The organism is Pedobacter cryoconitis, from assembly GCF_014200605.1.
GTDB lineage: Bacteria > Bacteroidota > Bacteroidia > Sphingobacteriales > Sphingobacteriaceae > Pedobacter > Pedobacter cryoconitis_B.
The window spans coordinates 487,975-545,219 of record NZ_JACHCE010000004.1; the positions used below are offsets into that span (position 1 = coordinate 487,975).

Annotated in this window: 58 protein-coding genes (2 of these 58 only partly in view); 21 read left to right on the forward strand and 37 right to left on the reverse strand. The window is 37.1% G+C overall.

Translation table 11 applies throughout. The features are described 5' to 3' along the window. On the reverse strand, positions 1 to 862 hold the 5' portion of the coding sequence (locus tag HDE68_RS15350; RefSeq protein WP_260171775.1) for a 7TM diverse intracellular signaling domain-containing protein. 878 nt of this gene lie to the left of the window's left edge; the window shows 862 of its 1,740 coding nt (coding positions 1-862); it begins with the start codon at positions 860 to 862; its stop codon lies beyond the left edge, outside the window. 199 nt (positions 863 to 1,061) lie between these two features. Continuing rightward, positions 1,062 to 1,943, reverse strand: coding sequence for a polysaccharide lyase (locus HDE68_RS15355; protein WP_183883092.1), 882 nt, complete (start codon positions 1,941 to 1,943; stop codon positions 1,062 to 1,064). Positions 1,944 to 2,364: 421 nt separating this feature from the next. Here HDE68_RS15355 and HDE68_RS15360 point away from each other — a divergent pair, with 421 nt between their 5' ends. Further along, complete coding sequence (locus HDE68_RS15360) at positions 2,365 to 4,020, forward strand: lectin (RefSeq protein ID WP_183883093.1); 1,656 nt, start codon at positions 2,365 to 2,367, stop codon at positions 4,018 to 4,020. Between the two features lie 76 nt (positions 4,021 to 4,096). Here HDE68_RS15360 and HDE68_RS15365 read toward each other — a convergent pair whose 3' ends face one another. The 12 genes from HDE68_RS15365 to HDE68_RS15420 form a co-directional block, all read right to left on the reverse strand. Continuing rightward, positions 4,097 to 5,893, reverse strand: a complete 1,797-nt coding sequence (locus tag HDE68_RS15365) for an arylsulfatase (RefSeq protein ID WP_411267939.1) — start codon at positions 5,891 to 5,893, stop codon at positions 4,097 to 4,099. A gap of 28 nt (positions 5,894 to 5,921) precedes the next feature. Then, positions 5,922 to 6,758, reverse strand: coding sequence for a thioredoxin domain-containing protein (locus HDE68_RS15370; protein ID WP_260171776.1), 837 nt, complete (start codon positions 6,756 to 6,758; stop codon positions 5,922 to 5,924). A gap of 2 nt (positions 6,759 to 6,760) precedes the next feature. Further along, positions 6,761 to 8,329 (reverse strand): arylsulfatase, encoded by a 1,569-nt coding sequence (locus HDE68_RS15375; protein ID WP_183883095.1) that lies wholly within the window; start codon positions 8,327 to 8,329, stop codon positions 6,761 to 6,763. 27 nt (positions 8,330 to 8,356) lie between these two features. Then, positions 8,357 to 8,782, reverse strand: coding sequence for a rhodanese-like domain-containing protein (locus HDE68_RS15380; RefSeq protein WP_183883096.1), 426 nt, complete (start codon positions 8,780 to 8,782; stop codon positions 8,357 to 8,359). 43 nt (positions 8,783 to 8,825) lie between these two features. Beyond that, positions 8,826 to 10,382 carry a RagB/SusD family nutrient uptake outer membrane protein gene (locus HDE68_RS15385; protein ID WP_260171777.1) on the reverse strand — a complete coding sequence of 519 codons (1,557 nt, stop codon included), beginning with the start codon at positions 10,380 to 10,382 and terminating at the stop codon, positions 8,826 to 8,828. 9 nt (positions 10,383 to 10,391) lie between these two features. Next, positions 10,392 to 13,565 carry a SusC/RagA family TonB-linked outer membrane protein gene (locus tag HDE68_RS15390; protein WP_183883097.1) on the reverse strand — a complete coding sequence of 1,058 codons (3,174 nt, stop codon included), beginning with the start codon at positions 13,563 to 13,565 and terminating at the stop codon, positions 10,392 to 10,394. A 113-nt stretch (positions 13,566 to 13,678) separates the two neighbouring features. Continuing rightward, positions 13,679 to 14,743, reverse strand: a complete 1,065-nt coding sequence (locus HDE68_RS15395; protein ID WP_260171778.1) for a sterol desaturase family protein — start codon at positions 14,741 to 14,743, stop codon at positions 13,679 to 13,681. Between the two features lie 23 nt (positions 14,744 to 14,766). After that, positions 14,767 to 14,928, reverse strand: a complete 162-nt coding sequence (locus HDE68_RS15400; RefSeq protein WP_183883098.1) for a hypothetical protein — start codon at positions 14,926 to 14,928, stop codon at positions 14,767 to 14,769. Positions 14,929 to 14,933: 5 nt separating this feature from the next. Beyond that, complete coding sequence (locus HDE68_RS15405; RefSeq protein ID WP_183883099.1) at positions 14,934 to 15,092, reverse strand: hypothetical protein; 159 nt, start codon at positions 15,090 to 15,092, stop codon at positions 14,934 to 14,936. 891 nt (positions 15,093 to 15,983) lie between these two features. After that, positions 15,984 to 16,910 (reverse strand): hypothetical protein, encoded by a 927-nt coding sequence (locus HDE68_RS15410; RefSeq protein ID WP_183883100.1) that lies wholly within the window; start codon positions 16,908 to 16,910, stop codon positions 15,984 to 15,986. Positions 16,911 to 17,059: 149 nt separating this feature from the next. Beyond that, positions 17,060 to 17,236 (reverse strand): hypothetical protein, encoded by a 177-nt coding sequence (locus tag HDE68_RS15415; protein ID WP_183883101.1) that lies wholly within the window; start codon positions 17,234 to 17,236, stop codon positions 17,060 to 17,062. An 84-nt stretch (positions 17,237 to 17,320) separates the two neighbouring features. Continuing rightward, complete coding sequence (locus HDE68_RS15420) at positions 17,321 to 18,109, reverse strand: NIPSNAP family protein (RefSeq protein ID WP_183883102.1); 789 nt, start codon at positions 18,107 to 18,109, stop codon at positions 17,321 to 17,323. A gap of 260 nt (positions 18,110 to 18,369) precedes the next feature. Between HDE68_RS15420 and HDE68_RS15425 the strand changes: the two genes are divergently transcribed. Further along, the gene (locus HDE68_RS15425; protein WP_183883103.1) at positions 18,370 to 18,966 is read left to right on the forward strand and encodes a TetR/AcrR family transcriptional regulator; all 597 of its coding nucleotides are present in this window, start codon (positions 18,370 to 18,372) and stop codon (positions 18,964 to 18,966) included. Positions 18,967 to 18,977: 11 nt separating this feature from the next. Further along, positions 18,978 to 20,111: an FAD-dependent oxidoreductase gene (locus HDE68_RS15430; RefSeq protein WP_183883104.1), complete on the forward strand. Its 1,134-nt coding sequence runs from the start codon at positions 18,978 to 18,980 to the stop codon at positions 20,109 to 20,111. A gap of 92 nt (positions 20,112 to 20,203) precedes the next feature. On the opposite strand, the gene HDE68_RS15435 is transcribed toward HDE68_RS15430, so the two are convergent. Beyond that, positions 20,204 to 20,596, reverse strand: a complete 393-nt coding sequence (locus HDE68_RS15435) for a rhodanese-like domain-containing protein (protein WP_183883105.1) — start codon at positions 20,594 to 20,596, stop codon at positions 20,204 to 20,206. A 127-nt stretch (positions 20,597 to 20,723) separates the two neighbouring features. Here HDE68_RS15435 and HDE68_RS15440 point away from each other — a divergent pair, with 127 nt between their 5' ends. The 4 genes from HDE68_RS15440 (at position 20,724) to HDE68_RS15455 (ending at position 23,837) form a co-directional block, all read left to right on the forward strand. Further along, entirely contained in the window at positions 20,724 to 21,614 is an 891-nt protein-coding gene (locus tag HDE68_RS15440; RefSeq protein ID WP_183883106.1) for a LysR family transcriptional regulator, read from the forward strand. Further along, entirely contained in the window at positions 21,611 to 22,069 is a 459-nt protein-coding gene (locus HDE68_RS15445; RefSeq protein WP_183883107.1) for a GNAT family N-acetyltransferase, read from the forward strand. The genes HDE68_RS15440 and HDE68_RS15445 overlap by 4 nt, the downstream gene beginning before the upstream one ends. A gap of 240 nt (positions 22,070 to 22,309) precedes the next feature. Continuing rightward, positions 22,310 to 22,945 (forward strand): GNAT family N-acetyltransferase, encoded by a 636-nt coding sequence (locus tag HDE68_RS15450; protein WP_183883108.1) that lies wholly within the window; start codon positions 22,310 to 22,312, stop codon positions 22,943 to 22,945. Beyond that, entirely contained in the window at positions 22,893 to 23,837 is a 945-nt protein-coding gene (locus HDE68_RS15455) for a response regulator transcription factor (protein ID WP_183883109.1), read from the forward strand. The genes HDE68_RS15450 and HDE68_RS15455 overlap by 53 nt, the downstream gene beginning before the upstream one ends. Before the next feature lie 99 nt (positions 23,838 to 23,936). Here HDE68_RS15455 and HDE68_RS15460 read toward each other — a convergent pair whose 3' ends face one another. Continuing rightward, positions 23,937 to 24,269, reverse strand: coding sequence for a winged helix-turn-helix transcriptional regulator (locus HDE68_RS15460; protein ID WP_183883110.1), 333 nt, complete (start codon positions 24,267 to 24,269; stop codon positions 23,937 to 23,939). Between the two features lie 95 nt (positions 24,270 to 24,364). Between HDE68_RS15460 and HDE68_RS15465 the strand changes: the two genes are divergently transcribed. Continuing rightward, positions 24,365 to 25,183, forward strand: a complete 819-nt coding sequence (locus HDE68_RS15465; protein WP_183883111.1) for an SDR family oxidoreductase — start codon at positions 24,365 to 24,367, stop codon at positions 25,181 to 25,183. 573 nt (positions 25,184 to 25,756) lie between these two features. Next, the gene (locus tag HDE68_RS15470) at positions 25,757 to 26,272 is read left to right on the forward strand and encodes a GNAT family N-acetyltransferase (protein WP_183883112.1); all 516 of its coding nucleotides are present in this window, start codon (positions 25,757 to 25,759) and stop codon (positions 26,270 to 26,272) included. Between the two features lie 20 nt (positions 26,273 to 26,292). On the opposite strand, the gene HDE68_RS15475 is transcribed toward HDE68_RS15470, so the two are convergent. The 4 genes from HDE68_RS15475 to HDE68_RS15490 form a co-directional block, all read right to left on the reverse strand. Further along, complete coding sequence (locus HDE68_RS15475) at positions 26,293 to 27,129, reverse strand: hypothetical protein (RefSeq protein ID WP_183883113.1); 837 nt, start codon at positions 27,127 to 27,129, stop codon at positions 26,293 to 26,295. A 23-nt stretch (positions 27,130 to 27,152) separates the two neighbouring features. After that, positions 27,153 to 27,887, reverse strand: coding sequence for a 4'-phosphopantetheinyl transferase family protein (locus HDE68_RS15480; RefSeq protein ID WP_183883114.1), 735 nt, complete (start codon positions 27,885 to 27,887; stop codon positions 27,153 to 27,155). A 99-nt stretch (positions 27,888 to 27,986) separates the two neighbouring features. Continuing rightward, a complete protein-coding gene (locus HDE68_RS15485; protein WP_183883115.1) occupies positions 27,987 to 28,622 on the reverse strand; it encodes an NAD(P)H-dependent oxidoreductase in 636 nt (211 codons plus the stop codon). A gap of 27 nt (positions 28,623 to 28,649) precedes the next feature. Continuing rightward, positions 28,650 to 29,765 carry an alkene reductase gene (locus tag HDE68_RS15490; protein WP_183883116.1) on the reverse strand — a complete coding sequence of 372 codons (1,116 nt, stop codon included), beginning with the start codon at positions 29,763 to 29,765 and terminating at the stop codon, positions 28,650 to 28,652. 131 nt (positions 29,766 to 29,896) lie between these two features. Between HDE68_RS15490 and HDE68_RS15495 the strand changes: the two genes are divergently transcribed. After that, positions 29,897 to 30,307 (forward strand): winged helix-turn-helix transcriptional regulator, encoded by a 411-nt coding sequence (locus tag HDE68_RS15495; RefSeq protein ID WP_183883117.1) that lies wholly within the window; start codon positions 29,897 to 29,899, stop codon positions 30,305 to 30,307. On the opposite strand, the gene HDE68_RS15500 is transcribed toward HDE68_RS15495, so the two are convergent. Beyond that, entirely contained in the window at positions 30,277 to 31,917 is a 1,641-nt protein-coding gene (locus HDE68_RS15500; RefSeq protein ID WP_183883118.1) for a L,D-transpeptidase family protein, read from the reverse strand. The two genes, HDE68_RS15495 and HDE68_RS15500, sit on opposite strands and share 31 nt — an antisense overlap. A gap of 144 nt (positions 31,918 to 32,061) precedes the next feature. Here HDE68_RS15500 and HDE68_RS15505 point away from each other — a divergent pair, with 144 nt between their 5' ends. Continuing rightward, positions 32,062 to 32,919, forward strand: coding sequence for a hypothetical protein (locus HDE68_RS15505; RefSeq protein WP_183883119.1), 858 nt, complete (start codon positions 32,062 to 32,064; stop codon positions 32,917 to 32,919). A gap of 27 nt (positions 32,920 to 32,946) precedes the next feature. Here HDE68_RS15505 and HDE68_RS15510 read toward each other — a convergent pair whose 3' ends face one another. The 3 genes from HDE68_RS15510 to HDE68_RS15520 all read right to left on the reverse strand — a co-directional run bounded on the left by HDE68_RS15510 (position 32,947) and on the right by HDE68_RS15520 (position 35,109). Beyond that, the gene (locus HDE68_RS15510) at positions 32,947 to 33,696 is read right to left on the reverse strand and encodes a DNA-formamidopyrimidine glycosylase family protein (RefSeq protein ID WP_183883120.1); all 750 of its coding nucleotides are present in this window, start codon (positions 33,694 to 33,696) and stop codon (positions 32,947 to 32,949) included. 23 nt (positions 33,697 to 33,719) lie between these two features. After that, positions 33,720 to 34,175, reverse strand: a complete 456-nt coding sequence (locus tag HDE68_RS15515) for a ferritin-like domain-containing protein (protein WP_183883121.1) — start codon at positions 34,173 to 34,175, stop codon at positions 33,720 to 33,722. 79 nt (positions 34,176 to 34,254) lie between these two features. Next, complete coding sequence (locus tag HDE68_RS15520) at positions 34,255 to 35,109, reverse strand: toxin (RefSeq protein WP_183883122.1); 855 nt, start codon at positions 35,107 to 35,109, stop codon at positions 34,255 to 34,257. A 263-nt stretch (positions 35,110 to 35,372) separates the two neighbouring features. Here HDE68_RS15520 and HDE68_RS15525 point away from each other — a divergent pair, with 263 nt between their 5' ends. Together HDE68_RS15525 and HDE68_RS15530 are read left to right on the forward strand one after the other, a co-directional pair. Then, positions 35,373 to 36,338 carry a hypothetical protein gene (locus HDE68_RS15525; protein WP_183883123.1) on the forward strand — a complete coding sequence of 322 codons (966 nt, stop codon included), beginning with the start codon at positions 35,373 to 35,375 and terminating at the stop codon, positions 36,336 to 36,338. 352 nt (positions 36,339 to 36,690) lie between these two features. Next, the gene (locus HDE68_RS15530) at positions 36,691 to 37,242 is read left to right on the forward strand and encodes a Crp/Fnr family transcriptional regulator (protein WP_183883124.1); all 552 of its coding nucleotides are present in this window, start codon (positions 36,691 to 36,693) and stop codon (positions 37,240 to 37,242) included. Here HDE68_RS15530 and HDE68_RS15535 read toward each other — a convergent pair. Beyond that, a complete protein-coding gene (locus HDE68_RS15535) occupies positions 37,239 to 37,811 on the reverse strand; it encodes a hypothetical protein (protein ID WP_183883125.1) in 573 nt (190 codons plus the stop codon). The genes HDE68_RS15530 and HDE68_RS15535 overlap by 4 nt on opposite strands. Before the next feature lie 467 nt (positions 37,812 to 38,278). Here HDE68_RS15535 and HDE68_RS15540 point away from each other — a divergent pair, with 467 nt between their 5' ends. Next, positions 38,279 to 38,737 carry a MauE/DoxX family redox-associated membrane protein gene (locus HDE68_RS15540; RefSeq protein ID WP_183883126.1) on the forward strand — a complete coding sequence of 153 codons (459 nt, stop codon included), beginning with the start codon at positions 38,279 to 38,281 and terminating at the stop codon, positions 38,735 to 38,737. A 29-nt stretch (positions 38,738 to 38,766) separates the two neighbouring features. Beyond that, positions 38,767 to 39,039: a hypothetical protein gene (locus HDE68_RS15545; protein WP_183883127.1), complete on the forward strand. Its 273-nt coding sequence runs from the start codon at positions 38,767 to 38,769 to the stop codon at positions 39,037 to 39,039. A 74-nt stretch (positions 39,040 to 39,113) separates the two neighbouring features. Here HDE68_RS15545 and HDE68_RS15550 read toward each other — a convergent pair whose 3' ends face one another. From HDE68_RS15550 to HDE68_RS15575, 6 genes are all read right to left on the reverse strand, one after another. Beyond that, positions 39,114 to 40,472: a TlpA family protein disulfide reductase gene (locus HDE68_RS15550; RefSeq protein WP_183883128.1), complete on the reverse strand. Its 1,359-nt coding sequence runs from the start codon at positions 40,470 to 40,472 to the stop codon at positions 39,114 to 39,116. Positions 40,473 to 40,494: 22 nt separating this feature from the next. Beyond that, positions 40,495 to 41,865 carry a RagB/SusD family nutrient uptake outer membrane protein gene (locus tag HDE68_RS15555; protein WP_183883129.1) on the reverse strand — a complete coding sequence of 457 codons (1,371 nt, stop codon included), beginning with the start codon at positions 41,863 to 41,865 and terminating at the stop codon, positions 40,495 to 40,497. A 10-nt stretch (positions 41,866 to 41,875) separates the two neighbouring features. Next, entirely contained in the window at positions 41,876 to 44,908 is a 3,033-nt protein-coding gene (locus HDE68_RS15560) for a SusC/RagA family TonB-linked outer membrane protein (protein ID WP_183883130.1), read from the reverse strand. A gap of 266 nt (positions 44,909 to 45,174) precedes the next feature. Then, the gene (locus HDE68_RS15565) at positions 45,175 to 45,474 is read right to left on the reverse strand and encodes a hypothetical protein (protein ID WP_183883131.1); all 300 of its coding nucleotides are present in this window, start codon (positions 45,472 to 45,474) and stop codon (positions 45,175 to 45,177) included. 1 nt (position 45,475) lies between these two features. After that, a complete protein-coding gene (locus tag HDE68_RS15570) occupies positions 45,476 to 46,072 on the reverse strand; it encodes a TlpA family protein disulfide reductase (protein ID WP_183883132.1) in 597 nt (198 codons plus the stop codon). 72 nt (positions 46,073 to 46,144) lie between these two features. Next, positions 46,145 to 46,615, reverse strand: a complete 471-nt coding sequence (locus HDE68_RS15575; RefSeq protein ID WP_183883133.1) for a hypothetical protein — start codon at positions 46,613 to 46,615, stop codon at positions 46,145 to 46,147. Between the two features lie 427 nt (positions 46,616 to 47,042). Here HDE68_RS15575 and HDE68_RS15580 point away from each other — a divergent pair, with 427 nt between their 5' ends. From HDE68_RS15580 to HDE68_RS15595, 4 genes are all read left to right on the forward strand, one after another. Then, positions 47,043 to 47,369 (forward strand): hypothetical protein, encoded by a 327-nt coding sequence (locus HDE68_RS15580; protein ID WP_183883134.1) that lies wholly within the window; start codon positions 47,043 to 47,045, stop codon positions 47,367 to 47,369. A gap of 180 nt (positions 47,370 to 47,549) precedes the next feature. Further along, positions 47,550 to 48,557: an HNH endonuclease gene (locus HDE68_RS15585; RefSeq protein ID WP_183883135.1), complete on the forward strand. Its 1,008-nt coding sequence runs from the start codon at positions 47,550 to 47,552 to the stop codon at positions 48,555 to 48,557. 42 nt (positions 48,558 to 48,599) lie between these two features. Continuing rightward, positions 48,600 to 49,532 carry a hypothetical protein gene (locus HDE68_RS15590; protein ID WP_183883136.1) on the forward strand — a complete coding sequence of 311 codons (933 nt, stop codon included), beginning with the start codon at positions 48,600 to 48,602 and terminating at the stop codon, positions 49,530 to 49,532. A 129-nt stretch (positions 49,533 to 49,661) separates the two neighbouring features. After that, positions 49,662 to 50,813 carry a DUF4238 domain-containing protein gene (locus HDE68_RS15595; RefSeq protein ID WP_183883137.1) on the forward strand — a complete coding sequence of 384 codons (1,152 nt, stop codon included), beginning with the start codon at positions 49,662 to 49,664 and terminating at the stop codon, positions 50,811 to 50,813. A gap of 456 nt (positions 50,814 to 51,269) precedes the next feature. Here the strand turns inward: HDE68_RS15595 and HDE68_RS15600 are convergent, their stop codons facing one another. Together HDE68_RS15600 and HDE68_RS15605 are read right to left on the reverse strand one after the other, a co-directional pair. Further along, positions 51,270 to 51,875, reverse strand: a complete 606-nt coding sequence (locus tag HDE68_RS15600; RefSeq protein WP_183883138.1) for a restriction endonuclease — start codon at positions 51,873 to 51,875, stop codon at positions 51,270 to 51,272. Beyond that, positions 51,859 to 52,089 carry a helix-turn-helix domain-containing protein gene (locus HDE68_RS15605; RefSeq protein WP_183883139.1) on the reverse strand — a complete coding sequence of 77 codons (231 nt, stop codon included), beginning with the start codon at positions 52,087 to 52,089 and terminating at the stop codon, positions 51,859 to 51,861. The genes HDE68_RS15600 and HDE68_RS15605 overlap by 17 nt, the downstream gene beginning before the upstream one ends. A gap of 94 nt (positions 52,090 to 52,183) precedes the next feature. Here HDE68_RS15605 and HDE68_RS15610 point away from each other — a divergent pair, with 94 nt between their 5' ends. Then, on the forward strand, positions 52,184 to 53,359 hold the full coding sequence (locus HDE68_RS15610) for a DNA-methyltransferase (RefSeq protein ID WP_183883140.1): 1,176 nt from the start codon (positions 52,184 to 52,186) through the stop codon (positions 53,357 to 53,359). 132 nt (positions 53,360 to 53,491) lie between these two features. On the opposite strand, the gene HDE68_RS15615 is transcribed toward HDE68_RS15610, so the two are convergent. From HDE68_RS15615 to HDE68_RS15625, 3 genes are read right to left on the reverse strand one after another with little or no spacing between them, the layout of a single operon-like run. Further along, entirely contained in the window at positions 53,492 to 54,166 is a 675-nt protein-coding gene (locus tag HDE68_RS15615) for a hypothetical protein (protein WP_183883141.1), read from the reverse strand. A 3-nt stretch (positions 54,167 to 54,169) separates the two neighbouring features. Further along, entirely contained in the window at positions 54,170 to 54,748 is a 579-nt protein-coding gene (locus HDE68_RS15620; RefSeq protein WP_183883142.1) for a hypothetical protein, read from the reverse strand. After that, positions 54,738 to 55,877 (reverse strand): helix-turn-helix domain-containing protein, encoded by a 1,140-nt coding sequence (locus tag HDE68_RS15625; RefSeq protein WP_183883143.1) that lies wholly within the window; start codon positions 55,875 to 55,877, stop codon positions 54,738 to 54,740. The genes HDE68_RS15620 and HDE68_RS15625 overlap by 11 nt, the downstream gene beginning before the upstream one ends. 193 nt (positions 55,878 to 56,070) lie before the next feature. Here HDE68_RS15625 and HDE68_RS15630 point away from each other — a divergent pair, with 193 nt between their 5' ends. Continuing rightward, a complete protein-coding gene (locus tag HDE68_RS15630) occupies positions 56,071 to 56,445 on the forward strand; it encodes an HNH endonuclease domain-containing protein (RefSeq protein WP_317617704.1) in 375 nt (124 codons plus the stop codon). A gap of 207 nt (positions 56,446 to 56,652) precedes the next feature. Here the strand turns inward: HDE68_RS15630 and HDE68_RS15635 are convergent, their stop codons facing one another. Next, on the reverse strand, positions 56,653 to 57,245 hold the 3' portion of the coding sequence (locus HDE68_RS15635; protein ID WP_183883144.1) for a hypothetical protein. Its footprint extends 208 nt past the window's final position; only the last 593 of its 801 coding nucleotides appear in the window; the start codon falls outside the window, past its right edge; it ends in the stop codon at positions 56,653 to 56,655.

Consider the following 57,245-nt stretch of genomic DNA (forward strand, 5'->3'; position numbering starts at 1 on the left):
AAAGATGAGTATTGAAAATGCAGACTACAAAAAACAGGCTGCGCAAGACAATAATGGTCAGGATTAATTTGTAGAATTCTGGTGCTTTTGTTTTTACCTGCAGAAAACTCAGTGTGAACATCAGCCCAAAAAAACTGCTCAGATATAAGGCTAAACCGATGCCATATTCATTCCATAAAGGCGAATCCGGCCAGAGGTATTGAAAAGCTATTCCATCAATACTCATTTCATACAGACCGATACTCAGGTTATACAGGACATAATAGAGATACTGCATTTGTCTGACCGCAAAAAACATCAGTAAATTATACAGGCTAAACACGATAACCATTCCGTAGAACAGGCCAAAAAACAGGTATTCGTTTAATGCATAACTTACAAACCAGCGAATATCCCGCAGCACGATAATCGCAGTTATAGATTGCGGGGATTTTATCCTCAGATAATAGGTCAGTTCCGCATCCGAAGAGTTTTTCAGTTCATAAATGAAATTCTTATGCTGATATTCCCTTTTCCTGAAAGGATAAGCCGTACCGGAATGATAGACATGATAGCTATTTTGATTATCAGGGACATATAAGCTGAAATTATTGATAGACTGATCAAAAAATTCAAGAATCCAGTTCTTCTCTGAGGCTGCTGAATGTTTGATCTTAAATTTATACCAGTAAGCAGAGCCGGGATGATAATTTTTGGGAGTATACTTCTTATTGACAAGAAATTCTGAATTGACAGCCGGCTTCAGAATATCAGACAGTGAGAGCTTACTGGTTTTATCTTCCAGATACTCAATTTCCCCATACGAGAAAATATAATGGGGTATTTTATCATTAATTGCCACAACTTTTTGGGCAAAAGTCAACCTGGAGGTTAGCATTAAAAAAAGGCACACAACCATAAGGATTCTAACCAAATGGCCGATCAGAGAGTTAAAAACAAGTTTAGTCATTAAAAATTGTACAGATGTTGATCACAGGATTATTAAATATAATCAATTGCAATGAACAATTTAATAACCAAATGACTGGCCCGGCAAATAGTTACCGGACCAGACAGGAGCATTAGTTGATTTTATTTACCTTCAAATTATCGTAATAGATATAATCTGTAGTATTTGTTTTCCATTCGTCCTGGCTTCCGCCTCTGAAAGTATGGAAAGTAAGTTTATTGATTAACCTCTGGCTATCATTGGTTGTCCAGCGGATATCATTGTCCAATATCGTTGTACCGTCTATAATAATCTGGGCACGTCCGTTCGTATTAGAACCTGTATTACTTTTAACATACATGTGTACATGATACCAAACCCCTTTTTGAAGTGATCCGCTGGCGGGGAACCTTTTGGTATAAGTATCGCCAAATTTAGTTGGCTGATCTTTATGATAAACATAAGGCTGGAAAAACACTCTGTCTGCACTTGGGGAATACCACATCAATCTCAGGGTACCACCATTACCGTCCCATCCCGGGTCACCTCCGGTATTACCTTCGCCAATGGCAAAACCAAAACCAATCTTTCCGCCACGGCCAAAATTGAAATTACTATGGAATTTTACATCAAAATCAAGTTCATAGGCAGAACCCTGATTCAGATTGGTATTGCTCACCATCCCCCCTGCTGCCGAAAGCGCATTTGGTAATAAAGTAATTCTTAAGCCATTTGCATCTTTACCGTTTGTGATATAAGCCCTTGAATCCTGCCAGCCCGAAACATTCCCGAAATCGGCAGAAGCTTGTGAATTGGTATAGGCAGATCCGTTTGTTCTATTTTCCCAGTTCAGGTTTAAAGATGAATTTACAGCACTTACTTCTGTTTTTGAGGTTTCCTTGTCAGGAGTGCCTGCTGATTGCTGATTTACGTCTTTTTTACAAGATGTACCGAACAATACTGCTAATAATAACATAGCAGCCATTAACTGTCTGTTGTTAGTGTTTTTTCTCATTGGATAAATATTTGGTTGGCATAAATTTAAAGGAGTTTTATTGACATAAACAAGTTAAAAACAACACAATTAACTGTATATCAAATGATTAAACAAAAACTGATACGCTTTAAATCATAGATTTTATATCATGACCGCCATATATGCTATGCTCAAACCAGTTTGACTGTCTTTTGGCTTTAAGGCCGATACGCTTACACCACAAAGAAATATTTATTCTTTTTTTTATATCGTTTTTTCATTTCTCAGAAAGAATAAAAAATAGCAGGGCCTGTTTCTGATTTTTTAATATATTCGGCCTCTATATACCTTAAAAACCATATTAAATCGATTCAATGGCTCAAATATCAATTCACAGCCAGGGGAAATAATCAGGGTAAATTCAAGCATCACCTGCCAATAAACATCTATACTATATTTTATGAAAACAATTACAAACGTTTATCTGCTGGCATCACTATGCCTGCTATTTAGCTGTGCAAAACAAAAACTTAATGCGCAGTCCGACAACCAGCAGAACACTAAACTGGTACAATCCTCACCTGCTGGCGATGTAGTCGGTAAAATTACTGTTGGTTACCAGGGCTGGTTTGCCTGTATCGGAGATGGCTCACCTATTAATGCCTGGTGGCATTGGGCACCAAATGCTTCACAGCAGCCCTCTTCGGGCAATAATGGAATTAAATCCTGGCCGGATATGCGGGAATATACTTCATCTTATCAAACAGGGTTCTCTAATCTTGGTAATGGTCAGCAGGCCAGACTGTTTTCTTCTTACAGCGACCAGACCATTGATATCCATTTCAAGTGGATGGAACAAAATGGCATAGATGCAGCAGCTTTACAGCGTTTCAACCCTAATGGCTGGGAAGGCCCGATAAGAGACGCGGTAACCAGCAAAGTAAAAATTGCTGCCGAGGCGCATAACCGTAAGTTTTATATCATGTATGATGTAAGTGGCTGGGCAAATATGCAGCCGGAAATCAAAGCTGACTGGACTTCGAAAATGTCGGCTTATACGTCTTCACCGGCATATGCCAAACAGAACGGTAAGCCAGTAGTCTGCATCTGGGGTTTTGGATTCGATGACAATAATCATCCCTGGTCTGCAGATGTATGTCTGGATGTAATTAACTGGTTTAAAGCAAAAGGCTGTTATGTAATTGGCGGGGTACCTACGCATTGGCGTGATGGGAACAGCGATTCAAGACCAAATTTCCTGCAGGCTTATAAAGCTTTAAATATGATTTCGCCCTGGATGGTTGGCCGGATAGGTAATGTGAACGATGCTGATAATTTTTATAGCAATGTCAATGTACCTGATCAGGCTTTTTGTAATGCAAATGGAATTGATTATCAGCCCTGCGTATTACCTGGTGATTTACAAGAGAGACAACGTGCACATGGTGACTTTATGTGGCGCCAGTTTTACAATATGATCAAGGCGGGCTGTCAGGGTATATATATATCTATGTTTGATGAATATAATGAGGGCAATCAGATTGCTAAAACTGCCGAAAACACAAGTATGGTCCCTTCAGGAGCTGGTTTTCTGGCGCTGGACGAAGATGGGGTAAAATGTTCTGCTGACTATTACCTGAGGTTAACCAATGATGGAGGTAAAATGTTAAAGGGACAGATCCCGCTGACAGCTGTCAGACCTACCGAGCCTGTAATTGGCGGAGGCACTATTGGCGGAATCCCTTTTGACCAGACTGTGAGCTTAAAAGGTTCCAATAATCTTTTTGTAAGCACAGGTGGCAGTATACAGAATATGTTTTGTAACCGCAGCGCGGCAGCAGGAACAGAACGTTTTATTGTTGTTAATGCAGGAAATGGAAAAGTTGCCCTGAAAAATGGCGATAAATATGTGTCTTCTGAGAATGGTGCATTACCAATTAGCTGCAGCCGTACTGCTATAGGGATCTGGGAACAGTTTGACTGGGTTAAAAACAGCAATGGAACGATATCACTGCGCGGGAATAATGGAAAGTTTATTTCCACAGAAAACGGTACACAGGCTATGACTTGTAACCGCGACTCTGCAGGGATCTGGGAACAGTTCAACTTTAACTAATTATAGGTCTTAATTAAAGCAGAAGCCCCCGGATTTAAACAATCCGGGGGCTTCTGCTTTAGTGCGTTTATAGTTTTTAATAATTTTTATGGAGCCTTAAATTATAGACATCGTCCCAGGTAATATATGGATAGAGGTTGTATTTCCTGGCCTGTACTTCAAATAGGGCTTTCAGCTCTTCCAGTTTTTCCGGATACTTTTTAGCCAGATTGATCCTTTCATTGAAATCTTCATTCAGGTTATATAATTCCCAAACGTTTTCGGTATAATTTTTAGCAAGGCCTTCTTTATTATTTGCTACATCGATCAGATCAGGATGATAAGGTAGTGCTGCTTTCCAGCCATTGCTATAAATCGATCTTGCGCCAAAGATATAATAATGCTGAATGGTATGTCTTGACGGAGCTTTTGCGTTATCAAAAGAGTAGACCAGCGAAGTTCCCTGGATAGAATCCTGTTTAATCCCCCTGATATATTCAGGAGCTTTAATTCCGGTATACTCCAAAGTAGTCGGTAAAAGATCGATCACGTGACCATATTGTGTACGGATGCCTCCTTTATCTTTAATCCCTTTAGGATAATAAACAATTAAAGGGTTGCGTGTTCCTCCCTCAGAATCAGCATCTTGCTTCCATTGCTTAAAGGGAGTGTTTAAGGCCTGTGCCCAACCTAAAGGATAATTGCCCTGAATTGCATCCGGAGTTCCTATTTCACTGATTACCTCTGTATTGTGTTTTAATGATTCCTGTAAACTCAGTTTTGCAGAAGCAGCTCTTTGCAAATCAATGGTACCATTTATGGTTCCTTCTTTACTTGCCCCATTATCACCAATAATCACAAATACAACCGTATTCTCCAGTTGTCTGATATCTTTCAGGTGTTGAATCAACCGGCCAACCTCATGATCGGTATAGGTAAGATAACCTGCGTAGACTTCCATAAAACGGGTATATAATTTCCGCTCCTGATCAGTTAGTTTATTCCATGCCCTGATATTTGGGTTACGTTCCGGCAGTACTGCATTGGCGGGGATAATGCCCAGTTTCTTTTGTCTGCTAAATACTTCTTCTCTGAATACATCCCAGCCTTTATCAAATTTCCCTTTATATAAATCACTCCACTGTGCAGCTACCTGATGAGGGGAATGTGTAGCGCCCGGTGCATAATATAAAAAGAATGGCTTACCTGAATTTGCTTTTTGCTGTCTGTCAATAAAACTGATTGCTTTATCTGTGATCTGCTCATTCAAATGTCTGCCATCGGGTTTAACATGTGCATTATCCTCTACTAAATCTGGTTTATACTGATCTGTTGCCGAACCTAAGAAACCAAAGAAATGGTCAAAGCCTTTTCCCAAAGGCCACCTGTCAAAAGGGCCTGCATCTGTAGCATCTTCATCGGGTGTTAAACCGTACTTTCCAACAGCAAAAGTATTGTAACCACTTTCACGGAGGATCTCTGCAATAGTTCCTTTATCGGAAGGGATTCTGCCATCATAGCCTGGAAAACCAGCAGACATAACAATATGCGAAAAGCCCCCCTCATGTACTGAGTGACTATTCCGGCCTGTCAACAGTGCAGAACGTGTGGGTGCACAAATTGCCGTGGTATGGAAATTAGTATACTTTAAACCTTCATTGGCCAGGGTATCAAAAGTGGGCGTACTGATCACACCGCCTAAAGTACTTGTGGCACCAAAACCGACATCATCGAGCAATACCCAAAGGACGTTCGGCGCCCCTTTTGGTGCAGTGACCGGTTTAGTCCAGGACTCTTTTGATTCTGCCAGGGTTTTGCCGATTACCCCTTTAAAAGGTTCTTGCTGCTGCGTAATATTTTGTGAATAGCCAGCAGTATAGCTTAACCCTGCCATGAACGTCATCAACGCAATAATATGTTTTCTATTCATGTCCTTTTCTATTGATCAATGTTTCTAATTCAGCAGCAGATGATAATCCGGCTTTTTTCCATATTTGTTTGCCACCCTGATAAAGTACAAGGGTTGGCAATTGATTAATTTTCAAATCTTTTAATAATTCTGTATTGTCATAGGCTTCAATCCTGATAATTTTAGCTTTCAAATCCTGTTTCTTTTCTAAGGAATCCAGTACAGGGATCAACTGTTTACAAGCGCCGCAATATCTTGAACCAAAATCAACAAGCACCAAATCTGAAGATCCCGTTAAAGTATTAAACTGGGCGGAAGACAAGGCTAACCCTTTTTTAGTGTTGCTGATAATCGGATAACCCGATCCGATCCAATTGGCAATGCCACCCGGCAATACATTGACTTCTTTAAATCCTTTAGCCCTCAATTCTTTTGCAACGGTAACACTGCGTCCGTTTGCTATAGAATAAATAAAAACAGGTTTTTCTTTAGCCAGTTCTGCAATCTGTTTTGCATAGCCTGCAGATGCAGGGTCAATATTGATCGCCCCTTTGATATGGTTTTGGATAAACTCTTCGTGCGTGCGGGCATCGATGAGCTGTGCACTTGCTTTTTTAACACTGAATGCAAATTCTGCAAGCGTTAAAAAGGATTCTTTAGCAGCAGTCTGCTCCTTTGGCCGGGAAGAAGCTGGCCCATTTGTCTTTGATAGTGCCGTATGAGCTCCGGAAGAAGCTAACCCATTAGCTTTTGCCAGTGCCTGGTGGTTTTCTCCGGGACTTTGCTGTGCCTTAACCGTTCCGGCTGCCGAAACGAGTAACATTAAAATAAAGTGTTTAATCTGTTTCATAATTATTTGATTTTGTTCCAGTCCCGGACACCAACTTTTGCAGCCCATGCCAGGTATTTTTTTTCCATTTGTTTAACTTGTTCAGGATATTTCAGCGCCAGATCATGGGTTTCAGTCCGGTCTGTTTTCAGATTATATAATTCCCAGGGGGCATTCAGTTCAGCAACCAGCTTCCAATCCTTTTCCCTGATTGCCCTGCTCCCTTCATGTTCCCAGTAAAGTGCAGCTCTGCTATTGTTTGCCTTACCTTTAAAAACGGGCACCAGACTATACCCTTCTAGCTTTTTCAACTGGTTACCCTTAAATTTCTCGGGATATTTCAAACCCGAGACCTCCAGTAAAGTGGGTAATAAGTCAATAAAATGGGCTGGTCGGTTACTTCTTGATCCCGCCTTAATTACCCCTGGATAATAAGCGATAAATGGAGTTGAAATCCCTCCTTCATGCGTGTTTTTCTTAAATAGCCTGAAAGGGGTATTACTTGCATTTCCCCATGGGGCTTCATAGCTGTCTATAGAATTTACACTGCCGGGAACACCATTCTTCTGTGTCACGTAATCCCATTTTTTCACTTCATCGGCACTTCCGCCATTATCGGAGAGAAAAACAACCAGCGTATTTTTATCTCTTTTAATCTGCTTGATTTTATTCAGGATCTGGCCAATACCAGCATCCATCCGGTCAATCATAGCGGCATAAATTGCCATCCGGGTATCCCATAGTTCTTTCTCCTGCTCAGATAAAGTATCCCATGCCTTTACACTTTCAAAACGCGGGGATAAAGCCCACTCCTTTTTGATTATCCCCAGGGCCAGAAGCTTTTTATACCGCTGTTGCCTGAGGGCATCCCAGCCATTTAAATATTTGCCTTTATATCTTGCAATATCCTCAGGCAAAGCCTGAATAGGCCAGTGCGGTGCATTATAAGCTACATAGAGTAAAAATGGATTTGGCCGGTCTTTAACTTCATCCAGAGATTTTAAAGCAAAATTGGTAATTGCCTGTGTCAGGTATAAAGAGGTATCCTGCCTTTCCACCTCCTTGCCATTCAATAAGAAATTCACCGTCCTGCCGTCATTATATAAGGGTTTCGAATTAAAATAACTGCTTCCATTGTTTTGTAGTGTGAAAGATTTTTCAAAGCCCCTGTTTACAGCCCAGGCAGAAGGCACCAGTCCAATATGCCATTTACCGGAAACAATTGTGCTGTACCCCCCGGCTTTTAACAACTCACCAATTGTAGCACAATTGGAATTCAGGAATCCCTGATAAGCCTCAGAACCTTTATTCTGCACCATATCACCAACCCCGGCCTGATGCGGATAAAGCCCGGTCAGCAAGGCAGCCCGCGAAGGACAGCATCTGCCTGCATTATAAAACTGATTCATCAAAAGCCCTTGTTTCGCCAGTTTATCCAGAACTGGTGTATGAATTTCAGAGCCAAATGCACCGAGATCAGAAAACCCTAAATCATCGGCCAGGATCACAACAATATTTGGCCTGGACTTTTGAGCAGAAACATTCAAAGCCATCATGCAAAATATGATAAACAGGCTTAAGTGATTTTTCATAGTTATTTTGCTAGTCTTTAACATAACCTAATGCCCATTTTCCAAAGGAAAACCCGATTTAGCCAGGCTATCCAAACCACCAATATTATAGCCTCTTTTATAGCCGAAAGTTTGCAAGGTGTCTGTCGCCTTTCCGCTCCTGCTCCCAGATCTGCAATACAGATAAACACGCTTATTTTTATTCAGCTTACTGATTTCAGTCCCGAAGTCAGCAGATTTAATATCCATGTTTTTTGCATATTTCAAATGACTGCCTTTGTACTCCTCAGCGGTACGGACATCTACCAGGTAAGCATCTCCGCTTGCGATCTGAGCCAAAAGTTTTTGACTGAGCTGTGTGGTGACTACAATTTTATTAGGGCTTTTTTGTACATATCCCTGATGGCCTGTTTGTGCTGCAGCCCCCAGCACGGCCAGTAATAACAAGAAAAGCACAATTCTGAATAATTTCATTTCAATAATTTTAGGTGGTCAATAATTAGTTATAGCTGTTCTTTTACCAGCCAGGGTTTTGTATCAATTTGGCATTCAGATCAATTTCCTGCTGAGGGATCGGAAACAACAGGTGTTTAGGAACAGAAACATTAGTTTTACCTGCTTTTTTAAGTGCATCTTCCAGAATAATCTTTCCGGTTGCGTCCTTTTCTCTGATCAGATCAAACCAGCGCTGATTTTCCCAGACCAGTTCAAGCCTGCGGTCCAGGTAAAGTGAATCCCTGAATTGATTTTGACTTAAAGCATTGAAAGGTGTCAGGCCAGCACGTTCACGCACGCGGTTATAAGCGGCATAAGCTTTTGCTGAAGGCCCGCTAAGCTCGTTCTCCGCTTCTGCCAGGATTAGTAGTACCTCAGAAAATCTGATTACAGGTACATTAGCCGCCGACTCACTTAAATTAGCAACCTGTCCCGGGTCCCAGTATTTGTTCAGATAAGGAATAGAATCTCCGGGAATAGATTTATCTACTAAATCTCCATACCATTTACCATCAGAGCCTAAGAAACGGGTTACAAAAGTTCCGTTCTTTTTTCTGCGGTCATTTGCACTGTATAACTTATAAATACTAAAGTTTTTGTCCGTTCCCTGGGTATAAAACCTAACCTGATCAGCATAAGAACCAACCATACCCGGTACCCCGGAACGTGCGCCCCTTGGAGCCTGGTTATTGCCTTGTCCCAAAGAGTTCGATTTAAACTGGGCAGACAGAATATGTTCCTTTCCATTTTTAAAAGCAGGAAGAAATACCTGCGAATAATCGGTAAAAAGATCATATTTATAAGGGCTTGAACCTGCACTATAAGGATAAGGGCCTGTTACTTCTTCGGCCTTTGAAACCGCAAGGGCCCATTTCCCCTCGGTCAGATAGACTTTGGCAAGCAGCGATTTTGCCGCGCCTGCTGTCGCCCTGCCAAGATCTGCACCGCTATAAGAATCCGGCAGGGCCGATGCCGCATCAGACAAATCCTTTTCAATCTGTGTATATACTCCGGCAACAGGGGTTTGTTCAATCGCAAAATCAACGATCGTCACGCCTTCCTGATCATGTAAAATCAAAGGCACGGCGCCAAATAAACGCACGATATTGAAATAGTATAGCGCCCTGAGCAGTTTGGCTTCCCCGACCAGTCTTTTTTTAAGATCTTCTGTTAAAGCCGCATCTGTAATTCCCGGCACCCGGTCAATCGCAATATTTGCCTTCTTAATTCCTGCATAGTGCTGCTGCCATAACTGTAAAACCCTAAGCCCGGTAGAAGAATGGTTCAGCACAGCCTGAGAGCGCACATCGGCATTGGTCGCACCCGGCCCCGGATCAATATCATCGGACATAAAGTCCATACCTGTAGCAAATAGCGTATTGTAAGGGGTTTGAACGGAAGTCCCTCCGGAATTTAAAAGAAAATAAACAGCATTGACCGCATTAATCGCATCTGCTTTAGTTTTATAATAATCCTTTGCAGGAATAAAAGAATCAGGATTTTCTTTCAGTTTGGCACAGGAGCTGATTACGCCAAGGGTCAATGCCAGCAGAAAATATTTATAAGTCGTTTTCATCATTATATCAGATTAAAAGGAAAGTGTAGCACCACCCATGATGGTTTTACTATTCGGGTAAACACCATTATCCACGCCCGAATTGATCGCAGACTGCCCATTATAATTTGCCTCAGGATCATAACCTGTATAATTGGTCCAGGTCCATAAATTCTGTGCAGAGACATAAAACCTTATCGCTTTTATACCCGCTTTATTCAATAATTTATGGGGTAAAGTATAACCGAACGTTACATTTTTGAGGCGCAGGTACGAAGCATCTTCAATAAACCTGTCCGAAATGGTGACCGCCGGGTCGGTATAAGCGCTATGCACATCTGTATTGGTATGGGTAGCGGTATAACGGTCCAATAAATTGCGTGAAGCATTGGTATAGCCCGTCCCCAATTCTAAAGTACCCCTGTTCTGATTGTAGAGTTTATTACCATAAGAAGTCTGAAAAAACACTGATAAATCAAAATTTCTGAAACTAAAATTGTTTGTAATCCCTCCTGTAAATAAGGGCTGGTTAGAGATGATATACCTGTCCCCTGCCTGGGTAATCTTTCCGTCTCCATTTTTGTCCACATATTGCTGGCCGCCCGGTGCTTTATTTCCAGAAGGCGTCAACGCTAAGGCCGCAGGGGTTCCGGCAGGGATCAAACCATCAGTTTTGTAAACAATAAAAGACCCGATCGGGTAACCTACTGCTGCAATTGAAGGCAGAGAGCTATCCGGGATGAGCTGGCTGACATTGTCCAGGCTCAGCACCTTATTCCTGTTTAACGCAAAGATGATACTGGAAGACCATTTAAAATCGCCAACCAGATTTTTGGTATTGATCCCCAGTTCAAATCCTTTATTCTGCACTGCTCCGATATTCTGGTAAATCTGGCTTTGCAGTGTGTTGAAATCCAGCAAACCACTTGTAGCAGGTACGGTGATATTGTATAACAGATCGGTGGTTTTTTTATAGTAAACATCTGCAACAACGTTAATCCGGTTATTGAATAAAGCGAGGTCAATTCCCAAATTGTACTGCGCCGTTTTTTCCCAGGTAAGATTAGGGTTGGCATTGGTTCCCGGAGCATAGCCCGATGCATTGGTCCCGTTAAAATTATACCTGTAAAAAACCTCTCTGGAATAAGACTGATAAGGAGGGATTTCCTGATTACCGGTCAGACCTGCACTAAAGCGTACTTTTAAATTGGTGATTGCCGGGCTGTTCTTTAAAAACCCCTCTTCACTTACATTCCAGGCTATAGCTGCCGAAGGAAATGTCCCCCACTGATGACCTGGTGAAAAACGCGAAGAACCATCAGCTCTCAGAGTCAGGGTCAGGAGATATTTATTGCTGTAACCGTAATTTGCCCTGGCCAGAAATGATCTTAAAGCAGTCTGATAAGAAGTGGAAGATGGCGTTTGAGAGATAATCCCAGAAGAAAGATCATTGTAAGCCGTTTCATCTGTAGCAAAACCAGCGGCACCGGCAATAGCACCTTTAGTGACCGCAGACTCCTGGGTATATCCAACCAATACATTGATATTATGGTTATTGTTTAGCTGCCTGGTATAGTTCAGTGTGTTCTCGTTCAACCAGCGCGTGGTAAACAAGGTACCCACCTGAGCAAGCCCTGCTGTACCTGTACCTTCATAAACCGTAGATGGCAGATAGCGGTTTTGCTTATTATCTACAATGAGTACCCCCGCCGATACTTTGGCTTGTAAACCCTCAATGATCTTGTAATCTGCTGATGCATTTCCCAATACCAGGTTAGTGCGGGTTTCGTTCAGCTGGTTATACAGGGTATTGATCGGATTTCCATAAGTACCCTCAAAAGGACTTTTCAGATAGAAAGAACCATCCGGATTGTAAATCGGAATAGCAGGGGTCATCAGTAATAAATTGGGTACAACGGATTGCGGTGCAACCTGTGCTTTTGAACTGCTTCCGGCAATATAAGACACGATTTTTAAACGGTCATTATATTGATGTTCAACATTTAAACGGCCCGAATAACGTGTAAAATCAGTATTCTGTAATACACCGTCCTGCTTGAAATAATTACCCGAAAGCGCAAATTTGGTTTTCTCTGTACCTGTCAGAATGGATAAGTTATGGCTCTGAACAGCAGCATTCCGAAAAGCCGCCTCCTGCCAGTCTGTTCCTACCCCTAAAGCATCGAGCTGTGCCTGCGTATAATAAGGAGATTTCCCGGCATTGACCAGGGCGTCATTTCTCAGTTGCCCCCATTCGGTGGCATTCAGTAAAGGAATGGTTTTCACCACTTCCTGCGTACCATAATAACTGTCAAAATTGACCGAAGATTTCCCGGCAGTCCCTTTTTTAGTATTGATAATGATGACACCGTTTGCTCCCCTGGAACCATAAATAGCTGTAGAAGAAGCGTCTTTTAAAACGTCAATAGATTCTATATCCCCAGGATTTATTGCAGAGAGCAAATTGATTTTAGGCCCGCTGGTTACACCTGCATCTGCCAGTTTTTCATCATTATAGAAAGGAAAACCGTCAATGACATAAAGTGGCTGTGAACCCGCGGTAAGTGATGCAGTACCTCTCACCTGTACACTCACGCCACCACCCGGCTGACCGGTCGATTGCGTCACCTGAACGCCCGGGATTGATCCCTGAAGTAATCTTTCGGGAGAACTTACGGGTTGTCCTTTGACCTCTTCCAGTTTGATAGAAGCGACAGATCCCGTAATATCTTTACGCCGCTGTGTTCCATAACCCACTACCACTACATCATTCAGATTGTTGGTGGTTTCTTTGAGTAAGATCTCAACGGGGCTGCCGTCTACGCTTAATTCCAGTTTTTCGTAACCGATAAAACTGACTACCAGTGTATAGGGAAACTTCTGTCCTGTTTTGAAGTTGAATTTTCCTTTATCATCTGTGGCAACTTTATGCGTAGTCCCTTTGATCTGTACTAAAACGCCCGGTAAAGCTTCTTTTGTTTTTTCATCCAACACCCTGCCTGCAAGCGTTGAATTGATGAGCGGCTGATTTTCCTGCGCGGCAGTAGTTAAGGAAAAAGTAAACAAGAAAAACAGTAATATACTGAAAGACAGTGCAAAGGTATAAGTTTCTACTAGTTTTTGTAAGTTAAGAACAGCAGTATTTTTTGCTGCTGTATAGATTAAAGCCGGGACATAACTCTCCCCGGCTTTAGCAAAATTTTGCATATTTGATCGTTTTAAAAATGACAAGACATAAGCAGGTCCAACGCCAATTGATTCCTGAACTTATTTGAATTAATCTGTAGAAATAGCTAAATAATATTTTTGTGCGGTATAAATTAGAAATTGGTTCCTGCCTGAAGGGCTACTTCTTTCAAAATCAACAGTTCTTCCTCTTTCAGAGTCCGCTGTTCCTGCTCTTTTAAATTTTGCTTTTCTTCTTCTTCCAGAACCTGCTGTTCCTGTTCTGCTAAAATCTGCTGTTCCACTTTCTTTAAAATCCGCTCTTCTTGTTCCTCATCTTCGTGATCAATTGAAATATCGGGCTTAACCATCGGGCCATCGGCAGCCAGCTCACTTCCTGCAACATTAGATTTGAAAACAGGCCATAATAACTGTGCATACCAGGGATCTTCCTGGTAATGTGAAATGCCATAAACAGCAGGATATTGTCTGGAAATATGAGCGGTCCCGAAAATGATATCCCACAAAAAGAACATGTTTCCGAAATTGCCCTTATAATAACCTACCCCATCATCTGTGGTCGCTGCATGATGGGCATGGTGTGTTGCTGGTGTAGAAATTAAGCGTTCTAAAACCCAGGCAACCGGATGCAGTATTTTGTATTGATAAAAAGGCTTATCCCAGGGGATACTGGAATGCGCTAAGGTCGTGATCGTACTTTTTATAGCCCCTACTACGATTCTAGGTGCTCCCAGGCCAAGATAGACCAGAATAGTGGTAACGTAAGTCTGAGAAAAAAACAAGGTATAAATCGCATTTTGTCTGCTCGCCATAGCCATTCCCATATAAGGTGCAGAATGGTGCGTCCGGTGAAAACGCCATAACCATGGAATTTCATGGTGCAACCGATGATACCAATATTGGGTCAGATCATCTGCAATGGCGATAATCAGTACGCCCCAGCCAAAAGACACCCAGCTAAACTGATTGCTCAAAGCAGGAATGACAGCGGGTAAGAACTTAAGTCCGAAAAATGCAATAGCAGGTCTGATTACCAGTTTAGGTAAGACAAAACAAGCGATATCAACCATTTTTTCGTTCTTGTTCCAGCGTTTTTTATAGAGGCCGAAAGAAAACTCCAGTATCCCTAATACGAGTACCAGTACACTTAGTCCGTAACCATTCAGGTTATCGATGACTTCTTGAATAATTTTAATCATTGTTGATGGTTTTAGGTGGTTGATTATTTACTAATATGGCTGGTTTTAACAGCCTTTTTTAACCAGGGCCGCTGTCCTGTAAAATAAAAGGTGAAAAACATCAGTAAAATGGGCAGCGCATAGATAAACAGGCTAAGGAATACATTCTTAATGATCCTTTGCTTTACAGCTTCTTCGATTTTCATATTATTTACTTAAGATGAACGGTGGTAGATGGAGACAAAGGATTGTCTGATAAAACTGTTTGGATAAGCCATAGCCCTCCTAATAGAATGACGAGTGGAACAGTAGCTACTACGATTCCGACTACGATCTTCTTTCCGATTAATTGTAAGTCTGAAATAGTCATATGGTGAATTTTTAGGTGCGAAACAACTCATCTCTCTTTCTGTCCGATACGTAGAACCGCAGGATAAAGAGGGTATAAAAAGGGCATAGTAAACCCAAAAGAGTCCCGAAAGAGATTGCATGATGATTTATTCTTTAAATGACAAGATTGAACAGTACCAACGCCAATTGAACTCCTGTTCTTTTATTAAATAGGCTGATTCTTATAGAGAATCAGCGTGCTGTCCATCGGTAGAGGGAGAATTAGCTAACAACAACAACAGTATCCTGCATCATGAGAAAACATTAAGTTTTCATTGGCAGAATTCATTTTAAAACCGGTATGTAATTTTAATTTTAACATTGGTTATGTGCTGTTTTGTAGAGCGTTAGTACAAATATATAATATGAAAATCATAAATACAATTAAATCTATAAATTTAGTAGATTATATTCTAAATATTGCGAATTAGTATTCCTGATGCTATTTATTTATCTTTACCAAAGGTTTAAATGACAAGATTGAATCGGGTCCAACGCCAAATTTCACCTGGTTCAGTTATTAATCCGTGGGGGGCTGTCCGGAAGTTTATCAAACAATTGGTTTTGAACTTCCGAACAGCCCCCTGTTTATTAAATAATCTAGTCAGCAATATTCTGCACTCACCCGGACAGGAAATCAAAAGGAAGGCTATATAGCAGATTATTTATTCATCTAAACGGGATCAGCAAATATCAGCGGTATAAAGGGAAAAAACTCTTCGCAGAAACTACGCTTTCAGAGTTATCTGAGCTAATGAGGGCTCAGGATACTGGCTAATGGGCACCAGAATTCAAAAGATTTATTAATATATATTTATTCTCTTCCCATAAAGATAAGTTTATGGGAAGAGAATACTGATCGCACTGCAAGCTATTTGTTAAACTGTTTCAGTTCTCTTTTGTTCAGTTCTTTCCTGATAATGTCAGGGGTATCACCGGCAGTATAATCCTGGCCTTTAACCAATATTGCATTGTCAATACCAGCTGAATAGAAATGCGGGGTTATAAAACCATACATGCTTTTATGGTTTTCATTTCTTGCATTCTCAAAATCTTTGGAATTAAGATACATGAGAATAAAAGAGATATTAAAATTATCATTTCCATTGGTCTGACTATTTAAGCCTAAAGCTGTACCCGGAAAAACGGTTTGTCCTAATTTAACTGCAAAACTGCCCTTTTTAAAACCTGTATATCTGGCAAGTGTTCCATCGGGATGTTCAATGGTGATTTCATTAACTTTTGAGGTAAATTGTACTTCTCCAGGCCTTTCAGGATCATAACCATCTTTTAACTCCACAACCATACCCTTTCTGACAGCAGTAACAGTATCTTCATCTTTGGTATAAAAGCGATAAGATTTCCAATCCGCAGGAGCCGTCTTACCAAAATACTGAGTCATCACATAGTTACTTTCTTTTGCATTGACTTTAGTTCCTGTTTTATATGGAAGAAGGTAGACAAAATCAGCATCATATTTAGGGTTTAATTTCCCTCTGATGTAGTTTGATCTATAATTAAAACCAATATTTAATAGTTTATTTTCAGGTCTTAAGTTCATGAAACTTCCGGCTGTCCCTTTTAGTGTAAACTCACGTTCCATCGGCCCCGAACAATTGGTTAGTTCTGAGAATTTAATAATTATAGTATAACTGCCCGGATCATTTTTATCATAACTGAAATTGACAGACCGGTCATCATTAGTTCTTTGTGAAAACTTTATCTGGGCATCTTGCGCATTCACTTTAAATAAGCTTCCGCTTATGAACAGGAAAAATAGTATTGTTTTTAGTTTCATTGGTGATAAAAGGTTTAGGCTATTAAAATTGAATGTTTAAAATTTATTATCGGTCAAAAAATTCATTTATTTTTTTAAATGAATATGCCTCAAACTATGACTAAAGTTGGAGGCATATTCCTATTAAAAAACCGTTCGGTTTATACTATCTAAATTATTTCTGTTATTGTTGTGTAAGGAGGTTTATCTATGCATGCGGGACAAAATGATCCACTTTTACGGTCATCATTTCCAAATTCATTTGTCTTCCCTGCGGTATTAAATACAGCGACAATAACTTTTCCAAGTGACACTTTTTTCTCATTTGATTTTTCTTTCTTCATCATTATTTATATTAATCTATTTAAGCAAAGATTCTGTATTAAACCCCTCTGATTTATCAAATAAATTGGGAAGGAAATCAATTCTAATTAAACCTGCGAATAAACAGCAGGTAATAACAGAGTTGATGTAATTTTATTGACCAGCAGTGCATCGGCATACCCTGCTGCAGTACTTATCTTTTTCCATTGCGGATCATCGATAAAAGACTTCCAATGAGCATCTTTAGCCTCCAGGTTATCAAAAGTAACCATGTAGGTCAGGTTAGGCCTCAACGGCCCTATTACAGTTTCACCCCAGAATACAGGTTTAAAACCCAGACGTTTAAAAATATCAATCTCTCCCTGATCATTAAACATTTCGATTTTCTTTTTACCTGCAGCCTCACTGGCGCTTTGATATTGGCGGAGTTCAAAAATCCTGGACCTGCCGGCAGGAACTATCATTTTTGGAGCATATGCAAAGGCTTTCATCATAGAACTTTCTATCCTTTCATAAGCTGGCTCTGTTGCTGGTGCAGTCAGATAAGCGGCACCTTTTTGCTGATAGGCTTTATCATTATCCAATTGATTAAGTATCTCATTGAAATGGACAAGGTTCTGATAAGGAATCAATACAAATAACTTTGTTTGTCCCACAGGTTTTAACTCCGTAAAAACACCAACATGCCGGATACCTAAACGGTTAAATGCTGGTATAGCAGCTTTACTATAAAAATCTTCGACCAGCTTTTGCTGCATACTATTCTTTAAGGTATATACTCTTAATTCATAGAATTCAGCAGATTCGGCTTTAACCATCGCAAGATTCACAACCGGAGCAGCCATTACAGCCGTACCTGTCATTAAGGATGTTTTTACGAATGAACGTCTTTTCATACAAAGGATTAAATTAATTCGATTTCCGAAGGCGCAATTATAGACTTATCAAAATTAAGTTGTCGGATTATTACGTCAACTACGATATATCTTACACGAACATAAATATACTCTCTATTAAAACCGAATCCTAATTGACAGAGGAGATAAATCATTCTTTTGTAAACAATAATAAAAACAATAGGAAATACACTTGATAAGTAAATAAACATTTACTTACTTTGTATCCGTATTCAGAGATCATATAGAAAAAGATTACCATGAGACCAAAAAATTTAGAGAAAGAGGAAGCCATTCGTACCATCGCCCTGCAAATTATTGCAGAAGAAGGACTGGAAAACCTGAGTATGCAGAAACTGGCTAAAGCAGCTAATGTATCACCGCGTACAATCTATATCAAATACGAGAATAAAGAAGATCTTTTAATCAAGCTTTTTATCGAAGAGGTACTTGGGGCTTATGAAAAAGCTGTCCTGGAAAAATTTACTCCGGATATGGATTTTACTAAAGGGGTGAAAAAACTATGGCAGAACACATTTCAGTATCTAAAAAACAACAGGCATTCATTTGTATTACTTCAATATGGAAAATCTTCACCCCTGCTGAATAAAGCATTTCAGCAGGCTAATATACAGCAAGGTCATTTCTTTGCCCCTATTCACCAATTTTTAGAGCTTAACGCAGCAAAGGGTATTATAAAAATATTTCCACAGGATGTTTACAGGGCCTTGTTGTTTTCTCCGGTTCTTGATCTGGTCAAGGAGTATTTTGATTATCAGGAACGACCTAAACAGATCATTACAGAAAAAATAGTATCAGAATGCTGTGATGCAGTTATCAAAGGAATTCTTAAATAAATAGATAGACCATGAACACAATTATTAATAAAAATATAGCAATTATAGGTGGTGGCCCTGGTGGATTAACACTGGCAAGACTTTTACAAATGAACGGTGCAACTGTAAAAGTATATGAAAGAGATATACATAAAGATGCCAGAATGAAGGGTGCAACTTTAGACCTCCATGAAGAATCAGGGCTGAAAGCTTTAGAAGAAGCCGGATTAATGGAAGCTTTCAAAGCAAATTATCGTCCGGGAGCGGATAAATTACGGATCACGGATAAAAAAGCGAATATCCTTTTTGAAGATAACGGACAGGAAAGTTCGCGTCCTGAGATTGACCGCGGACCACTGCAAAACATCTTATTAGATTCTTTACAGCCGGATACTGTGGTGTGGGACAGTCATTTTGTATCGCTAACCCCGCAAAATGATTCCTGGAAAATAGAGTTTAAAAATGGGAATACTTCCATTGCAGACATCGTGATCGGTGCAGATGGCGCGAACTCAAAAATACGTCCATACATTACGCCTATTAAGCCTTTTTATTCGGGTGTAACGGCAATTGAAGGTGCGGTGTATAATTCTGAAAACACTATTCCAAAGATACACCAGCTCATCAATGGTGGAAAAGTATTCGCCATGGATGATTCAAAAACTTTAATCGCAGGCTCAAAGGGAGATGGAAGTATTATATTTTATCCTGGATTTAACACAAATGAAGACTGGAGCCGCACAGCCGGAATAGATTTTTCAGATAAAAAACAAGTACTGGCCTGGTTCAAAGAAGAATATTCAGGCTGGGACAGTATATGGGATGAATTATTTGAAAACGCAGCGGCTCAGTTCGTTCCCCGCCCTCAATATTGTATGCCTTTGGATCAAAACTGGGAGACCTTATCAAATCTTACCTTGCTGGGCGATGCAGCACACCTGATGCCGCCTTATGCTGGTGAAGGTGTCAATATGGCTATGCTGGACGCGCTTGAATTAAGCCAATGTCTGCTGAGTAACGATTTCAAGGATACGCATGCTGCGCTGGCAGCTTATGAAAAACAAATGCTGATCAGGGCTGCTGACGTTGCAAACCAAACAATGGAATCAACGGCAGCATTACATTCTCCAAATGCGGTTTCTTTTATGCTTGATATTATGGGATAAGCTAAATCCAGCTTAATTGCAGACCTACTTATAACCCGGCAGATTTATATTCGCTTAACTCTTCTGCCGGGCTATAGTAGATCTGCTTTAGCTTAACACGCACATTGGATCTCTTCTCCCCCGGTTTTATCACTGCCTTCAGTCGCATAACCATCAAACTTCCACCAGACTATCCCTCCTATTAATTCTTTGACCTTAAAACCAAGTTCAGCCATATTCAGGGCCCCTTTGGTAGAAGCATTACATCCAATACCGTCACAATAGGTTACGTATAAAGCATTTTTATCCAAATGCATCGTAGAGCCTGGGTTCATATCCCGGTGTGGCAGATTTACAGCCCCCGGAATGTGTTCCTTTTGATAAGCAAAACCTTTGCGGGCATCAATGACTATAATATTATCTTTTGATGTTATCGCATCAAAAAGATCTGAAGGGTCCATTTCAAAAGATAGTTTGTCCTGGAAGTGCTGTGTAGCTGTTTTCATTCTGATTATCAATAATTGTGAATGTCAAAAGTAAAAGCAGAACCAGCCATATGCTAATGAATTTTGCAGCAAGCCGTCATGCAGATTATTCATGCCTGAATGGGTATATTAATAACTATTTTCGTGTATGGAGTTAAGACACCTGAATTTAATTAAGACTATTGCAGAAGAAAAAGGGATTACCAAATCACTTGGGAAATTATTTTTGACACAATCTGCCGTCAGTCATCAATTAAAAGATATAGAAGAACGCATTGGGGCAAAAATCTTTTACCGGACAAAAAATCAGTGGCTGCTTACAGATGAAGGCAAAATATTATATGATAGTGCAGTCATTATTCTCAAAGAATTAAACAGCGCTATGGTTAAAGTAAATGAACTCAGGGAAGGATATATGGGCTGTTTACGTATTGCCACAGAATGTTATACCAGTTATCACTGGCTGCCTTCTTTCTTATCAAAGATGAATATTTTATATCCTGATCTGGAAGTAAAGATTATCATAGAAGCCACGCATAAACCTCTGGAAAAGTTATTGAGTAATGAACTTGATGTAGCCATTACCTCCGATCCGGCAACAGATAAAAGTATCCGCTATATCGAACTTTTTAAAGACGAGGTCATAGCCATAGTCCAGAAAGACAATATCCTTGCCCGTAAAAAGTATCTGAATGCCCCTGATTTTTCTGATCAGACTTTAATCATTCATTCTTATCCAATGGAAACGGTTACAGTGTATCAGCATTTCTTAAAAGGCCATCAAACACAACCTAAACAGGTAATTGCAATTCCTCTTACTGAAGTTGCGCTTGAAATGGTCAAAACCGGAATGGGAATCATGACTTTACCATTATGGTCATTAAAACCATTTGTTAATTCACCTGAGCTGCTGCAGATTAAAATTGGTCAGAAAGGCCTTATCAGAACACATTATGCAGCTATCAGACACGAGGATTCCAGTAAAAAGTATATCCTTGATTTTATTGAAAACCTAAAAGAAGAACTCAGCAACCGATGAACAACTTTATAATCCGTACAATTAAAGAGAATGAACTGGATGACCTGATCCGGTTAATAGAAGAACATACTGCCTATGAAAAAGCTGCATATGATAGCACAGGTAAAAAAGAAAGATTACATGTCCAGTTATTTCAGTCCAAAAGTCAGCTGAAATGCTGGGTAGTGGAAATTGACGGTAAGCTCAAAGGGTTTTGCACTTATACGATAGATTATTCGACCTGGGATGCCGCTAATTTTCTTTATATGGATTGTTTGTATTTATGTGAAGACACCCGTGGAATGGGCATAGGCTCTGAAATCATTAGAAAACTCAAAGAAATAGCCCAGGAAAATGACTGTGTCAATTTACAATGGCAAACCCCTGTATTTAATCAGCCTGCAATAGATTTCTATAAAAAAAATGGAGCTGCAAGCAAGGACAAAGTAAGGTTCACACTTACTATCAAAGCTTAAAAGCCGAAAAGTATCCCTCTTTAAGATTCTTCTGTAAAAAAACCTATAGTGCTCTTATTATTTGCCTGTTATTTTAAATAAGCAGAGATAAAAGGAGTATAAGAGGATTGATAATTTCATTTTTGTATTTTCGTTATTAACAATAATAAGAATTAATAGCATATTTACGCCCCCAAACATTCGTAAATCTGTTATTATACTGTTAATTATTATTATAAAATGTAAAAAAAACCATATTAGATGATTGAAGCAACTCTTAAAGACAAGTCTCTCGTGATTGATATTTTATCAAATTCTTTTGACAGCAATAAAAGTGTCAATTATATTATTAAACAAGATAGCCAGCGTGTTAACAGAATTAAAGCACTTATGTCATATTCATTTGATAGTTGCTTTATGTTTGGTAAAGTCTATCTTTCGGACAATAGAAAAGCTTGTGCGCTGATACTTTTTCCTGATCAGAAGAAATTTTCCTTAAGAGCAATATGGCTGGATCTTTCACTTGTTTTTAAAGCAATAGGCATCAATAGAGCAGGCAAAGCTATGAGCCGTGAAAGTCAGATCAAAAGCAATTACCCTAAACAATCATTTTATTACTTATGGTTTTTAGGGGTCCTTGATTCAGAACAGCATAAAGGAACCGGAACCAGCTTATTAGAAGAACTTATTCTGGATAGCCAGAAACAAAACAGGGAAATTTACCTGGAAACCTCAACCACTAAAAATATACCGTGGTATAGCAAGTTTAATTTTAAAATCTACAAAGAAATTGATTTTGGTTATAAATTATATATGCTTAAACGGGATATAACACATTTACCTTATGAAAGTCTTCCATACAGATATGGAACTAATCACACTGATCTTCCTGATTAGTGAAACGATTATGTTTCTTTACCAGTTACTCTTTTACCTTCAAAAACCCAATGACAAAAAATTAAAATACTACCTTATATTTCTTTTCCTGTTTGTTATTTATAACCTGTTCGGCGGACTATATCCAGACCCAAATCAGAATGTTCCTATTGTACTCCAGAACATTTTAGCCTATGGGAGCGGATTCGGCCTGGCTTGTTATTTCCCTTACTATTTTTATAAAGCCTATGATTTAAAATCATTGAAATTCCATGCGCATTATGGAGTTGTCCTGTTTTTAATTGCGCCCTTTCTGCTTTTTTTAGTTGTAGAATACAGTATTTACAAAAATATTGATGTAGCCCTTGGCCATGCACTGGTTCTCCCTTTCATTTATGCGATTATAGCTATGATCGCAATATTCAGGGCAATCAGATTCAAATACAAAGATGATGATACCAATAAAACAGAAATGCTTTTGACTTTTGTTTCTATTCTCCCCTGGATATCTATGCCTTTATTGAGCTATTTAAAAGTTGAGCAAACCAGCGAAGTCCTGATTATGAATGGTGGTTTTCTGATTACCTCTATCCTTTTCTTCTGGCAACAGGTGAAAGAATCCAGAGAAAACAATAAACATCTGAGCCATTTACTATCACCAGAAAATCAGGCGCAGCAAAAAGCACCAGAAATAATATTTATTCAGAATTGTGAATATTATAAGCTTACTAAACGGGAAATAGACGTTGCGATTTTAATTAGTAAAGGCCTGAAATACAAAGACATTGCAGACAAGTTATTTATTTCCGAAAGAACAGTTACCAAACATGTTCAGAACATATTTTTAAAAGCCTCAGTGACTAATAGATATGAGTTATCAAAAGCACTGGAAGCAGATAAAAAAAATCCTTAAGTATTGTTAGCCTGATAATTTTTCGATGTTCATGCTTCTTTGATCATTTTTCAATGTTCCTGTTTCTTTGATCATTTTTCAATGATCATTTTCCAGTGATCATTTTCCAGTGATCATTTTACGGTGCTCCTTCCCCCATTTGATCATTTCCATAATGATTGGCCCGAAAGATTTACAATAATCGGTTGATTCATAAAGTACCTGCACAGCAGCATCTTTATCGGCAGTCCTTTTAATCAGATGATTCATTTCCATATCTTTCAGTTCCCTGGATAACATCCGTGTAGTTATCCCTGGTATACTCCGTTCAATTTCCCTGAAACGGTTATTCCCATTACAAATTGAATTGATAATAGGAAGTTTCCATTTACCACCCAATACGTAAATCGTGTCTTGAAGTGCCCTTACTTCTTCCTGCTGATTTCTTTCCATGCTGACCGGATATTTATTTTGGTATACTCTGTTATACTGGTTACAAAGTTATACCATTTTGGATTTAATTTTGTTCAGAATTAAAAAAAACAGAAATGAAACAGACAATTTTTATAACAGGAACGAGTTCGGGTTTAGGAAAAGCGAGTGCGAAATATTTTGCCGATCAGGGTTGGAATGTTGCTGCAACCATGCGTACACCGGAAAAAGAAACTGAATTAAATAATTACCCTAATATTAAGGTTTTCAAACTTGACGTTACCAATCTTGAACAGGTAAAATCGGCTACAGAACAAGCAATAGCCACTTTTGGCAAAATTGATGTGGTATTAAACAATGCCGGGATGGGTACTTATGGGGCATTAGAATTCGCAAAAGAGGAAGATATCGATTGGCAGTTTGCTGTCAATACAAGAGGACCTATCAATATTATCCGCGCATTTTTACCACATTTCCGCAGCAATAATGGAGGGATGTTTATCAATGTCAGCTCATTTATGGGATTGACTACTGCTGTACCGCTGGGTTCATTATATAACATGTCCAAATTTGCTTTGGAAGGCTTGATAGAGGGACTGTATTACGAACTCAAACCGCTTCATATCGAATTGCGGTTAATTGAGCAGGGCGGTTCTACTGACAATAATTTTAAAGAAAACATGACCTGGAATGTTAACCCCGAGATTACCGATTATGATGAGCTGACGGAAAAAATTAAACAATTAATGAATAATCATGATCCTGCGCTGAGAGATGATACTATGGATATTGTGAAGGTAATTGCCGGGCTTGCCAATAGAGAAAGTAACCAGTTCAGAACAGTCATTGGAAATGTGGGGAATGAATTAATAGCATTAAGAAATTCAGTGCCCATAGAAGAGTACCTGGAAAAAATTGCGGCAAACTACAATTAACACCTATTTATCTATAGTCATTGGTGATGAATACCTATTCAATTCTTAATGATCACTTGTTCCGTTTTCATAAACGGTAAAAGCTGCTATACCATAACCCCGCAAAAACCCTTTAATCCAAAGGATTTTTGCGGGGTTAATTATTTTACCTCCTCAGCAGATAAAAATATTATTCATATAGATACCATCTTAATTTTGTTTTTATATATTTGCGGATATGATTTTGTAACACCGAACATCAAATAGCCCTCTTTCTGACGGCATATATATCTTTCCCTGGTTTTCTACGGGGAGATGTTCTTCTGTATAGCTTATAAAAAGATTTCATCCGTTATTCAAATTGAATAGCAAACCATGCAATCCTGTTATTTTTTTATAGCTTTCTTTTACACATCATTCTTTGCTTTCACAGCATCACAATAAGACATATCACCGCATCACGATAAGACATATCACTGTTATCAGGGCTTAAAATATTTAGAATAAGAAATTGAATATATAAAAGCAACAAGAACTTGAAAATCTTAGCAGAAGCCTTAAACAGTCCTCCTGCCGGGAAAAGCAAATACAACAATGGTAAGCACAGAAAGACTAGTTATCAAACCTTTAAATCTTAGTCAACTTAAAAAATATACTTTAGCAAACGGATCTTTAGAAGAAGAACTGAACATTAATTATATCACAAGAGCTGTCTCTCCCGGGCTTAAAGCCGCTCTTGAATATACGATCATCCCAAATATGGCAGATATGAACCATGATTATCTTTTTTATACGTTATGGGCAATCATATCAAAAGATACAAATCATCTTATTGGTGATCTTTGTTTTATTGGGGAACCTAATGAGGAAGGGGCAATAGAAATTGGGTACGGTATTTATGAAATGTTCAGGAACAAAGGATATATGAGAGAGGCTATAAGTGGTATGATCTGCTGGGCAGGGAAACAGGAGAAGGTAAAATCCATTATTGCACATACAATGAAAAGTAATCATGAATCCTATGCGCTCCTGATCAAAAACAATTTCCGAAAAATTGATGAAATGGAATTCCTCTACAAATGGCAGGTTAATCTGAGCTCTCCCCCTTAAGGACAGCGCTCAAATCCGTATTACTTTTTACCCTTAACCCAGTCTTTTATCTTTTTAAACAGATCTTTTTTTAATGGTTTAGGTTTTCCATCATGCGTGATCCCATTCTCAAAATTATAAATCAGTTTTTCTGTATAAGCGGCTAAATGCGGCGCAGATTTAAGCTCTTCCAAAAACGGCGCTGCATTGTGGTTCAGCGTTGCATTCATAGAAATGCTCTGATATTCACTTCTGACAATGTCAGGGGCATTTTTATTGATTGCCGGATTTCCGTTTTCAGCAAAATAATCTAAGTGAAAAATCTCCGGATTCAATTCTTTCAGCCTTTTAGTACCTTTTCTCTCATTTCTCCAGGGATGCTCATTAGGCTTTAATTGTTGTTTAAAAAAAGCTTTATTCCATAAGGATACCTGGTGGGACATCAGGAAATTGCTTTCTTTATTATCCAGAACAGACACATTAAATCCTTTGATAAAAAGTGGTGTACTGTTGGTTTTAAAAACTTCGGATGAGTTGAGTTTAACCAGGTTCCACTGATTGGCTAAAGTCTGCTTAAAAAGCTCAGTAAACACTTCTTTATCAACAGGTTTATTCAACCACATGTCTTCCTGAAAATAAAGGATATAATCTTCCTCTATCTGATCAAAAAGAGTAGAAAGACGATTGCTCCACTCCCCTTTTCCTGATTTTATATTTTTAAAGTTTGCCAGACCGGCTGAAACTTCTTCGGTAGCGAAATAATAATTTACAGGAATATCAAAATCCCAGTTCTTTGAAAAAAAATATTCAAAACCCTTAAAAAGCAATTCGTATCTATCACAAGCATGTACAATTAATGCTATATTATTCTTTTTCATCTTCAAAATTAAACATATTCCTGTTACCGGAGATATAGTTTCTTAATAACCTCCATATCCAGCATGCTTTTTCGGGGTAAAACAATTGACCAGGCATGATTAGCTGAAATCCATGATAATGCTTTGTATTGCGGGAAATTTACAAAATTGCAAATCACAATACCGTCCTTTTGTTCTGCACTTTCAATTTCATATAAATGAAAAGGCGTCATCAGCCCGGTTTTTAATACTTTGGACAAAGCTTCTTTCATAGTCCATAATAAGGTCAGGCTTTGAGTTGCATCACTATGGACTAAATGCAGCTTTTCCAGCTCACCAGGAGTCAAAACCTCTTTAATGGTTTCACTTTGCTGATTATCTACAGTTTCTGCGTCTACCCCCATAGGGTGGCCTTCCGGAAAAACTATAGCTACCCCCATTTCATGGGTATGCGCAATGCTGACTTGTATATTCCCGCCGCCGGCCAGATATAATACAGGCTGTTGAAATATTCCTGAGCTTATTTTTGCATCAGTGAGCTTTATATTATTCATCAAAGCACCCAGAGCTTTTTTAGCGGCATACCTTCCCAATAAATAACTCTGCTGCACTTTAGGCATTTTTAGTTTATCAAAGGAAACCAGTTCATCGGCATGCAGAAAGGAATGACGCATTTCTATCAATACAGCAAGGGGCTCGTTTACTACCGCAATAGCGGCAGGAAACAGCCCCCCGGCTCTTTGTAACTCAAATTTCTCAACAGCAATATGATCTGGCATATAAATATCAATTGGTATATCTCCTCAGAAAAAAACATATCCTGACGATGCCAGTCAATATATAAACAAGAACCCTGAATTCAAAAAATAATAAAGATCTTATTGAAATTCAATAACGAAATCTGCTAATGGCGTACGTACTTTTTTTAGTTTAACCAACCAGTCTTCATCTTCCTTTCTGTATCCCAGAGGCAATAGCGTTACGCTGCGCAACCCGTATTCTTTAAGGTTCAGCATTTCATCAAGCTGTGCCGGATCAAAACCTTCCATTGGTGTTGCATCCACTCCTAATAAAGCGGCTTCCGTTAAGGCTACACCTAAGCTGATATAAGATTGTTTGGCAGCATGAGTAAATTGCTCTTCTTCTGTCATCGAAGGAAAGTGTCCCAGTGCCATATTTAAATAGTCCTGGTTAGCATCTGCCGGTAATTCACGCTCCAGATTGGTCTGTGCAAATACATGACGGACCCTTTCTTCGCTATAAACATTCCATGCTGCAAATATCAGCAGGTGTGAGCAATCAGTTATCTGAGATTGATTATAACCTATCGCCCTTATTTTCTCTTTTAATTCCGGATTGGTTACCACGATAATTTTTACAGGCTGTAATCCCATTGATGAAGGCGCAAGCTGTGCTGCTGCAATAATCTGATCTACTTTCTCCTGCTGAACTTTTTTGGTAACGTCCATTTTCTTTGTGGCATATCGCCAGTTTAATGCTGCTATTGAGCTCATATTTTCTCTTTAATCTGATTGAATAATTTATTTTGAAATCACTTCTCCGGCAAAAGCATAATCTGTATAACCTTTTTCATCGGTACTGCCACTTGCATATAAAGTGGTCTTATCAGGCTCATTTAATGGCAGATTATTCAGTATTCTGGAAGGGAGATCAGGATTAGCAATAAATGCCCTTCCAAAAGCAGGCAAATCAAGATATCCGCTTTCTATATCAGCCAGGGCAGTTTCGGCAGTATAATTATTTACACCTATCAGCGTTCCCTTAAAATTTGCTCTGATCCCGTCTTTTACAGACGCCGTTAAAGGTGGGGTACCCATACTGCTGTGATCTGCAACATGTAAATAAACAATTCCTATCTTGTTCAGCTCTGCGGCCAGGTAAATGAATGTTTCTTCCATTTCAGGATAGATAACCATTCCGTTAAATACTCCATATGGCGATATACGTGTACCAACTTTCTCTTTACCAATAGCATTGGCAACCGATTGAGTTACTTCAAGGTAAAAACGTGCCCTGTTTTCGATGCTGCCACCATATTCATCTGTTCTATGGTTAGAAGCAGGATTTAAAAATTCATCTATTAAATAACCATTTGCCCCATGTAATTCTATACCATCAAAACCAGCCTTTACAGCATTCAATGCAGCTTGTGTAAACTCCTGTATTGTAGCTTCTATATCTGCTTTAGTCATTTCTCTTGGTAAAGAAGATTTCTGCATACTTTTAGTCGTATCAGTCCATACCTCAGAACCTGTGGAAACAAGTGCTGACGGAGCCAAAATCTCACCTCCTTCGGGCAGATTATCCACATGAGATGCCCAGCCGGTATGCATCAGCTGCGCAAATATTTTAGCATCATTTTCATGTACAACATCCGTTATCTTTTTCCAGCCCTCAATCTGTGCATCTTTATAAATTCCAGGTACCCTGACATATCCTGTTGCATTTGCCGAAGGAGCCAAAGCTTCGCTAATAATTAAACCAGCGCCAGAACGCTGTCTGTAATATTCAACCATTAAATCGTTTGGCAAATTGTTGATAGCACGGCTCCTGGTCATAGGTGCCATTACAAATCTATTTTTTAGCACGAGTGAGCCCAGTGTATAAGGCTGATGTAATATTTCCTGATTTTTCATTTCTATTTTTTTTAAAAATTGACTGACAGGACAAAAGTATTTATATTCGCTAACCAATTGTTAGTACTATCCTAAAGGTTAGCGCTAACCTTTAGGATAGCAGACTGATAACCAGACATAAAGCAACAAACATGATAGAACAGAATGAAAAGCCTGCACCTACTTGCAGTGGCAAGCATACCAAAGAAGAATGTGCCAAAGGTCTGCAGGCTTTAGAGGACACATTTTATGTAATTGGTGGTAAATGGAAGCTCAAAATTATCAATGCATTGCGTATAGGCGGAAGCAGCCGTTTTAATCAATTGCAGCAAACTGTAACTGGCATATCTGCAAGGATCTTATCAAAAGAGCTTAAAGAATTAGAATTAAACGGGTTTATAAAGCGAAATGTATATACAGAAACTCCAGTGGTAGTGACTTATGAAATCACACCTTACAGCAATACATTAGGGCCAGTTTTAAGCACATTAATTGAATGGGGAACTACCCATAGAAATAAAATCAAAAATGATTATAAAGAATTGACTACTTCAAAAGATTGATTACCGGCTGTTTTCATGGCCTGATAAACAATGGGATCGAGACCATAGATGTCTTTCGCAAACTGCACTCCCCCCTTATCATTTAGCCAGGCTGTATAATAGAACAACCGGATTGGGACCTGCTGAGGTAAACCGATAAATTTTGCACGCGGATAACCGCTTGCCATTCCGTTTTTGATCTGGTTATACCGGTTATCTTTCCCAAATAAAGCTGAAGCCAGATCAAGAGGTTTTTCTACACGGACACAGCCGTGGCTTATGGCACGCATTTTCTGTTTAAAAACAGTCCGTACGGGGGTATCATGCAGATATACACTGCTTGCATTTTTAAAAAGGAATTTAATCTTACCCAATGAATTTTTTGATCCCGGCTGCTGTTGAAAGGAGTATTCACCAATATTAGCAGATGCCCAGTCAATAGCTTCTGTATCTCTCACCAGCTTACCTTTTTTAAAAGTTTTGATGTTATTATTGGCCAGATAATACCGGTCATCGGCAGCATATTTTGAAATTTCATTCCTTGCAATACTTTGCGGGATATTCCATACCGGATTAATCTGTACCAGGCTAATCATACTGCCAAGCTGCGGGGTTTGTTTATCGCCAGGCTGCCCGACACAAACATTCATATGTAAGGTAGATTTCCCATTCTCCATCACGTCAAGACTAAAATCTGCAATGTTCACCAGCACAGATTTCTGCCCGGCAGGTTTGTTTTTCCACCTTAGCCTTTCCATATTTACGACAAGGATTAACCGGGTTTGTTCTCTGAGACTGTCTAAGGCTTCTTTACTCAAAACTGGCTTAACAGCTGTTTTGAGCGTTTTGCTATGCTTTTCCCGGTTCTTTTTGCTCTCCTTATTCATGGAAAGTTTAATTTTTGGGGGTTCCGGTTTTGGGATGGTATCCTGTTCAAGCCTGATCAGGGTTTTCTGCAAAGCACGGTAAGTTTTATCTTTGGGCTGGATACTATCCAGATAAAACTTCAGGTTCCGGATTTCAAAAATATGGGTTACAAAACTGCTATCGGGCAGCAAGGTAGGAATTGCGTAGTGGTTATAAATCTTTGATGGATTTATAATTCCATATTGCAGGGCGATGCTATACCTGATTAAAGAATTAATGAAAGATAATTCGAGCTTTGCCATACAGCGATGGATTTTTACAGTATCAGCCGATTTAAAATCCCTTAATTCATCTAACTGTTTTTTAAAATCGGCAATAGAGAATTGCTGATTATCCAAACCATGATCGCCTGCATGATTTAAATAGTCCATTAAAACCTGTATTTGATTATCAGGCAGGAATCTCGGTACTAATACTAAATGATACTCCCCTTTTTCATAGCGCTTACTGATCATTTCGGGATAAGGCAACCCGGCAGCTTCGCTTTTTAAAAGATCTTTAAATTCTGCACGGAGTTTTTCTTCCAGTTGCGCGGCTTTTAAAGCTTTTTTCAGCGAATCAGTGTTTTTAGTGGAATTGGTAGTATTAACATTTTCTTTAGTTGTAGTTGCAGGGCGTTTGACTGCACAGGAAGAAACCAGGAGCATGATGACAGTTATGCTTATGATATACTTACAGAAGAAATAACTCTCAAAATGTTTCATTTTATCACCCTGAAATACAATCATTTAAGAAAGAACAAACCGGTGTTGATTTTTGTTTGGGTATTCTTTGAGTGGCTTTTCAACACCATGTTTCTGCCCTATTCCTGCAAAAGATGGTACATTTGCTAAAATACATTAACTATAATGAGAAGATACTACTATATTTTAATAGCCGTTTTATGCGTCACTGCCTGCAAAGCCAATAACAGAAAAGAGGATAGAGACAGTTTGCGTAAACAGAATATAGTCCGGAATAAAGTACGTTTTATAAAATCCTATAAATATGAATATAAATCAGGGGCCTTAGATTCAAATACCCGGTCCCTGGCTAATTCTGAGGAATATGATCAACAGGGGAACTTAATTACCAGGCTGACCTATCTTGCTAAAGAGTATGAAGAATATCTCCCTATTGATTCAACGATCAATGTTTTTGATCAAAGTGGGAATTTATTAAAGTCAACGGAGATAAAATATGAGGTATTGGGCGATTCAAAGGATTCTATAAACCGCTATGTGAAGGTCTTTAAAAATGTATATGTCAATAATAAAATAACCGAATCTCATATTTACAGAGATGGGGTACTGCATAGTAAAACCAAACCCGAATATGCCACTGATGGTAAATTATCAGGGTATGTTTCTTATGATAAATATGGAAATTTTGATTTTAAATATTTAACAGTATACGTAAATGGTGAAATTACAGGCACAAAGACGCTGGATCAGAAAGACAGAATAATGAGCAGATCTGAAATCGTTAAAAAAGATAAACATCATACAGTTACTACCAGTTATAAAGCGAATGATGCGATTTTTAGTGTACGTGAGTTTGAAATGGATGATCAAGGGCAGGTTATAAAGGATAAATTTAAGGCCGGAAGCTTTGAGATCACCAATAAATTCACCTATAATGACGGGGGTTTAGTGGTCAGCTGTACGGGTTATGATGATCAGAATAGACCTGTTTTATACACGAAAATGGAAATCGTAAAGTTTTAGATAATAGGATATGGAGACTCAACCAGATTACTTGTCAATTTTAGGTTCATATAGTTTCTGACACCGGGTACAGAAAAAAGTTCTCCGGTTAGTTTTCCCTAAATGTTGTTTTTCTACCGGATGTCCTAACGGACAAACTTTTTTTGTATTGATCAGCCAATGCTGTTTCAGCACAAAGGCTTTCTTCCATTCCAGAAAGTCAAAGCTGTATTGCCTGGCTTCTTTGATCAATGCTTTCAGCTTAGCAGGAGGTAAAGAATCTACTGTGCTTAAAGGATGAACCCTGATCCGATATAAAACTTCATTTTTAATGATATTGCCAACGCCAGAGAATATATTCTGATCAAGCAATACATCACAAACCAGGCTCTGCCCCTTTTCTTTCAGCTTTTTCATGGCAGCTTTTGCATCCCATTTATCGGACATTACATCTGCTTTCCAATCATAAACCAAGTCTAAATCGCCTTCGATAAATTTTAAGGAGCAGGTATAAAAATTGAGCTCATCGTTTTTGAAGATCAATCCCAGCCTGACCTCGCTTTCTTTACTTTCATTAATCCGGTATGATCCAAACATCAAAAAGTGAATGCGTAAGGTGAAATCATGAAAACAAATCAGAAAATGTTTGCCCCAGCTTTTAAATGCAACAACCTGCTGGTTAAGCATCCTGTCTTTATCAATGCCCGTATTACCGATCACATTTGTAGTAAAATCACCTTCTAAATGAAGTTCTTCTACCAGTTCTCTTAAGATGACTATTGACGGGCCTTCGGGCATAACATTTTCTGATTTGAATATTTCTATTTTGCCAAACGGTGATGGTAAGTTTCAATCTCTCTGAGTGCTTCTAAAATTCCGGTTCTTTGTTTTTGTAACAACTGGATATGATCTGCATGAGAAGCATAGTCTTCCAGGCAATCATCATATTTTTCTATTGCAGCTTTTTCACCAGTTTCAATGGCACCAAGAATGGCTGCATCTTCTTTACTGCTTAATGCTTGTTTAATATCGATCCATGTACGGTGTAATGCACCCAAAATCCCGCCATCTTCATTTTCAGAATCACCACCATGCTGAGCAATATGGTCTTTAAGTTCTATCGCATAGCCAGCACGCTGAGCTGAATATTTTAAGAATAAGCCTTTCAGTTCAATACTGTCAGTAGTTTCGGCAGCCGATTCATAGCCTTCTTTTCCATCGTTTAAGATGTTAACCAACCCTTTCAGGTCACTAATAATTTCTTTATTGCTTTCCATAAGTTCTAATTTTCGATTAAGAACCAAGAAGTGCAGAAATAGTTTTGCCTGTTTTTAAAATGATAGGATTATTGATAGATTAAATCCGCTGAGGTAACAGTTGATTTATCTGCTTTACGGTATGGGTGTAATGTTTTTTTGAAGGATGGAAATAGACTTCTTTGAGAGATTCAGAGGCTAACACAGGATTAAGATCCCCATCTTTTAAATCCCAGAAATTCAGTTCTTTAAGCGCTTTCATACCAGGTACAAAAGATAAGGAGTCCAGCTCAGAAATAAAAAGATCGCTTATAGTTTCATTTCCTCCAAGAAAAGAGAAATCAGTTAGTGCTTTACATTTTTCTATATGAAGTGATTGCAGGGATTTTAATTGATTGATTTCAGTGATATCCGTTAGTTTAGGAGAGTAACTTATATTCAAAGATTCCAGCTCAGCTGCAGATGTGATACCTGTCAGGCTGGTAAATGAACCAATAATGCGCAAATCTTTTAATCTGTTAAGACCATTTAAGATACTACAGTCAGTTAGTGAAAGCGAAACAATGAGCAGATCTTTCAGGTATTTTAGCGAACCCAGGTTTAACATCCCATCGTTATAGGTAATATATAAAGTCTCCAGATGCGGCAATAATGTGAAATCTAATTTGAATTTTCTGTCACTGAAGGACAATTCCTTCAAATTCTTCATGGAGTAGAGTGCAGAGAAATTCAGATCTCTTATTTTGAAGTTGTCATCTATAATTAATGAGGTAATAAAATCCTGACCTGTAAAAGGAGACAAGTCAAGGTCATAAGTTTCACCATCGTTGTTATTTAATGCAGATATTCTGATAGCGGTATAATTTTTCTTTTCAGCATAAGAAATTCCCTTGTCAAGACATTGTGGATCAACCTCTAATGCTTCAATCTCTTCATTATAGCTATGTACTTTCATATATTTCTATACTAATTGTTTCAGCTATCTAATATGCATATAATTTTATCTTAAGTTATAGGAATGGGATTAAAAAATAGTTAATTAATTAGATCTGTATACTGCTCTATAAAGGAATTTTGTATTAGCAAAAAACAGAATACTTTGTAAAAATAAATTAATTGAAAAATAATTTCACGTAAAAAAAATAACACATTACGTAATAAAATATATTAATATTTTTAATTATCTCAAATTAGATAATTAAAAATACAATTAAAAAAATGAAAAACAATTTTATTGCAAAAAGCTGCAGACCTCTTTTATTAGCAGGATTAATATTATCTATAACTGGTTGTGCTAAAAACACAGTTAAATCAGAATTAAAAAATGAGAGTAAGATTTCGAATTCAGTGCTAAATAGTTCTGAATATCAATTTTCAATTGCTCCCGAATTTAAGCTGGACGGCAAAGTGTTTTTATACCAGGATCAGTATACCTATATAGATTTTGATTTTAACATCCCTAAGGGAGTTGATGAGGATCCTAATACTATAACTGAAATTCGTATTTTTGCCACGGCTGCCGTTCATCCTCAAACTTTTTCACCAATAGAGAGATCTAATAAAGATTGGCCAGTAGGAGAAACCAGCTGGAAAGGAACCGCATCATTTCAATTCAGCGATGTTAGCGCATTTCTAGATGGTGTTAAAATTTATTTTGCTGTAATGAAAAAAGTCGGAACAAAGTTCACAACAGTTTATAGTTCAGACACTTTCGAACTGGTGTTAGTCACTAAAAATACATTTGCTAATCCATTTCCCGTAAATGACCAAAGATATGTTAAAAACCCAATGAGGTTTATTGGAGAAAATATAGTCGCAAGAAATGGGATTTATCAGTTACGTTATCAGGGAGATGGAAACCTTGTATTGTATAAAAATGGTACAGAAGCCTTATGGGCATCAGGAACAGCAAATGGGCCTGGCAAAGTAGAATTTACAACCTCAAGTGGTATGATTTTTATAAATAGCCCAATAGCAAGTAACAATCATTGGATTAACAGAAAAGGATTACAAGGAGGCAATCCTTTTCCTGATAGTTATTGGGCCCTTCAAGATGATGGAAATTTAGTATGTTACCCAAGTTATAGAACAGCGCCTGATGGAACTATTACTCCATATGGAACTGCTTTATGTGCTACTGCAACAGCTGGACGTAAGAGCCCGCATTTTGGAGAGATGAGATAATAACATAGAATAGAGCGGAGTCTTATTAAATTAAGGCTCCGTTTTTTATTTCAAATTTTCTTCATGTACGATATCTGATGTCCTGGAACAAGAATATAAGTATTGATCTTAAAAATTACAAAGTTACTCAACTATTTGAAGAAGACAGAAAAATTAGTTCTGGCGGATTCGGATGGTGCAGGATGTTATTTTTGGTAAGTTAGCTTAAATAACTGGCAGATATTAAATCATTGTGACAAATTATTTAATTTAAATTAAGTATATTACAAATTAATCACAATGTTATGTATACAGGCTCTCAGGTTTTAATACAAATCCAGTTATGTAAAGTGTTTTCTTAACGTATTCAGTTATGAAAACACTGAATCAAAAGCTCATGGAGTTAAAGAGCTCTAATCCCATTGCTATACAGCTATTTGAAGACATATGTCACCCGGTTTTTTTTAAGAAAAATGAAATCATCAATACTTTGTCCTATCACATTAATAAACTATATTATATAGAAACAGGAGTTGTTCAGGGAATTTTCATTCACGATGTTGAAGAAATGACAGCATATCTTTCAACTAATGGCTTTATCATTCCTTATTTTCTTTTCTCCAGGCAAAGCCCTCCTGTTCAATATATCAGGTTCTTAGAGGAAACCAAAGGCTGGTCAATAAACTTAGTTCAGCACCTTGATTTAAATTCTCATTTGCTATTAATGCTACTTGAAATTTATGAGGAAAGTATAAATGCTGGTTATGAAAGAGAAAAGATCATTAGAATAAAAAACGCTGATGATAGATATATCTCTTTTTTAAAAAACTATAAACACCTGAGCAATAAAGTCAGTATCAAAATTCTCGCTTCTTTTTTGAATATGCATCCCAAGCACCTTTCTGTGGTCAGGAAAAGGAATTAAAACACTACTTGATTGTAGGTTTTAATTAACTTCCATTTTTCATCTATCATCTTAAAAATTAACAAATTCCCGCTACCACATCTAGAACCACAATTGTATTCCGAATACATAATTGCATATTTAAAATCATCACTAAAGATTAGATGTGAAAGAGTGAAAAACCCATCTCCAAGTACTTTATTATAATTTGATAACATTACGGGATAGGATAATTTATGAATATCGTTTCTTGTAATAATTCTTGATGCCGGAGCTATAGCTTCAGACCATAAAGTAGTATCTTTTTGAGATTTTGCTAATAGACTATCCAGATTAAGGTTTGTTTGTCCAATATGTTTAAAGGCATCTTCAAAATCGCTTTTTGACTTATAAATATATGGGATTTCAGATAGAATAATTGAATCCTTTTTGAGTTCATGTTTTATATAGTAATCTAATATCTTTTTTGTCTCTATTGATTCTCTTTCACTTATTTCCGGCTTCTTATTACCTACATTAATTGGTCTATTACAAGATATAATGAAGAATACAAATGCAACAAGTAATAAATGGTATCTAGTCTTTGTCATATAGTGATTAATTATTTTAGCGGATGTAAAGTTATATCTCCCGTATTATTATTAAATTTTGTCTCAAGAATGATTGTATGCCCCCAATTTTCACCTAAAACTAAGGATGGTTTGTTTTCTGTAGCCAGGATTTAGCTTCTTCAATTGTTACCGCTGAAGTAGTCGGAACATTGATTAGTAACGGCTGATCTTTTTCACACGAAGCAAAAACAAAATAAAGCAACTCGTTATCAATAAACTTTTACTCTTCTTATCTAGTAATTTTTTAATCATAAATAATTAATTTGCGGCAAGTCTACCACATAAAATTGAATTCAGGCTAATAATTACGTCAACAAAACTAACACCCAGGTGAACAATGTTCATATGGTGTAAAACGGTAACATTTCTTCCCTCCGATAGTAATAATTCTTACCATTTAAGTTGAGGAATCATCCGACTTTAGTATAGCCAAATACAAGTCAGATATGAAAACGTTCAAAGTTAGTAGCCTATCCTTAATAGCATCTTCATTGCTTATTATGCTATTCGGGTATACAGCTGTTTCTAAGATTTTAGACTATAATAAGTTTGTATTTCAGATGAAGCTGGTGAATGTACCAATGATTCCTTATTTAGCTTCTTCTCTTGGAATTGTACTACCGATTGTGGAATTAGTTATTGTCTGGATGTTATGTAAGAACAACCTTAGGGTAAAAGGATGCTATGCATCTTTCCTATTGCTCTTCATATTTGAAATCTACATTACCATTATGCTTTTATCTGGTGAGAAATTACCCTGTACATGTGGGGGGATCATTTCACAAATGGGCTGGAAAACACATCTGGTTTTTAATGCCGTATTTATGATCATTTCAACTCTGCCAATTATTTACAAACCCAAACCTGGAATATTCAATTCAGCTGTAAGAATAGATTATAACTAACAGAATTTTTCACCTTAAATTTTAAAATCATGTTCATACTAAAAAACACCATGTTAGCCATTGCTTTAGTGGCAGGCATAAGCGGAGCATTCGCTACAAAAATTGCAAGTAGTCCAAAGGCATATGAGCCAAGGTATGATTGGAGTGGCTCAGGACCACTTCATTCTGGAACACTGGACAATAAAACGGTTAAGGAAGCACAAGATTACTATGGTTGTAGTGGTAAAGTGAATCAATGTGCAACTGGTACTCGTTCATCTGGTACGGGAGCGCCTAAAGCTATTCTCTTTATGACAGATTAATTATCTTATCAAAACTATCAGTTATGACTGATAAAAACCTCAGCAGTAATCACTGCTGAGGTTGATAAAAATGATTATATTTTATTAGGATGACTTAGATCCTTTAGCACTAAAATTTCATATAAATGCTTCTTTTCAACTTTTTTGATTCCGAACCCGTTTAGTTTAGCCCAAACTTCCTCTAATGTTAATTTACCTTTTTCACTCTTAATTTCGAAGCTAAGCAAACCATTATAACCTGTTTTATTTACATAAGGTGTATCGTCAGTGAACCTTTCCATCAAACAATCTAATATATCATCTATTGATGTACTTTTGACAATCAGGCTATCATAAAATTTATCGATGAATGGTTTTTCCCCTTTTGCCACAGGCAGTTTTGATAGTTTTGATTTGTCCAGAGAAACTACATTGGTCATCATCTTCTTCTTCCTGGTGGAAGCCTTTATATTAAAAAACTTCTCCAGATCAGGAAGCATATATTCAGAAGATTTGCTGGCTGGAATATTTTTAGGCAATATTAATTCATAACAATAAAGATTATCATAATCCCATTTCCGTTCCCTTGTTACGAGATCATCACCATTAGTGTATTTTGATCTTTCAAATAAAGGTCTATTAAAGTATGTTTGAATAAATCTAATAGAATCAGAAGAATCGAGCTCAATCAGTTTCCAGTTCATTCTGGAATTTTTCTGTTTAGTAAATGCCAACCAGAAAAATTGAATAATTGGCCTGTTCCATGCAAATAAACGCTTAAACTCCCCATTCTCATCCGGGCCGAAATTCACTCCGCTGGTTATTTCTTCATTATAACCAGTGATATAACTACGAAACAAAATCATACTATCCGGGACATGGTAAGTCTTTGTGAAACTAAAGTCAAGCCGATCTTTTTTTATATGTAGTTTACTGGTATTACCCTTTAAAAACTCCTTTATATTCTTTTCATTAATCTCATCACCACCAGTGGAAGCTTTAATTATACCTGCCTTATCTATCCATATATTATGCGGTATTGCCCGGTGCTTAAACGCATTATGAAAAATAGTATCATTGGTAGTAATGATCATCGATTTGGATTTAGGTAACCCAGCCCTGGCAAAATGTGCTTTAACCCCTGAAATATCCTCATAAGTGACTGATAGAACAGACAAATCAGGATAAATCTGTGTTAAAGAATCAAGTCGCTTTTGTTCCTTTAGACAAGGAGAACACCAGGTTGCCCAAAAATTGATAATTAGCCCACCCTTTTGATATAAATCGGCGACAGTAGATTTTTCATTGCCCATAATGAAAGGCCCTTTGATTTTTAAATCCGGCAGCTTATCACCAATTTCCTGCCCGTTAACTGTCTGGATTAAACCTGTCCCAAAACCAGCTATAGCTAAAACGCTGATTGTTATTATTTTAAATAATTTATTACTCATCATTTTGTATTTTAAGAATTAAGATTTAGTATCCCGGATTCTGAATCAGATTACGGTTATTGGTTATTTCACTTTTTGGTATCGGGAATAACGAACTGACCCCGTTTTGCCAGCCAGATTTATAATTTCCCATCACAGTGTTGAGCAGATCATTACGTTTCAAATCAAAAAAACGATGACCATTTTCAGTAAAAAGCTCTACCCTTCTCTCTTTGATTATTGCCATTAAACAAGCATCTGTACTTAAAGAAGTGGGTAATGGGCCTAATGCAGCTCTTTGCCTGATTATATTAATATCCTCAACTGCACCGTGGATATTACCCGCCATTGCACGGGCTTCTGCCCGGATTAAAAACTGCTCTGCAACTCTTAGTACCGTTAAATATTCAGGACTACTCGTATTTGCTGTTTTGTTTTTATACTTAGCTCCATAGTAGTAGCTTTTGCCAGCTCCACCTGTAATTACGTTTTTTGTACCTATCCAACTGGTTCTACGCAAATCACCTGTCTCGAAAGCATTATATAGCTCTGGAGTTATGATATATTGTGGTATACCTGTAGCCGAAGGAGATGGAATATTACCACTGTTGCTTATAAAACCATTCTGGTTCCAGAGCTGTAAAATGGCTTCTTTACTATTTGCGTTGAAAACATTAGCAGGCGCTTGTAAAGGGGTAAACTGATTAGATTCAATTACCAGACCAGCCTCCTTCTCTGCTAAAATCCAATTCTTTTGATAAAGGTATATTCGGGCCAATAATGCAGATACAGCCAATTGATTAGCACGTACTTTACCAGATCCTATGTAAGAAGGTGAGAGACCGTTTTTCGCATCCAGCAGGTCATTGATCATTTGGCTATAGACCAGGCTCTGAGCAGCCCTTGGAGCCTTTGCTGTGACAGCAACATCAGTCTGCAATAACAAAGGAACATCACCATATAAGTTTACCAGATAGTAAAAAGCAAATGCTCTTAAGAATTTGGCTTCACTTCTTAGCTGAATAATCAGTGTCTTAGATAAAGCGTTATTATTTTGTAATTGCGTTATGACATCATTACACTGATAAATGATATTGTATAAAAGTGCCCAGGTATTTTCATTGGTTGTATTGGTAGCGTTCAGCCTGCCCGCGTAATATTCCTTATTGGCTATATCAGTACCGATATAACCTATATCATCTGTGTATAAGCTAACATATGTACTGTAATTAGGGTCAAATTGCTTTTCGAAATTTGTGTATATACTTGACAGTGCAGCAGATGCCGAAGTAGAATCGGCAAATACTTTATCAGTAGTCAATTGATTTTTTGGTGATTCGACCATAATCAATTTCTTACAGCCATAAACCAGAATTATTGGCAAGAAGAGCATTAATGCCATTTTTATATTTCTCATTATTATGTATTTAAAGGGTTAATTGCAGACCAATTACAAAAGATTTTATCGGTGGGATATTATTCTGAACGTTATTAAAAGCACCGGATTCCGGATCAAGAATAGCTGCGTTCTTATCCCAATAGGTCCATAGGTTTTGCCCCTGAGCATAAATTCTTAATTGCTGCAGATTGATATGATCCAAAAGGGCTTTAGGGAAACTATAAGAGAGCCCTACGTTTTTGAGCCTCAGATAGGAAGTATTGAAATAATTAGCCTGGCTATATTGAAATTTAGAATCGTAGGTATTGGATGCACGAGGGATATCTGTGATGTTTCCCGCATTTTGCCAGCGATTCAGGATTACAGCATAATTATTAGCTGGCTGCCCTATACTGCTTAACCCACCCCGCCCCATTTGCTTTGCAAACTGGAAAAACAGATCCAGACTCCAGTTTCCATACTGGAAAGTATTCCCTAAACCACCATAAAAATCAGGTGTCTGCTTCCCTATGGTGAAATAGTCAAAGACATCAGCAGACCCCGGAGCAGTCCCATATACCGCTTTCCCGGTTGCCGGATCAACAGTTAGGTTCGTTCCGTAAACCCTAGAAATATCATAACCTAACTGCAAAATCTGTGCATAGCTTGAGGTTTCAAATCCTTCGAAACTCTTTAACAGCGTTTTTGGCATTGTAATATTAAAAGAGCTTGACCAGCTAAACTTTCTCCCTTCTATATTTTTTGTGTTCAGCTCTACCTCCCAACCCGTATTTCTAATTACAGCCGGTAAATTGGCCTGGTAGCTTGCAAAACCAGTCATCCGCGGAATCGCGTAATTAACCAACTGGTCATCACTGCTATTGCGGTAATGATTCACATTCAGCAAAATCCTGTTGTTGAGGAAGCCTAGTTCTACAGCAAATTCCAGCTTCCGGGTAGTTTCCCAATGAAAGTTTGCATTTGAAATTCGGGAAGGCATAAGACCATTTACGCCCTGATATGGGCTGATGGCATTGCCATAAGCAGACAGATACTGATAATCTGTAATCTGATCATTTCCTGTCAACCCATAACTGCTCCTTAACTTACCATAACTTAAAAAGCTAAGCCTGTTTTTAATCCATGGTTCATCGGCAAATAGCCATGCAGCACCTAAAGAACCGAAATTACCAAACTGATTGCCTTCTGCAAATCTTGAAGATCCATCTCTTCTGATGGTCGCATTTACTACATATCTATCCTTCCATACGTAATTAACCCGGCCAAATACAGAAACATATTTATACTGTGTGTAAGTATTTGTCCGCCCGGTAATAGTACCTGCCGAAGATATATTTTCCATCAAACCTTCGTTGCTAAATGCTGAGCCATTAAGCATTTGCCCTTCGGTCACTTTATTCTGATAAGTACCGCCCATTAACAGTGAAATGCTGCTGTTTTTGAAAGCTTTTAGATAATCAACCTGAGGTTCAAAAATTATGGAGCGGTTGCTGTTTGTTCCAAAAATTGAGTAGTTATCTGTGCCTGGGTAAAGAGAACTGGCAGGATAAAGCTGTATCTGGTTCAGGTTATTTTTATTGTAACCGGCGCTGATCCTGAATGCTAAACCGGACGAAACCGTATACCTCATTAAGACATTACTAATGGTATTGTCTGTCCTTGTCTTTGAACGTGCACTGATTTCGGAAGTGGGATTTGTACCTGCATACCAGTTAAATACTCCCGGAGACTCGTAGACAGGATAATTTGGCGGGAGTAATAAACCAGCAGCGAAACTCAGGCTTGGGTTATACAACTGGTTATCATCCAGATTAAGGGAATTGGCAAACTGGAAATAAAACTTTTTATCCTTTGAGGTATGCTGAAATGTCCCCCGCAAACCGCCACGTTTATAATTGCTGTTTCCTGGTAAAATAGTTCCCTCTGTACGGTAATTACCTCCAAAGTTGAAGTTAGTACTTTCATCACCACCCGATATGCTTAACTGCATATTGGTCATCTGCCCGGTATTGCCCAGAAAGTGTTTTGCCCAATCGGTAGATTCTGTTTGGCTCCATACCGTTAAATCTGGTGCATAATTTGGAGAATCAGGATCGTTGGAAGGGATCTGGCCGTCGTTAGCAAAAGCTTCTCTTCTGATCTGTAAATATTGCTCCAGGTTAAGTAACCGCGGATAATTAGCAACCTGATTAATTCCTTTTGATACGTTGAGTTCAACTTGTGTTTTACCTGCTTTACCCTTTTTAGTGGTAATTAAAACGACACCATTAGTTGCCCTGCTCCCATAGATTGCCGTTGCATCTGCATCTTTTAAAACCGTGATGTTTTCAATATCAGCAGGGTTTAAACTGTTTAAAGGACTGGTGACACCAGCAATATTTGATGCACCAATGCTTGCACTTAATCCGGCAGCGTTTGCATCCATAGGTACACCATCAATAATGTATAAAGGATTTGTGCCCGCAGCAATAGATCCTTTTCCCCTAATCTGGACATTGATATTACCTCCCGGCAAGCCATTTGTAGTTTGCACAAATACACCAGGCATCCTACCAGATAAAGCAGACAGGATATTTGCTACTGGTTGCTTTTCAATTTGTACAGCAGTAATGGCAGATATGCTTCCGGTATTCAGTCTTCTGGTAGTTTGACCGTAACCAATTACCTGAACTTCGTTTAAGGTAGATTCATTGGTTTCCAGAATGATTTTTAAGGGGTATTTGATGGAAGGATTAAATGGGATTTTGCGGGTATTGAAAGAGATGAAAGTTATGGTTAAGGTACCGGATTGGGTGGTTGTTTTAATGGTGAAATGCCCTTCCTTATCTGTTAAGGTGGAGGTATTCGTATTGGTTATTCTTATAGTTGCTCCGGGTAATGGTTTACCGTAGCTGTCGGTTATGGTTCCAGTAATGAGCTGTCCGCTTGTCTGTGCGAACAGGTTGTATTCGGGTAAGCTGAGCAAGGTTATTACCAGCAAAAGAAAGGTTCTGATCTGGTAAGGATTCCTGAATTTTAGCCAAAGCGCGGCCATGGCGATGATTGAGGTCGTTTTTTTCATGTGAATTGGTTTTGTGAATCCTGCATTGATTTTAAGCAGGTATCAAGTTGTCAGTGATAGTTTTATACGTGTTTCATACGGTTTTTGACCTATTGGTTTTATTGGTTAGTTTTATTGATGTACTGATATCTTGGTATCAAGATGAGGTGACGGTATTGGTGTTAGCTCTGATCAGAGGCTGGTATTGGGAATAGTTTTTACTGGTTAAACAAAGCAAGGTGGCACTACCAAAACCTCCGTTCATTAGGCCGCCCGCTTTGTAGATTTTAATTTTTTGGATGGTTCACTGGTTTTGGCGAATAACCATCCTTCACTCCTTTTACGTAGGATACTTCCATGAATTCAATAAGCTGCTCCTGGAAAAGCAACATGGACGAAATATCAGAAGGTTCCGCATATACATTAACCTGGCGTAACCATGCCCGAAGTAACAAGTGAAGCTTCTGCCTAACTTCTGTTAATGGATGAAGACTGAAAAAGGTGTTAAGACCTCTGTTCGGGTTAGTAATATATTCCTTGGGGAGCTTATGAGGCTGATAATTTAATGTTCTGATGTAATCTTTCATTTTACTGTTTTTTTAGTACGCTGGTCAAAGATTTAGAATTATTCATATCCACTTTCATGTGCATATTTCCAATGTTATCATTGCTTAAAAACTGGTCGATATTTTCTGCGGTGAGTTGTTTGGCAGTTGTCGTTGCTACGACTTTACCAGTTTGATCCAGCCATACATAATGCGGCAGATTGATATGTGGGAATAATTGGTGCAATGCTGAATCATCGGTAACTACTGGAATAGCTGATGGATGCGTTTTATAGAGTTCTTCCAGAAAAGGTAATACTGCTGCTCTTGGCTGACGGGTCACTTTAATAAACTGAACCTCTCCTCCATATTTCTTTTGCAGCTCTTCTGTTTTTGAAGAATTAGCGAGGCAAGATGTACACGAGGTTGCCCAAAAATCAAGAATAATCAGTTTAGCTTTAAAATCAGAAAGATTGGTTTTCGTAGTTTCATAATTGCAGACGTTTGTTAATGTTATATCAGGGATTCTACCTCCTATTTTGACAGGTTTAAATGTAGAGGTTACAGATTGAGCTTGGGATGGTACGCTGAAAAATAGGCAAAGCGTGGCCATGGCGATTATTGAGATCGTTTTTTTCATGTTGTTAAGTTGAAATGATGATACCGTAGAATTGTTTATGCGAGTATCATGGATAAATTGGTAAAAAGAGAATTATTGAGATGCCGTTTGCTGGAGGAAATGGCCTTGCATGGTTATACTAGTCTGGGAAATTGGAAAGTGATAGTAATAATCATCAAGAATCATTTCAATAGTTAGCCTCGTTCGATAATTTGTGAAATTTATCCAGTTAAGGAGAGTATAAAGGCTCTTTGTTGTCTGAAAATCATTTCCTTTTTTTGGGGTTATCTTCCGGACTTCAGCAATGTTATTAGTCATCTGTGCCTGGTACTGTTTTTTTACACAGTCTGATATTTTCAGCGAATCAAGCAAGCGAACTATTGTAAGAGCAAAATGTTCAATACCTTTTAATTCAGTTGCTTTTAAGCCTGAGAGATCACTGTTTCCAAGTATCCGCAGAATGGTTTCATGGAATACACATACCTGATTGTAAGTGTGTTTAGCATTGATAGAATCAATCGATTCTTGCTCTTTTTGAGAGATGGGTTTGTTTGGCTTTTTCATACTCATTTTTAATTGGTTAAAAATTTAAATGAGTCTCAAAAGGATGAAAAATCAGTAGGGAAAGACTTCACATCTTTTGCACGAGGTACTGCTAAGAACCCATAAGTCATAGACTTAATTGACCACAAAAGACTTAAGTGAAGCCCTTCCCTACTAATTTTTGTATACGCAAATATACTAAATTTTTGGAAAGGGCATTTTCACTGGTCTTCTCGTGGTCATTTAGCAGTTTTCGTACGAGAGACTATTTTAAATACATAATCTACATCAGGTTTAATATTGAGAATTTTTGATTTACATAGCTATAAATTATCTTAACACAAATGTAAGCACAAATAATTACATATGGTAATTTTTAATTTACACATGGTAAGTATTTGGACCTGCCTACTTATTTAGTCCCCATTTTAGTAAAAAATGAGCTTTTATGACAATGAAGGACCTGCCTAAAAGAGAAATAGAATTGAAATTATTGCAGATAAAATCTTTGATCGAAAGCGGAGGAGTAAAGAAAATGCGTGATTTGAAAGACTCTAGCTCTACGAAAATTGCTAGTTATGCAGGTATTAATCAAGGACGGTATTCTTCTAAACTTATTAATCCAGGCGAATTTACTGTATCAGAAATACATAGAATTTCTTATGTGCTTGGTGTTGATCCAAAAATCCTAATGGAAATAATTACTCATGAGATCTTGCATGAAGAAGCGGTTAAGGTAAATGCAAATATTGAAAAAGAAAAATTGAAGAAATAGACTTTTGAGATTAAGTTATTCCTACTATAATCTACCTAATATCTCACAACTCAATATACCTACATAAAAATCAATCATTTAAATTTTAGTCACCTCATTTACCTCCTCTGGAATTAAGCCTAGATTTCACTATCATCTAAAAACCTCTTAGCTGGCCTATTAATTTTAAAACGTTCTCAAATGCAACAAATAAATAATGAAAGAAAATTATGGGTATTAAAATCCATAGAGGATAAAGATCGATCTAATCTGGCAATAGGCAGTTATAAGGATAAGGTTGATGAGAGTTATAATTACGACAACTATGTGCCTAATCATAAACAGATTAAACCAAATGATTTAATTGTTATTATAGACAAGAAGAAAATAATTGGTTTTGCAAAAATAAGAAATATCAGTACCACATTGGATGTGAAGACAATGAGGTCGTGTCCAGAAAGTGGGTGTACTAAATCTACCATCAGTGCCAGAAAAAAACTAAAACCAGCTTACAAATGTAGTAATGGTCACTTGTTTGACATCCCAAAAGAGATAGATAAGGAGATTACCAAATATACAGCCGAATATAAAGGCAATTACATACCATATAACTCTGTAAATATAACGCCTTTAGATCTAATACCTTACTACTACAAACTGAATCGCCAATTATCTATGCAAAGCCTTAATCAAGCTGCATTAGATTTATTCCCAGAAATAACATCAATTTTATTTGGTAGGACAGATACTCTACTCCTCTCTCCTGAAGAAGGAAATGATGAGAATGAATATCCTGAAGATGGTGGATATAATAGCAATAACGAAGATGAAAGGCAATCTGTTTCTAGACAAATCAAAGCGAGAAGAGGACAAAAAAAATTCCGAGATTCTTTAATAGAGCGATATGGCAAAATTTGCATGGTAACTGGCTGTACAATTCTTGACATACTGGAAGCTGCGCATATAAAGCCTTATAAAGGAGTTAAAGATAATCATGCAGCCAATGGTCTGCTTTTAAGATCTGATATTCATACTCTTTTTGACTTGAACTTATTGGCAATTGAGCCAAAAACACTGATAATTTATGTTCATGATCGAGCATTACCTGAATATGAGTATATACAAGGGAAGAAATTGTTGGTGAAAAAAGATAAATCACCTAGTAATAAGGAATTAGGAGTAAGATGGACGAGCTTTAAATGGCAGTAAAATTTCTTAAAATTTAATTTGCATTAATTCATTATAACAGTTATGTCCGACACAAAAATAGATCTAAATCGACCGAATTTAGATAAGCTAATTGATAATTTTATAGATATCATCAAAGCTATGCTTGCCAGAACAGGTGATAGAAAATCAGTATATAGTAGAATCATTGCGTCTTTTGATACAAATGAAACAGACCAGATCTTAGCAGCTGTAAGAAAAATATCGCACGACACCAACGATACATTTAGACTACATTGGGACTTTTCAGATTTGTACAAGGCAGCAAATCTTAATGAACAAGAAAAACAGTTATTTAAAGAGAGGGTGAAATCTATTGTTAGTGTTCAAAGTGAGTTTATTCCTGAAAATGGTTTCAGAGATTGGGATAACCTAGAGAACCTCGAACAAGATAATATTTTTGAAAGCGTAAATGCTGCACAAACAGAGGTTCTTCGAATATATATCGATGGAGAATGGGACATGCATAATGTTCACAATTTTTTGTTCAGATTTAGTGTGATTTATAGTCGATTTCTAGAATTGTATATCATGGGAAAATATAAATTGACGTATGATAACGCGCAATATAATTCATTACTTGGCAATGCTTATAACCTTGGAGATTTCAGTAACTTACAGATCCTACAAATGCATTATGCCTCCCCAGGTCATTTCGATTTCTTAGGCATTGGAAATATTTTCCAACAATTGATAGATATTATAAATAAAGTCATTCACTGGAAACAAGAATACAAGCTAGCCAAGTTACAGCGAACCAAGCAACAATTTGATCTAATAAAGGAAATGAAGCTTGATCTAGATAAACTTGGGCTAGATATTCAAACTAGGAGAGAATTAGAGGCTAAATTAGATGGTACTGCTAAAGAAATCTTCAACTGGCTGGAATCTGAACAAATTACGGCTATTGATTTTAAGCCAAAAGAATTAACAGATCATGAGCTAAGTGAGCATTGACGTCGAAAATAATATATTAATTAAGGCAGAAAAGGTTATACGAATGAGGAGAATAGTATAATAATATTTATCCTATCGTTTGTTTTTTGAGATAATTAGAGCTTGTAAAAGCTAAACAATCTTCTAAATATGATCAACACAGTTTTTTCGCCAATCATTTTTATCGAAATGTTCGGGTATCCGCCTTTTATATTCAAGGAAGCTCAACAAGTGGTACATGCTGAAGAAAAAGGAAAGGAAAGAGTATTTTTCTGTATTTTTGAAAAGCCGCATGTAATTCTGGCGGCGTTTATTTCAAATCCGATGGTTGGAAAAAATCACGTTAAACAACACTTTATTCCCGTTTGTTATTTGCGAGGTTTTAGTGGTAATGACAAAACGCTTTATGTTTATGATAAGCAGATCAGTAAAGCTTATTGTAAAGCCATTGAAAAAATTGGTTACGCAGACAATCTTTACCGGATAGACAAGAAATACCACAACAAAGAGACTAATGATCCTATCGATGAGAATTATTACGAGACCGAGTATTTTGCGAAAAATATAGAGTCCGAATATAACCGAATACTGATAGATATAAAGCGACGTGTACAAGAATGGCTCACACATAAAAATCCTACCCCTGCTTTTTCATCTAACGTGGATAAGGATCATTTTGCTGCCTATGTTGGCATTCAATATCTGAGGCTTCCCTGGGTCCGTGAAATGCATTATAATTCTTATCAGAAGTCTAAGGATAAAACACTGGAAATTATCAAGGCCTTTCTCATAAATGAAAATCCTGAGCTTGAGCCGTCAAGGGACCTCAAGTTCAAACACGATGAACGTTATGGAGCTGTGCTTCACTCATTTATCTACACTGACGCTAAAATCGTGAAAACCATGCAAGACAGGCTTTTAAACAAATCTTGGGCAATACTGGCTTCAACCGAAAGTAATCTTTTTACCAGTGACAATCCATTGGTGGTTATCAACAGATTGGGCGTAGAAGCTGCATTGGGAGATTTGACGATGCGTGGGGCTCAGATCATTTTTCCTATTGCCGGAAACTTGGCGATTTCCATGTGGGATCAAGACTATTTTGATCATAAAAAGCATGTTCTGGATGGCTTTAACCTAATTACATCCAAAGAGATAAGAACCCATAACCTCTATCAATATTTGAACGCTCGACAGCACGTATATCAGGCAACGAATGCTTTTTCAATCATTAAAGATGTTTTATCTAGGAATGATGGGGTTCATATGTGGTATCCACAACCTGGCTTCGAAGTGTATTAGATCATTTTTGATTGAACGGCTTTAACTTCCATGTCACCCTTCAGTTTTAAAAGTATTATGATAAGTGTTCTTAAAAAATATAGATAGTCCATTTTTTGGAGTTCAGGAGTGCGGTTGTTTGAACCGTGTAGGTATTTGTTCCGAAGGTCCATTGCATTGCTGAATTCTTTTTTGTTTAAGTAGTAGTTTAAATAACTTGATTCAGATTCGCTGAATAGTCTGATGCTGGTATTTACGATCCATTCAGCAATGAGCTGGTCAATCAACTTCTTTTATGTTGTATTTAGTCAAAAATAGTTGTTTATCAAGAGTCATTAATAGCAATTTAAATATGATTAATAGTCAATAGTTTTTTAAAATCAGAAACTGATGTAGCAAATCAAAGGCCCTACTTCTTGACCCAAATTATTTTTTAATGAAATTTGTTTAACAACTTTCATTAACCTCAAAAATAGCTTAGAATAAAAGCATACCCTTCTTTGCATTTCCATCTTTACCTTTAGGAATTAAGGGAGCCTCTTTATCTAGATCATCATACTCAACTGCAATTACACCAATAACTCCATCTATGATATTTATACTCTGATAAAGGATGAAATAAGGTGATATTTCTTCGTAATTTCCCACTCTATCGGTTAAAAATTTGCTAAATTTCTTAGTAGGCAAAATAAGAAGTCCTCCAATTATCTCCTTTTGGAGAATTCCAACGCCAATTTTATTTAAAGCTCGATGGGATGAAGATATATTTCCCGTTTCCCATTCTACTGCAAAGATACCAAATGATGTTTCTTTGATTGCATCAATAGGCCCAGGATTCATTCCCAATGCTAGAGTCATTCTCGTTTCTGTCTTCCAGCCTTTATCTTTTAAATATTTTATAAAATTATTCTTAATTGGGACAACACCGTTACCTTTCTGCACTGGATTAATACAGAACTTATCTTTTTCATTCCAAGATACGCACTTTATCGCCTCATTAACCTCATTCATTACAATCAAGAATTCAGCTGAATGACTAAAAACACCTTCCTTAATTAAGAATAATTCAGTCGCTATTTTCATTAAGATTTTCTAATAGTGAAATAATTTCAGAAGGTTTTTTGTCTAGTACTTTTGCAAGTTTAAAGAGCGTAACAATTGTAGGAACCCTTAATCCTCTCTCCAGTAACGATATATAAGTTCTGTCAAGACCACTATTATGTCCTAAATTTTCTTGAGAGATTCCTCTTTCTTCCCTAAGCTTTTTTAGTACCTGTCCAAAAAAATTTTCTAACATAGAAGGGCAATTTGAAGATATTTAACTAACACCACAACGGACTATAGTCTGCAATAAAAATTATATATTTGCTCCACACAAAAACATACTTAAGATGAAGAGCTTATACGCAATACTTGACATTGATAGAAAAGACAAGAAAAAAATCGACGAACTAGCAAAACAAATCGACTCTTCAACAAAAGCCTTAAACTATTATAACGATAACCATCTAATTCCTTCAACTAAAGAATTAGATAAAATTGGCGAAATACATAATCTAAATCCCTATCAAATAATGATTGAAATGGGTATATATTCACAATCTCTCAAGGCTCTACTTAGTCAAAAAGGATATGAAATAAGTAAACTACTAGGTATCCAACAAAACATTAAAAAGAAAAATCATAAAATAACTTATGAAACAGAGCTAGGAAAACTGTATCAAGGCGACTGTATAAGTCTTATGAATACAATTGAAGATTCAACAGTTGATCTAGTATTTGCTGATCCTCCATTTAATTTAAATAAATTATATCCTTCGATGATGGATGATAATATTTCCAAGCAGGACTATATTAAATGGACTGAGAGTTGGATAGATGAATGCATTCGTATCTTAAAACCTGGAGGAAGTCTATATATTTGGAATCTACCTAAGTGGAATGTATACTTTTCAGAATATCTAAGTCATCGATTAACTTTTAGAAATTGGATATCCGTAGACATGAAGTTTTCGCTCCCAATTTCCGGAAAACTATACCCATCGCATTATTCATTACTATACTTTGTAAAAGGAGAAAAACCTAATTCTTTTAAACCTGATAGAATGGCTATGGAAACCTGTCCTCATTGCTACAAAGAACTAAAAGATTACGGAGGCTATAAAAGCAAAATGAACCCTAAAGGCATTAATATGGGTGATGTCTGGTATGATATTCCACCAGTAAGACATTCAAAGTATAAAAAAAGAGTCGATGCAAATGAGTTATCAATAAAATTAATGGACAGAATTATAGAAATGTCAACTGAAGAGGGTGATTTAGTCTTTGATCCTTTTGGTGGATCAGGAACGACCTATAGTATTGCTGAAATCAAAAAACGTAAATGGTTGGGAATAGAATTAGGACCGACAGATATTATAATCGATAGACTTGAGAACAAAATTGATGATCAAGTACATCTTGAAAAAGTCAGAGAGAAGTACAATAGTTTATTTCCTGAAAAAATTAAAAATGAAAGAATAAAAAAAGGATTGTGGACAGATGACTCCTTTTTATGCCATACCTAACAAAACGGCAATATCTAATAAACTGTGAGGATGTAAAACAAACTGTGTCAACTAGTTAATTGTTAAATTAGAAACACAGTTTATTTTACACCCTCCATTTTAAAAGCTCTGTATATAAGGGAGAATACTATGTTATTTTAAAAGTTTATTTTGCAGAAATGATTCTAATTTATCCTTCTGCGAACATAAAAAATGTTCGATAACAATTGGTCTAACCTCTTGTAATTCCAAAGGGACATGTTGTATGTCCACAAATAGTGATTCCGATATACCTGGTTTTACATACCCCTTTTGTTCTAAATATCTCATGCCAATTTGAGCACCAGCATGTAAAAAAACCTTATTAGGTTCTATATTTAAATAAGCACCAATTCTAACAGTTGTATCATATATTGCTAGTTGTCCAAATCCAATTTCTTTTGCACTAGAAACAATTGCAAAAATTTCGTCGAATGAATTAACCTCTTTAAGATAATCTGTTTTTTTTAGTAGATTATTTCTAACTTTTTTTAAAGCGTCTGGAGAAACGCCAATTTGATGTCCATCCTTTGTATAACGTTTCTGATGATTATGTTTAATGAAATGACTTATGCCATTGTTTGATACTTCGAAAGTTCCATCAACAGCATGAACAATTAATTCAGTAAAATCAGACAGTTTTTTATAAAAACCAAGATATTTATCAAAATAATCATCATGACTGTCAAAAACTAACCACTTTTGAATAACTATGTTTTCTGGCGTTGTGGGTTTATAATATTTATAACGTTCGCTCGTGTAAACAGCTATTATTTGTTTTAAATCCATAATTTATGTTTTCAAGAAATACTTAAGCCTTAATGCTTCATTATGAACTTCTCTAAAATATTTTTCAAGGGGCCTAAAGTACTCATTATGCGATTTTATAATCGCATCGATATCCCCCTCTGACAATAAACTAGTATAGAAAAGCCAACCTAAAATCAATGAAGTCGTTTGGACCTGTTCTTTACCAAGTATATCCATAGCTATCCTACGTGCCTTTTGATCATCAGTTAAAAAAGATATTGAAACTTTTTTAGCAAATGCAATTGATGAAAGCTCTCCAATACCAATTGTATTTCTATTCTTTAAAACGAAATCATCCTGTAAATCTTCAATAGTTAAATTATAACATGTAACATTTCCTTTGTCAATTTCACTTTTTAATTTTGTTTGTAATTCTGCATCCATTTTGTTATGAATCGTCCGCGGTTTGTATAAACATTCATATTCTACAAATCCAGTAATTGAAAAAGAAAATTTATTTTCTAACAATACTGAATAGACTACAAGTGATGACAAGATATTCCATAATGAGCAACTATCTATCATATTAACCTTATTACAATTAGTTATATCAATGTTCATAAGACAAATAAAAATTATATTGAGAAAGTAGACTTCGTAACCCACCTTCATCCTCAAGAAACATCTCTGCTAATCGCTGTGATGATATTAAGCCATCAGAATACGCCCTATAACACGCCTGCACATAAAATTGTGATAATCCTTTCTCTAATAACTTTGATTTGGATTCGTATCTTTTATCAGAAAGATTTTGTAATTCAGGATCAACTTTATCGATCATAGGTATTTTGATACTTTTCAACTCATAATAAGTTGACTCATCTATAAGTTTTTCCTGCATTAACGATATGATTAGCGGTTGAATGTTAATTTTTAATTGTTTAGCCAAATTAATGACTACGTGCTTGTTCCATTGAATACCAACCCTCTTAGACATGATTTCTTTTGGAATGAGAAAATTAGATGCAAAAGTATTAGCTCTAATTTCACGTAAATCATGCTTATCCCAATTATTAAAAGATATATTTATATCCTCTTTAAAGTCGAATATTGCGTGCCCAACCTCATGTGCCACAGTAAAATTTTGTCTGTAAATATCTTCATCGTAATTTACTAGAATGCATTTGCCCGCTCTAGGGTGATTTATAAACAGACCGGAAATAGATGAGTTTTGTAGTTTCCTTCTAAAAATATGTATGCCCAGCTTCCTGAAAAGTCCATAAATATCAATGATTAGATCGTCTGGCTTTAAATTAAGCATTCGCCTTAACTCCAAAGCCGCATGGATGCCATGCATTTTATAATAATCGCCCTTGGGGGTAAAATCAAATTTTAACTCACTAAATTTAGTTAATTCAAATACCTGTTGCTCACACTCACATAAATAAAGAAATTCTTGAATTATCCAGCGATCTTGTTTAGAAAATTCTGCTCCATGTTTTCTATATAAAATTTGTACTTTGTCGATTGCTGATTTAATATCATTTGTAATAAAAAACTGGTAATCTTGCTTGTAAAAGTCTGCAAATATGAGAACTTCGTCACCACTAGGCATTTCTAGGCCCTCTTCAAGTTTTTTTAACCTGGGTATTGATATCCCAATTTTAACAGAAACTTCCGTTTGACTAAGATGTAGATTATCTCTACATCTTAGCAGCTTTTTTCCAAATACTATTAAGTCGAATGACATTGTAAGTTCAAGTTACATTTTAATAAGATGTTATTCGAAATTAATAAATAAAGGAATGATATTTTTACGGAATTCCGTAAGTAAAGACAACTTTCAAAATATATTGTAACTTGACCTCTCCCCTCCTAAATCAGCTCGAAAAAAGGGAGGGTTACAGGATATTGTCATTGAAAAAACTGGTCCGGTAAAATGTATATATACACAGAACTTGCTTCATGTTAACGAATACGCAGTTGATCACTTTGTACCTTTTGCATTTGTATCTCATGATTTGATCTGGAATCTTATTCCCGCAGATAAGAGCTTCAACTGTAGCAAATCAGACAAGCTCCCTATTTTCGACAAATACTTTGATAATTATTTCGAGCTGCAAGAATTAGCGATGAAAAATGTTTTTAGTTATTCTCCTAAAAACAAATTACTTCAAGACTACCTAACAATTCTACCTGATCTGTCACTACTGAATAGCCTGAGCAAAGAAGATCTTAAAAACAGATTTAAGGATAATATTTATCCTTTGATTACTATCGCTGCAAATAATGGTTTTGAATATATTTATATATCTTAATTATTTTGTAAAAGGAAAAACTGTTGAGTTCACGCTTAAGCGTGGCTGCCTTGGTTTGTTATATTGCAGCAACTTTCCAAAAGTCGTATAATGATAACAAAATTCAACCCTGTAACTTGAGATCCAGCCACAGAAAAGTTAATGCATTATTTCACTCTCGTGAACATTTTAAATAAAAAAATTTAGTGCAATTAATAATTAAATGACCTATTGTAAACTTTTAGCACGCTTTACATAACCGTCTAAATAACCAGATACAGTATGAATCATAGTCTGGAAAATGTTTTCATCTGGTATTGTTTCTGTGTGTTTATTAACGATATTACGACTGAATGCACGAACAATATGCCCCAAATTATCCCTAAGACTATCATCTTCTTTGTCAAAATCAACGATTATTCCTGGATACTTGGCTGATTCTTTGACAAGGTTCTCGTATAGATTGCTAAAGGAAACATCAGTAAATATTCCAGCACTATCAGAAATAGCCCCAGCTACAGAAAAAAATTTTAATGATGCAGTAGCAGATGCAAAAGTGGACCCCAGAAGCGGCCCTGTAGACCCTAAAGTGAAGGATATGTCTAAATATTTTCGCCCAACATTTTTACGATCATCATAATAATTTTTGCGTTCTGCAAAGTGAGCTTTATTGTATGATCTGATATTATATATTAAATTGTTAAAATTACTGACGGCTTGCGGGAAAAGACCTTGCACACGTCCCAAATTCATCAAATTTTCATGTTTGGTATATCCGTTAGATACATTTAATTTACCAAGAAACTCAGTTATCTTCTTAT

What these genes read in the sequence shown, in the direction of transcription:
- HDE68_RS15495 (WP_183883117.1), top strand. Translation starts at nt 29,897, where the DNA reads ATGATAGAACAGAATGAAAAGCCTGCACCTACTTGCAGTGGCAAGCAT.
- HDE68_RS15475 (WP_183883113.1), bottom strand. Translation starts at nt 27,129, where the DNA reads ATGAAAAAGAATAATATAGCATTAATTGTACATGCTTGTGATAGATAC.
- HDE68_RS15575 (WP_183883133.1), bottom strand. Translation starts at nt 46,615, where the DNA reads ATGAAAAAGCCAAACAAACCCATCTCTCAAAAAGAGCAAGAATCGATT.
- HDE68_RS15465 (WP_183883111.1), top strand. Translation starts at nt 24,365, where the DNA reads ATGAAACAGACAATTTTTATAACAGGAACGAGTTCGGGTTTAGGAAAA.
- HDE68_RS15595 (WP_183883137.1), top strand. Translation starts at nt 49,662, where the DNA reads ATGATCAACACAGTTTTTTCGCCAATCATTTTTATCGAAATGTTCGGG.
- HDE68_RS15535 (WP_183883125.1), bottom strand. Translation starts at nt 37,811, where the DNA reads ATGACAAAGACTAGATACCATTTATTACTTGTTGCATTTGTATTCTTC.
- HDE68_RS15545 (WP_183883127.1), top strand. Translation starts at nt 38,767, where the DNA reads ATGTTCATACTAAAAAACACCATGTTAGCCATTGCTTTAGTGGCAGGC.
- HDE68_RS15385 (WP_260171777.1), bottom strand. Translation starts at nt 10,382, where the DNA reads ATGATGAAAACGACTTATAAATATTTTCTGCTGGCATTGACCCTTGGC.
- HDE68_RS15525 (WP_183883123.1), top strand. Translation starts at nt 35,373, where the DNA reads ATGAAAAACAATTTTATTGCAAAAAGCTGCAGACCTCTTTTATTAGCA.
- HDE68_RS15430 (WP_183883104.1), top strand. Translation starts at nt 18,978, where the DNA reads ATGAACACAATTATTAATAAAAATATAGCAATTATAGGTGGTGGCCCT.
- HDE68_RS15625 (WP_183883143.1), bottom strand. Translation starts at nt 55,877, where the DNA reads ATGTCATTCGACTTAATAGTATTTGGAAAAAAGCTGCTAAGATGTAGA.
- HDE68_RS15435 (WP_183883105.1), bottom strand. Translation starts at nt 20,596, where the DNA reads ATGAAAACAGCTACACAGCACTTCCAGGACAAACTATCTTTTGAAATG.
- HDE68_RS15410 (WP_183883100.1), bottom strand. Translation starts at nt 16,910, where the DNA reads ATGAAACTAAAAACAATACTATTTTTCCTGTTCATAAGCGGAAGCTTA.
- HDE68_RS15375 (WP_183883095.1), bottom strand. Translation starts at nt 8,329, where the DNA reads ATGAAAAATCACTTAAGCCTGTTTATCATATTTTGCATGATGGCTTTG.
- HDE68_RS15455 (WP_183883109.1), top strand. Translation starts at nt 22,893, where the DNA reads ATGAAAGTCTTCCATACAGATATGGAACTAATCACACTGATCTTCCTG.
- HDE68_RS15540 (WP_183883126.1), top strand. Translation starts at nt 38,279, where the DNA reads ATGAAAACGTTCAAAGTTAGTAGCCTATCCTTAATAGCATCTTCATTG.
- HDE68_RS15425 (WP_183883103.1), top strand. Translation starts at nt 18,370, where the DNA reads ATGAGACCAAAAAATTTAGAGAAAGAGGAAGCCATTCGTACCATCGCC.
- HDE68_RS15485 (WP_183883115.1), bottom strand. Translation starts at nt 28,622, where the DNA reads ATGAGCTCAATAGCAGCATTAAACTGGCGATATGCCACAAAGAAAATG.
- HDE68_RS15585 (WP_183883135.1), top strand. Translation starts at nt 47,550, where the DNA reads ATGCAACAAATAAATAATGAAAGAAAATTATGGGTATTAAAATCCATA.
- HDE68_RS15605 (WP_183883139.1), bottom strand. Translation starts at nt 52,089, where the DNA reads ATGTTAGAAAATTTTTTTGGACAGGTACTAAAAAAGCTTAGGGAAGAA.
- HDE68_RS15480 (WP_183883114.1), bottom strand. Translation starts at nt 27,887, where the DNA reads ATGCCAGATCATATTGCTGTTGAGAAATTTGAGTTACAAAGAGCCGGG.
- HDE68_RS15550 (WP_183883128.1), bottom strand. Translation starts at nt 40,472, where the DNA reads ATGATGAGTAATAAATTATTTAAAATAATAACAATCAGCGTTTTAGCT.
- HDE68_RS15580 (WP_183883134.1), top strand. Translation starts at nt 47,043, where the DNA reads ATGACAATGAAGGACCTGCCTAAAAGAGAAATAGAATTGAAATTATTG.
- HDE68_RS15380 (WP_183883096.1), bottom strand. Translation starts at nt 8,782, where the DNA reads ATGAAATTATTCAGAATTGTGCTTTTCTTGTTATTACTGGCCGTGCTG.
- HDE68_RS15590 (WP_183883136.1), top strand. Translation starts at nt 48,600, where the DNA reads ATGTCCGACACAAAAATAGATCTAAATCGACCGAATTTAGATAAGCTA.
- HDE68_RS15450 (WP_183883108.1), top strand. Translation starts at nt 22,310, where the DNA reads ATGATTGAAGCAACTCTTAAAGACAAGTCTCTCGTGATTGATATTTTA.
- HDE68_RS15600 (WP_183883138.1), bottom strand. Translation starts at nt 51,875, where the DNA reads ATGAAAATAGCGACTGAATTATTCTTAATTAAGGAAGGTGTTTTTAGT.
- HDE68_RS15440 (WP_183883106.1), top strand. Translation starts at nt 20,724, where the DNA reads ATGGAGTTAAGACACCTGAATTTAATTAAGACTATTGCAGAAGAAAAA.
- HDE68_RS15445 (WP_183883107.1), top strand. Translation starts at nt 21,611, where the DNA reads ATGAACAACTTTATAATCCGTACAATTAAAGAGAATGAACTGGATGAC.
- HDE68_RS15365 (WP_411267939.1), bottom strand. Translation starts at nt 5,893, where the DNA reads ATGGCAGGGTTAAGCTATACTGCTGGCTATTCACAAAATATTACGCAG.
- HDE68_RS15520 (WP_183883122.1), bottom strand. Translation starts at nt 35,109, where the DNA reads ATGAAAGTACATAGCTATAATGAAGAGATTGAAGCATTAGAGGTTGAT.
- HDE68_RS15420 (WP_183883102.1), bottom strand. Translation starts at nt 18,109, where the DNA reads ATGAAAAGACGTTCATTCGTAAAAACATCCTTAATGACAGGTACGGCT.
- HDE68_RS15515 (WP_183883121.1), bottom strand. Translation starts at nt 34,175, where the DNA reads ATGGAAAGCAATAAAGAAATTATTAGTGACCTGAAAGGGTTGGTTAAC.
- HDE68_RS15500 (WP_183883118.1), bottom strand. Translation starts at nt 31,917, where the DNA reads ATGAAACATTTTGAGAGTTATTTCTTCTGTAAGTATATCATAAGCATA.
- HDE68_RS15565 (WP_183883131.1), bottom strand. Translation starts at nt 45,474, where the DNA reads ATGAAAGATTACATCAGAACATTAAATTATCAGCCTCATAAGCTCCCC.
- HDE68_RS15415 (WP_183883101.1), bottom strand. Translation starts at nt 17,236, where the DNA reads ATGATGAAGAAAGAAAAATCAAATGAGAAAAAAGTGTCACTTGGAAAA.
- HDE68_RS15615 (WP_183883141.1), bottom strand. Translation starts at nt 54,166, where the DNA reads ATGGATTTAAAACAAATAATAGCTGTTTACACGAGCGAACGTTATAAA.
- HDE68_RS15555 (WP_183883129.1), bottom strand. Translation starts at nt 41,865, where the DNA reads ATGAGAAATATAAAAATGGCATTAATGCTCTTCTTGCCAATAATTCTG.
- HDE68_RS15530 (WP_183883124.1), top strand. Translation starts at nt 36,691, where the DNA reads ATGAAAACACTGAATCAAAAGCTCATGGAGTTAAAGAGCTCTAATCCC.
- HDE68_RS15560 (WP_183883130.1), bottom strand. Translation starts at nt 44,908, where the DNA reads ATGAAAAAAACGACCTCAATCATCGCCATGGCCGCGCTTTGGCTAAAA.
- HDE68_RS15405 (WP_183883099.1), bottom strand. Translation starts at nt 15,092, where the DNA reads ATGACTATTTCAGACTTACAATTAATCGGAAAGAAGATCGTAGTCGGA.
- HDE68_RS15460 (WP_183883110.1), bottom strand. Translation starts at nt 24,269, where the DNA reads ATGGAAAGAAATCAGCAGGAAGAAGTAAGGGCACTTCAAGACACGATT.
- HDE68_RS15570 (WP_183883132.1), bottom strand. Translation starts at nt 46,072, where the DNA reads ATGAAAAAAACGATCTCAATAATCGCCATGGCCACGCTTTGCCTATTT.
- HDE68_RS15610 (WP_183883140.1), top strand. Translation starts at nt 52,184, where the DNA reads ATGAAGAGCTTATACGCAATACTTGACATTGATAGAAAAGACAAGAAA.
- HDE68_RS15390 (WP_183883097.1), bottom strand. Translation starts at nt 13,565, where the DNA reads ATGCAAAATTTTGCTAAAGCCGGGGAGAGTTATGTCCCGGCTTTAATC.
- HDE68_RS15505 (WP_183883119.1), top strand. Translation starts at nt 32,062, where the DNA reads ATGAGAAGATACTACTATATTTTAATAGCCGTTTTATGCGTCACTGCC.
- HDE68_RS15510 (WP_183883120.1), bottom strand. Translation starts at nt 33,696, where the DNA reads ATGCCCGAAGGCCCGTCAATAGTCATCTTAAGAGAACTGGTAGAAGAA.
- HDE68_RS15470 (WP_183883112.1), top strand. Translation starts at nt 25,757, where the DNA reads ATGGTAAGCACAGAAAGACTAGTTATCAAACCTTTAAATCTTAGTCAA.
- HDE68_RS15620 (WP_183883142.1), bottom strand. Translation starts at nt 54,748, where the DNA reads ATGAACATTGATATAACTAATTGTAATAAGGTTAATATGATAGATAGT.
- HDE68_RS15490 (WP_183883116.1), bottom strand. Translation starts at nt 29,765, where the DNA reads ATGAAAAATCAGGAAATATTACATCAGCCTTATACACTGGGCTCACTC.
- HDE68_RS15360 (WP_183883093.1), top strand. Translation starts at nt 2,365, where the DNA reads ATGAAAACAATTACAAACGTTTATCTGCTGGCATCACTATGCCTGCTA.
- HDE68_RS15400 (WP_183883098.1), bottom strand. Translation starts at nt 14,928, where the DNA reads ATGAAAATCGAAGAAGCTGTAAAGCAAAGGATCATTAAGAATGTATTC.
- HDE68_RS15395 (WP_260171778.1), bottom strand. Translation starts at nt 14,743, where the DNA reads ATGATTAAAATTATTCAAGAAGTCATCGATAACCTGAATGGTTACGGA.
- HDE68_RS15355 (WP_183883092.1), bottom strand. Translation starts at nt 1,943, where the DNA reads ATGAGAAAAAACACTAACAACAGACAGTTAATGGCTGCTATGTTATTA.
- HDE68_RS15370 (WP_260171776.1), bottom strand. Translation starts at nt 6,758, where the DNA reads ATGAAACAGATTAAACACTTTATTTTAATGTTACTCGTTTCGGCAGCC.